52 protein-coding genes and 1 pseudogene (1 of these 53 running past the window's edge) are annotated in these 56,811 nt (G+C 67.6%); 40 read left to right on the top strand and 13 right to left on the bottom strand.

What is annotated here, in order from left to right; all coding sequences use genetic code 11:
- From AC07YZ_RS10285 to AC07YZ_RS10270, 4 genes are all read right to left on the bottom strand, one after another.
- On the bottom strand, positions 1-81 hold the start of the coding sequence (locus AC07YZ_RS10285; protein WP_494794660.1) for an ABC transporter permease. Its footprint begins 792 nt before the window's first position; 81 of the gene's 873 nt are visible here — the first part of the coding sequence; its start codon is at positions 79-81; the stop codon falls past the left edge of the window.
- Positions 82-83: 2 nt separating this feature from the next.
- The gene (locus tag AC07YZ_RS10280; RefSeq protein WP_494794659.1) at positions 84-1,007 is read right to left on the bottom strand and encodes an ABC transporter permease; all 924 of its coding nucleotides are present in this window, start codon (positions 1,005-1,007) and stop codon (positions 84-86) included.
- A 164-nt stretch (positions 1,008-1,171) separates the two neighbouring features.
- Entirely contained in the window at positions 1,172-2,461 is a 1,290-nt protein-coding gene (locus AC07YZ_RS10275) for an ABC transporter substrate-binding protein (RefSeq protein WP_494794658.1), read from the bottom strand.
- A 54-nt stretch (positions 2,462-2,515) separates the two neighbouring features.
- The gene (locus AC07YZ_RS10270; protein WP_494794657.1) at positions 2,516-3,526 is read right to left on the bottom strand and encodes an ABC transporter ATP-binding protein; all 1,011 of its coding nucleotides are present in this window, start codon (positions 3,524-3,526) and stop codon (positions 2,516-2,518) included.
- A gap of 204 nt (positions 3,527-3,730) precedes the next feature.
- Between AC07YZ_RS10270 and dapF the strand changes: the two genes are divergently transcribed.
- The 27 genes from dapF (at position 3,731) to AC07YZ_RS10135 (ending at position 34,641) form a co-directional block, all read left to right on the top strand.
- Positions 3,731-4,606, top strand: a complete 876-nt coding sequence (gene dapF / locus AC07YZ_RS10265; protein WP_494794656.1) for a diaminopimelate epimerase — start codon at positions 3,731-3,733, stop codon at positions 4,604-4,606.
- A gap of 43 nt (positions 4,607-4,649) precedes the next feature.
- Positions 4,650-5,336: a DUF484 family protein gene (locus tag AC07YZ_RS10260; RefSeq protein ID WP_226491514.1), complete on the top strand. Its 687-nt coding sequence runs from the start codon at positions 4,650-4,652 to the stop codon at positions 5,334-5,336.
- Positions 5,337-5,355: 19 nt separating this feature from the next.
- Positions 5,356-6,396, top strand: coding sequence for a tyrosine recombinase XerC (locus tag AC07YZ_RS10255; RefSeq protein ID WP_494794655.1), 1,041 nt, complete (start codon positions 5,356-5,358; stop codon positions 6,394-6,396).
- Between the two features lie 123 nt (positions 6,397-6,519).
- The gene (locus tag AC07YZ_RS10250) at positions 6,520-6,957 is read left to right on the top strand and encodes a DsrE family protein (protein WP_413465720.1); all 438 of its coding nucleotides are present in this window, start codon (positions 6,520-6,522) and stop codon (positions 6,955-6,957) included.
- 341 nt (positions 6,958-7,298) lie between these two features.
- Positions 7,299-8,483 carry a class I SAM-dependent rRNA methyltransferase gene (locus AC07YZ_RS10245; RefSeq protein WP_494794654.1) on the top strand — a complete coding sequence of 395 codons (1,185 nt, stop codon included), beginning with the start codon at positions 7,299-7,301 and terminating at the stop codon, positions 8,481-8,483.
- 70 nt (positions 8,484-8,553) lie between these two features.
- Complete coding sequence (locus AC07YZ_RS10240; RefSeq protein ID WP_226491517.1) at positions 8,554-9,621, top strand: CobW family GTP-binding protein; 1,068 nt, start codon at positions 8,554-8,556, stop codon at positions 9,619-9,621.
- Positions 9,622-9,946: 325 nt separating this feature from the next.
- A complete protein-coding gene (gene dksA / locus AC07YZ_RS10235) occupies positions 9,947-11,104 on the top strand; it encodes an RNA polymerase-binding protein DksA (RefSeq protein WP_494794653.1) in 1,158 nt (385 codons plus the stop codon).
- Positions 11,105-11,155: 51 nt separating this feature from the next.
- The gene (locus AC07YZ_RS10230) at positions 11,156-13,039 is read left to right on the top strand and encodes an STAS domain-containing protein (RefSeq protein ID WP_494794652.1); all 1,884 of its coding nucleotides are present in this window, start codon (positions 11,156-11,158) and stop codon (positions 13,037-13,039) included.
- 141 nt (positions 13,040-13,180) lie between these two features.
- The gene (hslV, locus tag AC07YZ_RS10225; RefSeq protein WP_494794651.1) at positions 13,181-13,729 is read left to right on the top strand and encodes an ATP-dependent protease subunit HslV; all 549 of its coding nucleotides are present in this window, start codon (positions 13,181-13,183) and stop codon (positions 13,727-13,729) included.
- 8 nt (positions 13,730-13,737) lie between these two features.
- On the top strand, positions 13,738-15,072 hold the full coding sequence (hslU, locus tag AC07YZ_RS10220; protein ID WP_494794650.1) for an ATP-dependent protease ATPase subunit HslU: 1,335 nt from the start codon (positions 13,738-13,740) through the stop codon (positions 15,070-15,072).
- Positions 15,073-15,406: 334 nt separating this feature from the next.
- Positions 15,407-15,832, top strand: a complete 426-nt coding sequence (gene mraZ, locus AC07YZ_RS10215) for a division/cell wall cluster transcriptional repressor MraZ (protein WP_226494651.1) — start codon at positions 15,407-15,409, stop codon at positions 15,830-15,832.
- A gap of 8 nt (positions 15,833-15,840) precedes the next feature.
- On the top strand, positions 15,841-16,764 hold the full coding sequence (gene rsmH / locus AC07YZ_RS10210) for a 16S rRNA (cytosine(1402)-N(4))-methyltransferase RsmH (protein WP_226491521.1): 924 nt from the start codon (positions 15,841-15,843) through the stop codon (positions 16,762-16,764).
- Positions 16,761-17,069, top strand: a complete 309-nt coding sequence (ftsL, locus tag AC07YZ_RS10205) for a cell division protein FtsL (protein ID WP_226491522.1) — start codon at positions 16,761-16,763, stop codon at positions 17,067-17,069. The genes rsmH and ftsL overlap by 4 nt, the downstream gene beginning before the upstream one ends.
- Complete coding sequence (locus tag AC07YZ_RS10200; protein ID WP_226491523.1) at positions 17,066-18,811, top strand: peptidoglycan D,D-transpeptidase FtsI family protein; 1,746 nt, start codon at positions 17,066-17,068, stop codon at positions 18,809-18,811. Before ftsL ends, AC07YZ_RS10200 begins: the two co-directional genes overlap by 4 nt.
- Before the next feature lie 154 nt (positions 18,812-18,965).
- On the top strand, positions 18,966-20,501 hold the full coding sequence (locus AC07YZ_RS10195) for a UDP-N-acetylmuramoyl-L-alanyl-D-glutamate--2,6-diaminopimelate ligase (protein ID WP_494794649.1): 1,536 nt from the start codon (positions 18,966-18,968) through the stop codon (positions 20,499-20,501).
- The gene (locus AC07YZ_RS10190; protein ID WP_494794648.1) at positions 20,498-21,937 is read left to right on the top strand and encodes a UDP-N-acetylmuramoyl-tripeptide--D-alanyl-D-alanine ligase; all 1,440 of its coding nucleotides are present in this window, start codon (positions 20,498-20,500) and stop codon (positions 21,935-21,937) included. The genes AC07YZ_RS10195 and AC07YZ_RS10190 overlap by 4 nt, the downstream gene beginning before the upstream one ends.
- Entirely contained in the window at positions 21,927-23,105 is a 1,179-nt protein-coding gene (mraY, locus tag AC07YZ_RS10185) for a phospho-N-acetylmuramoyl-pentapeptide-transferase (RefSeq protein WP_226491526.1), read from the top strand. The genes AC07YZ_RS10190 and mraY overlap by 11 nt, the downstream gene beginning before the upstream one ends.
- A gap of 4 nt (positions 23,106-23,109) precedes the next feature.
- Positions 23,110-24,975 carry a Mur ligase family protein gene (locus AC07YZ_RS10180; RefSeq protein ID WP_494794647.1) on the top strand — a complete coding sequence of 622 codons (1,866 nt, stop codon included), beginning with the start codon at positions 23,110-23,112 and terminating at the stop codon, positions 24,973-24,975.
- A 53-nt stretch (positions 24,976-25,028) separates the two neighbouring features.
- The gene (gene ftsW, locus AC07YZ_RS10175) at positions 25,029-26,282 is read left to right on the top strand and encodes a putative lipid II flippase FtsW (protein ID WP_494794897.1); all 1,254 of its coding nucleotides are present in this window, start codon (positions 25,029-25,031) and stop codon (positions 26,280-26,282) included.
- Positions 26,283-26,364: 82 nt separating this feature from the next.
- Complete coding sequence (gene murG, locus AC07YZ_RS10170; protein ID WP_494794646.1) at positions 26,365-27,444, top strand: undecaprenyldiphospho-muramoylpentapeptide beta-N-acetylglucosaminyltransferase; 1,080 nt, start codon at positions 26,365-26,367, stop codon at positions 27,442-27,444.
- On the top strand, positions 27,441-28,850 hold the full coding sequence (gene murC / locus AC07YZ_RS10165) for a UDP-N-acetylmuramate--L-alanine ligase (RefSeq protein WP_226491529.1): 1,410 nt from the start codon (positions 27,441-27,443) through the stop codon (positions 28,848-28,850). The genes murG and murC overlap by 4 nt, the downstream gene beginning before the upstream one ends.
- Positions 28,847-29,821, top strand: a complete 975-nt coding sequence (locus AC07YZ_RS10160) for a D-alanine--D-alanine ligase (protein WP_494794645.1) — start codon at positions 28,847-28,849, stop codon at positions 29,819-29,821. Before murC ends, AC07YZ_RS10160 begins: the two co-directional genes overlap by 4 nt.
- Positions 29,822-29,831: 10 nt before the next feature.
- Positions 29,832-30,626 carry a cell division protein FtsQ/DivIB gene (locus tag AC07YZ_RS10155; RefSeq protein WP_226491531.1) on the top strand — a complete coding sequence of 265 codons (795 nt, stop codon included), beginning with the start codon at positions 29,832-29,834 and terminating at the stop codon, positions 30,624-30,626.
- A gap of 13 nt (positions 30,627-30,639) precedes the next feature.
- Positions 30,640-31,869: a cell division protein FtsA gene (gene ftsA / locus AC07YZ_RS10150; RefSeq protein ID WP_226491532.1), complete on the top strand. Its 1,230-nt coding sequence runs from the start codon at positions 30,640-30,642 to the stop codon at positions 31,867-31,869.
- Positions 31,870-32,119: 250 nt separating this feature from the next.
- Complete coding sequence (ftsZ, locus tag AC07YZ_RS10145; protein ID WP_226491533.1) at positions 32,120-33,334, top strand: cell division protein FtsZ; 1,215 nt, start codon at positions 32,120-32,122, stop codon at positions 33,332-33,334.
- A gap of 196 nt (positions 33,335-33,530) precedes the next feature.
- On the top strand, positions 33,531-34,454 hold the full coding sequence (gene lpxC / locus AC07YZ_RS10140; RefSeq protein WP_226491534.1) for a UDP-3-O-acyl-N-acetylglucosamine deacetylase: 924 nt from the start codon (positions 33,531-33,533) through the stop codon (positions 34,452-34,454).
- Positions 34,455-34,464: 10 nt separating this feature from the next.
- A complete protein-coding gene (locus AC07YZ_RS10135) occupies positions 34,465-34,641 on the top strand; it encodes a hypothetical protein (RefSeq protein WP_494794644.1) in 177 nt (58 codons plus the stop codon).
- A 116-nt stretch (positions 34,642-34,757) separates the two neighbouring features.
- On the opposite strand, the gene ruvC is transcribed toward AC07YZ_RS10135, so the two are convergent.
- The 7 genes from ruvC to AC07YZ_RS10100 form a co-directional block, all read right to left on the bottom strand.
- Complete coding sequence (gene ruvC, locus AC07YZ_RS10130) at positions 34,758-35,306, bottom strand: crossover junction endodeoxyribonuclease RuvC (protein WP_494794643.1); 549 nt, start codon at positions 35,304-35,306, stop codon at positions 34,758-34,760.
- Positions 35,303-36,295, bottom strand: a complete 993-nt coding sequence (locus tag AC07YZ_RS10125; protein WP_226491537.1) for a phosphatidate cytidylyltransferase — start codon at positions 36,293-36,295, stop codon at positions 35,303-35,305. The genes ruvC and AC07YZ_RS10125 overlap by 4 nt, the downstream gene beginning before the upstream one ends.
- A gap of 55 nt (positions 36,296-36,350) precedes the next feature.
- Positions 36,351-36,968 carry a lysophospholipid acyltransferase family protein gene (locus tag AC07YZ_RS10120; protein WP_226491538.1) on the bottom strand — a complete coding sequence of 206 codons (618 nt, stop codon included), beginning with the start codon at positions 36,966-36,968 and terminating at the stop codon, positions 36,351-36,353.
- Positions 36,969-36,975: 7 nt separating this feature from the next.
- Positions 36,976-37,761, bottom strand: coding sequence for a transglycosylase domain-containing protein (locus AC07YZ_RS10115; RefSeq protein ID WP_226491539.1), 786 nt, complete (start codon positions 37,759-37,761; stop codon positions 36,976-36,978).
- A gap of 131 nt (positions 37,762-37,892) precedes the next feature.
- Positions 37,893-38,762, bottom strand: coding sequence for an energy transducer TonB (locus tag AC07YZ_RS10110; RefSeq protein ID WP_226491540.1), 870 nt, complete (start codon positions 38,760-38,762; stop codon positions 37,893-37,895).
- Positions 38,763-38,787: 25 nt separating this feature from the next.
- A complete protein-coding gene (locus AC07YZ_RS10105; protein ID WP_494794642.1) occupies positions 38,788-40,878 on the bottom strand; it encodes a ribonuclease catalytic domain-containing protein in 2,091 nt (696 codons plus the stop codon).
- 41 nt (positions 40,879-40,919) lie between these two features.
- Entirely contained in the window at positions 40,920-41,540 is a 621-nt protein-coding gene (locus AC07YZ_RS10100; protein WP_494794641.1) for a YqiA/YcfP family alpha/beta fold hydrolase, read from the bottom strand.
- 23 nt (positions 41,541-41,563) lie between these two features.
- On the opposite strand from AC07YZ_RS10100, the gene rodA reads away from it, so the two are divergent.
- From rodA to AC07YZ_RS10070, 6 genes are all read left to right on the top strand, one after another.
- Positions 41,564-42,718, top strand: coding sequence for a rod shape-determining protein RodA (gene rodA, locus AC07YZ_RS10095; RefSeq protein WP_494794640.1), 1,155 nt, complete (start codon positions 41,564-41,566; stop codon positions 42,716-42,718).
- Complete coding sequence (locus tag AC07YZ_RS10090) at positions 42,715-43,737, top strand: NAD(P)-dependent oxidoreductase (RefSeq protein WP_494794639.1); 1,023 nt, start codon at positions 42,715-42,717, stop codon at positions 43,735-43,737. Before rodA ends, AC07YZ_RS10090 begins: the two co-directional genes overlap by 4 nt.
- Positions 43,738-43,838: 101 nt before the next feature.
- Positions 43,839-45,299: a metalloprotease TldD gene (tldD, locus tag AC07YZ_RS10085; RefSeq protein ID WP_226491545.1), complete on the top strand. Its 1,461-nt coding sequence runs from the start codon at positions 43,839-43,841 to the stop codon at positions 45,297-45,299.
- Between the two features lie 214 nt (positions 45,300-45,513).
- Positions 45,514-46,647: a 3-deoxy-7-phosphoheptulonate synthase gene (locus AC07YZ_RS10080; protein WP_226491546.1), complete on the top strand. Its 1,134-nt coding sequence runs from the start codon at positions 45,514-45,516 to the stop codon at positions 46,645-46,647.
- Between the two features lie 142 nt (positions 46,648-46,789).
- Positions 46,790-47,863: a hypothetical protein gene (locus AC07YZ_RS10075; RefSeq protein ID WP_494794638.1), complete on the top strand. Its 1,074-nt coding sequence runs from the start codon at positions 46,790-46,792 to the stop codon at positions 47,861-47,863.
- Positions 47,864-47,945: 82 nt separating this feature from the next.
- Positions 47,946-48,266 carry a hypothetical protein gene (locus tag AC07YZ_RS10070; protein WP_226491548.1) on the top strand — a complete coding sequence of 107 codons (321 nt, stop codon included), beginning with the start codon at positions 47,946-47,948 and terminating at the stop codon, positions 48,264-48,266.
- A gap of 39 nt (positions 48,267-48,305) precedes the next feature.
- Here the strand turns inward: AC07YZ_RS10070 and mpl are convergent, their stop codons facing one another.
- The gene (gene mpl, locus AC07YZ_RS10065; RefSeq protein ID WP_494794637.1) at positions 48,306-49,805 is read right to left on the bottom strand and encodes a UDP-N-acetylmuramate:L-alanyl-gamma-D-glutamyl-meso-diaminopimelate ligase; all 1,500 of its coding nucleotides are present in this window, start codon (positions 49,803-49,805) and stop codon (positions 48,306-48,308) included.
- Positions 49,806-49,896: 91 nt separating this feature from the next.
- Here mpl and AC07YZ_RS10060 point away from each other — a divergent pair, with 91 nt between their 5' ends.
- From AC07YZ_RS10060 to AC07YZ_RS10030, 7 genes are all read left to right on the top strand, one after another.
- Positions 49,897-50,520, top strand: a complete 624-nt coding sequence (locus AC07YZ_RS10060) for a hypothetical protein (protein WP_494794636.1) — start codon at positions 49,897-49,899, stop codon at positions 50,518-50,520.
- On the top strand, positions 50,517-51,038 hold the full coding sequence (locus tag AC07YZ_RS10055) for a TlpA family protein disulfide reductase (protein WP_494794635.1): 522 nt from the start codon (positions 50,517-50,519) through the stop codon (positions 51,036-51,038). The genes AC07YZ_RS10060 and AC07YZ_RS10055 overlap by 4 nt, the downstream gene beginning before the upstream one ends.
- Before the next feature lie 282 nt (positions 51,039-51,320).
- Entirely contained in the window at positions 51,321-51,785 is a 465-nt protein-coding gene (accB, locus tag AC07YZ_RS10050; RefSeq protein ID WP_226491552.1) for an acetyl-CoA carboxylase biotin carboxyl carrier protein, read from the top strand.
- 15 nt (positions 51,786-51,800) lie between these two features.
- Positions 51,801-53,150 (top strand): acetyl-CoA carboxylase biotin carboxylase subunit, encoded by a 1,350-nt coding sequence (gene accC / locus AC07YZ_RS10045; RefSeq protein WP_494794634.1) that lies wholly within the window; start codon positions 51,801-51,803, stop codon positions 53,148-53,150.
- On the top strand, positions 53,140-54,069 hold the full coding sequence (prmA, locus tag AC07YZ_RS10040) for a 50S ribosomal protein L11 methyltransferase (RefSeq protein WP_494794633.1): 930 nt from the start codon (positions 53,140-53,142) through the stop codon (positions 54,067-54,069). Before accC ends, prmA begins: the two co-directional genes overlap by 11 nt.
- A 107-nt stretch (positions 54,070-54,176) precedes the next feature.
- A complete protein-coding gene (locus AC07YZ_RS10035; protein ID WP_494794632.1) occupies positions 54,177-55,547 on the top strand; it encodes a DUF3426 domain-containing protein in 1,371 nt (456 codons plus the stop codon).
- A 17-nt stretch (positions 55,548-55,564) separates the two neighbouring features.
- Positions 55,565-56,461, top strand: coding sequence for a carbohydrate kinase family protein (locus AC07YZ_RS10030; RefSeq protein ID WP_226491556.1), 897 nt, complete (start codon positions 55,565-55,567; stop codon positions 56,459-56,461).
- A gap of 104 nt (positions 56,462-56,565) precedes the next feature.
- On the opposite strand, the pseudogene AC07YZ_RS10025 reads toward AC07YZ_RS10030, so the two are convergent.
- Positions 56,566-56,811: pseudogene (locus AC07YZ_RS10025) on the bottom strand (histone); the annotation flags it as partial.

The following is a 56,811-nucleotide window of genomic DNA, read 5'->3' as shown; positions in this document are numbered from 1 at the left end:
GTACATGAACAGCACGAAGAGCGCGAAGACCAAAGCCAGTGGCCAGAAGCCGGGGGCGCGGGATTCGGTGGTGTGGGACATGGTCAGAGTTCCTTCCTGATATCAACCAGGCGGGTCAGGCACCAGATGATCATCAGCACCACCGCGAGCAGGATCACGGCGTTGGCGGCGGCCAGCGGGAATTGCAGGTAGCTGGTCTGTACCTGGATGATCTTGCCGACCGAGGCAATCTGTTGTCCGCCCATGACGCCGATGGTCACGAAGTCGCCCATGACGATGGTGATAACGAAGATCGAGCCGATGATGATGCCGGTCTTGCACAGCGGCACGACCACGTTCCACAGCGTCTGCCAGGCGCTGGCACCGGCGTCGCTGGCGGCCTCGAGCAGGCTGCGGTCGATGCGCATCATGCTGTTGAAGATGGGCACGATCATGAACATGGTGTAGAGGTGCACGAAGGCCAGCACCACCGAGAAGTCGGAGAACAGCAGCCACTCGATGGGGGTCTCGATCAACCCCATGCCCTGCAGGCCCTGGTTCACCAGGCCGTTGCGCCCGAGCAGCGGCACCCACGAGATCATGCGGATCACGTTCGAGGTCCAGAACGGCACGGTGCACAGAATGAACAGCGCCGTCTGCATGCCGGAAGAGCGCACATGAAACGCCAGGAAATACGCCACCGCAAAACCCAGCACCAGCGTGATGCCCCAGACCAGCAGGCTGAACTTCAGCGTGGACAGATACGTGGATAGCGAGACGCAGAAATCGCCGTGTTCGGTGAGTGTCGAGCAGCCTTCAAAAATAGCGAAGTAGTTGCGCAGTGTGAACGCCGGCAACAGCTCGTACTCGTTGAAGTCCCAGAAACTGACCATCACGATCAGCCCCAGCGGAATCAGGAAGAACAGCACAAACACCAGCGTGAACGGCGCCGCCTGCCACCAGGCGTGCAGCGTGCGGTTCGGGCTGTCGGCGACAGGTCCGGCGGTGGCGGTGGATGGGCTGCTCATGGAAGGTCAATCAGAGGAAAAAGCAGAAGCAACAAGGAGGGGGAGGGCGCTGCGGCGAGCGCAGCGAAGCCCCCTCCAGGCCACCGCGGAACCGGCTTTGCCGGGCCGCCAGTGGCGCCCCCCTCCGGGGGGTGACGCCGCAGGCGGCGCGGGGGGTGAATTCGTCACGCAGCGACGAATTCATTCCACTTCCTCACCATGTACTCGTTCTCATCCATCACCGCGTTCCAGCAGGCGATGCCGCCCATGCGCGCTTCGTAGCTGCCGCCGTCGCGCACCGCGCCGGCCTTGGCCAGCACGTCGCCATTCGGGCTCTTGATGTCCTGCGTGGCGGGTTTGCCCTCCATCCAGTAGGCCCACTCGTAGGCTTCCATCTTGGCCTTGGCAGTCTCCAGCACGGCGCTGTAGTAGCCCTGGCGATTCAGGTAGGCGCCGGCCCAGCCGTCGAGGAACCAGTTGATGAACTCGTAGGCGCCGTCGAGCTTGCGGCCGCTCAGCGTGGCGGGCAGGCCGAAGCCGGCGGCCCAGGCGCGATACCCTTCCTTCAGCGGCTGGAAGTTGCAGGCGATGCCCTTGGTGCGCACGGCGGTCACGGCCGGGCTCCACATCGACTGGATCACCACCTCGCCCGAGGCCATCAGGTTGACGGACTCGTTGAAGTCCTTCCACAGCGCGCGGAACTGGCCGGCCTTCTTGGCTTCGATCAGGGTCTTGATCGTGAGATCAATTTCCTTCTTGGTCATGTTGCCCTTGTCGGGGTACTTGTAGAGGCCCATGGCTTCGACCACCATGGCCGCGTCCATGATGCCGATGGAGGGGATGTTCAGGATCGCGGCCTTGCCCTTGAACTCGGGGTTCAGCAGCTCGGCCCACGAACTGATGGGACGCTTGATCAGGTCGGGGCGGATGCCCAGCGTGTCGGCGTTGTAGACCGTGGGAATCAGTGACATGAACTGCGTCGGCGACTTCGCGAAGACCTTGCTCTTTTCGCCTTCGAGGTAGATCACCTTCTTGGGCGCCGTGCCCTGGTCGCCCACGGCCTTGCCGGCCACGGTGCCGGTGGTGAACAGCGGGGTGATCTTGTCGGCGTTCTTGATCTTCTTGACGTCGATGCCCTTCAAGTTGCCGGTGGGCACGATCTTCTTGAGCGAGAAGTACTCGGTGTCGATCAGGTCGAAGCTGTTGGGTGCGGTCACGGCGCGTTTGGTCACGTCGTCGGTGGTCACGGCCACGTACTGGATCTTGATGCCGGTGTCCTTCTCGAACTTCTCGGCGATCGTCTTGTCCTGGTTCACCGCGGTGCCCAGGTAGCGCAGGGTGATCTTTTCCTGCGCGATGGCCGGCGACATGCCGCTGGCCAGGATGCCGGCCATGCCGGCGGTGCCCTGCAGCAGGCTGCGGCGCGAGAGGCCCGTGGCGGGCGTGGCGGAAATGGGGTCGATCGGATCGGACATGGTGAAGCTCCTGTGGCTGGGGTTGGAACGGGGAAGGGAAGCGGAAAAGAAGGGTCAGGCGCTGCCGAAGCTGTGGGCCTGTTCGGGTGCCCAGGTCAGGCCGACGCGGTCGCCCGGGTGGTAGGGGGTCTGCACGAAAGCGGCCTCGGACAACATCACCGACACCTTGTCGCTGGCCTCGGCCTGATCCAGTTGCAGGCCCAGCAGCACGTAGCTGCCCTGGTACTCGACATCGCTCACGGTGGCGGGCCAGCCCGCGCCCTCGGCCGGTGCGAGTCGGATGTGGTCGTTGCGCACGGCGACCTTGCCCACGGTGGTGTGAAGCACGTTGTGGCCGCCCATGAAGCGCGCCACGAACTCGCTGGCCGGGCGGTTGTAGACCTCGTGCGGCGATCCGACCTGTTCGATGCGACCGTGGTTCATCACCACCATGGTGTCGGCCAGTGCCATGGCCTCTTCCTGTGAGTGGGTGACGTGGATGAAGGTCAGGCCCAGTTCCTTTTGCCAGTGGCGCAGCTCGGCGCGCATCTGGATGCGCAGGAAGGGGTCGAGCGCGGAGAGTGGCTCGTCGAGCAGCAACACGCGCGGCTGGGTGATGAGCGCGCGCGCCAGCGCCACGCGCTGCTGCTGGCCGCCCGAGAGTTCGCCCGGTTTGCGCTGCGCCAGGTGGCCCATGGCCACACGTTCCAGCAGGTCCTGCGCCTGGCGCTGGCGGGTGGCCTTGTCCACGCCTTTCATCTTGAGGCTGAAGGCCACGTTATCCAGCGCCGAGAGGTGCGGGAACAGCGCGAAGCTCTGGAACATCATGGCCGTGCCGCGCGCGGCCGCGGGCAGGCCGGTGATGTTGCGGTTCTCCAGCAGGATGTCGCCGCTGGTGGTGCTTTCGTGCCCGGCGATCATGCGCAGCGTGGTGCTCTTGCCGCAGCCCGAGGGCCCGAGCAGGCAGCAGTAGCTGTTGGCGGCGATGCGCAGGTCGATGGCGTCCACCGCCACGCTGCCCTGGGCGTAGCGTTTGGTCAGGGCGATGAGTTCGATGGCGTTGGGCGTGGGGGTGGAGGCGTCCATGCCAGCCGTTGATGCACAAGGCGTGCCAGGCGTTTTGTACGCAATACGCACAGGATTGTGTACAAAATGGCACTCTTGTTGTGCGCAAAGAGACGGCGCGAAGCGATTCATGGACCGCACCGGTGCATGCGCACCGCTGTGAGGCGCGCCCCGGCGTGCGACCCACGCACCGCCGGGCGGCGTGATGGGCGGATAATTCCGCCCATGCACATCCGCTTCACCAAAATGCAGGGCGCGGGCAACGATTTCGTCGTGCTCGACGAGACGCGCGGCCTCCTGGGGCTCAGCCATGCGCAGTACCGCTGGCTGGCCGACCGCCACTTCGGCGTCGGCGCCGACCAGATCCTCAGCGTGCGGCCCTCGCCCGGACCGGGGCTGGACTTTGAATACGTGATCCACAACGCCGACGGTGGCGAGGTCGAACACTGCGGCAACGGTGCGCGTTGCTTCGTGCGCTATGTGCGCGACAAAGGCATGACCGACGCCAACCCGGTGCGCGTGAAAGTGAAGCAGGGCGAGATCAGCCTGGCGCTGAACCCCGACGGCCGGGTCACCGTGGACATGGGCGCGCCCGTGTTCGCGCTGGAGCGCGTGCCGTTTGATGCGAGCGACCTGCAGGCCCAGGCCATGGGCAACTTCGAGCGCTGGCCGCTGGCCTTGCCGGGTGGCGGTGAGGCGCTGGTGTCGGTGCTGTCCATGGGCAACCCGCACGCGGTGCAACTGGTGGACAACGTGGACAGCGCGCCCGTGTTGGCCCAAGGACCGCTGATCGAAACCCACGCGCGTTTTCCGGCGCGCGTCAACGCCGGCTTTTTGCAGATCGTCAACCGCGGCCAGGTGCGCCTGCGGGTGTACGAGCGCGGCGCCGGCGAGACGCTGGCCTGCGGCACCGGTGCCTGCGCCGCCGTGGTGGCCGGCATCCGCCTGGGTCTGCTGGATGCGAAGGTCGACGTGCAGACGCACGGCGGCGTGCTCACCATCGAATGGGCCGACACACCGGCCCACGACGCCCCGGTTTTCATGACCGGCCCGGCCACCACCGTGTTCGAGGGCGAGATCAATGTGCCCGACCTCGCTTGATCGCGCGCCGTTCGCGCTCGGCTGAACCCTTTACCGCCCGACCATGACCCCCAACACCATCCCCCCGATCACCGAAGACGACATCGCCAACTACCTGGCCAACACCCCCGACTTCTTCGTGCGCCACGCCGGCCTGCTGGGCACGGTGCAACTGACCAGCCCGCATGGCAGCCGCGCGGTGAGCCTGCAGGAGCGCCAGGCCGAGCTGCTGCGCGACAAGATCAAGGGCCTGGAGCAGAAGGCGGTCGAGATGATCCGCCACGGCAGTGAAAACTCGGCCATTGCCGACAAGCTGCAGCGCTGGACCAGCGAGTTGCTGCTCACGCGCGACCCGCGTGAGCTGCCCTGGGTCGTGGTGCGCGAGATCGCCGCGCAGTTCCAGGTGCCGCAGGTGGCCGTCAAGGTCTGGGGGGTGTCGCCCGAGTTCGCCGCAGAGCCGTACGCGCAGGGCGCCAGCGAGGACGTGATGGCGTTTGCCGCGTCGCTCACGCTGCCCTACTGCGGGGGCAACCCCGGGCTGGAGGCCGCGCAGTGGCTGGACGACCCCAAGGCCGTGGCCTCGCTGGCGCTGATTCCCCTGCGCAGCGTTGCCGTGCCCCAGGCCTTTGGCCTGCTGGTGCTGGCCTCGAACGACGCGCAGCGTTTCGCGGCCGACATGGGCACCAGTTTCCTGGAGCGCATCGGCGAGCTCACCAGCGCCGCGCTCTCGCGGCTGCGCCCCGAGGTCTGAACCCAGACCCGAGCACCGAATGACCGGCCCGCTGTCGCGCACGGATGTGGTTCTGGGGCAGGCCGACGATGCGGCCCTGGTGCAGGCCTATCTGGCACACGTGCGGGTCGAAAAGCGGCTCGCGGAGCGCACCGTGGTGCTCTACACCGGGGATCTTGAAAAACTGGCCCATCAGGCCGCTGCCGCGGGCGTTGCCCTGCGCCGCGTGCAGAACGCCCACATCCGCCGCTGGGTTGCGCAGATGCACAGCGGCGGACGCAGCGCGCGTGGCATCGCCCTGATCCTGTCGGGCTGGCGCGGTTTCTACGTGTGGCTGGGCCGTCAGGGCCTGGTGGAACACAACCCGGTGCAGGACGTGCGCGCGCCCAAGGCGGGCAAGCCGCTGCCCAAGGCGCTGGGCGTGGACGAATCGGTGCAGCTCGCTTCGCACGTGGAAGCGGCCGACGACCCGGCGCTGGAGGCGCGCGACGCCTGCATCACCGAGCTGCTCTACGGCTGCGGTCTGCGCATCGGCGAGCTGGTGGGGCTGGACGTGGCGGCCAGCGCCAGCGCGCGCGGCTGGATCGACGCGCAGGCCGGCGAGGCCCATGTGCTGGGCAAAGGGTCCAAGCGGCGCAGCGTGCCGGTGGGCCGCGCGGCGCTGGCGGCCTTGGCCCGGTGGCTGGAGCTGCGCACCGCCTGGGTGGGCCACAAGATCGACGCTTCCGCCGCCCTGTTCGTGGGGGCCGGTGGCCAGCGCCTCACGCCGCAGCACATCCGCGTGCGGCTCAGGCGCCGCTCGCTGCTGGCCGGCCTGGCCACGCCGGTGCACCCGCACATGCTGCGCCACTCGTTCGCCAGCCACGTGCTGCAGTCCAGCGGCGATCTGCGCGCGGTGCAGGAGCTGCTGGGCCACGCCAGCATCAGCACCACGCAGGTCTACACCCGGCTCGATTTCCAGCACCTGGCGCAGATGTACGACGCGGCCCACCCGCGGGCGCAGGCGCGTGCCGGGGATGCGGGTGGCAATGGCCCGGCACGCCCGCCCGCGGCGGTGCCGGCGCGCAAGCCCGGGCGCTGACCGGCCCGGGACGCCGGGCCAGGATGCCTGGGCGATGGGGCCGGGTTATCCCTGTAGGATTTGCCGGCCCAGCCCCGACAATCGTTTCATAAGCAATCACTACTTAATCCCAGGAGACCCCCCATGCTCAAGTTCCTCATGGCCCTCAAGTCGCTGCTGCTCGCCGGGCTCATGGCCACCTCGCTGTCGGCGCAGGCGGCCGACGACGCGATCAAGGTCGTCTATCACATGAGCGAGGGCATCCCCCAGGCTTCGCGCGCCATCAACAACATCCGCAACCACCTGGCGGCCGACCCCAAGGCCAAGATCGTGGTGGTGACCCATGGCCTGGGCATCGACTTCCTGCTCGATGGCGCCACCAACCAGATGGAGCAGCCCTTCGCGGGCGCCATCGGCGAACTGGCGGCCAGGGGCGTGGAATTCCGCGTCTGCAACAACACCCTGGTCTCGCGCAAGATCGACCCGGCGAGGGTGGCAATGGAAGCCAAGATCGTGCCCTCGGGCGTGGCCGAGGTGGCCCGGCTGCAGGCGCGCGAGGGTTTTGTTTACCTACGCCCTTGACTTGGCCCACCCCCGCCGCGCTGCGCGCGACCCCCTGAAAGGGGGCAACGCGAGCGGCCCGGCGGAGCCGGTTCCGCCGCGTTCTGGGTTCGGGCACTTCGCGCCGGAGGGGCCACACCCCGCGCCGCTTGCGGCGTCACCCCCTCAAATGGGGCGATGCGAGTGGCTCGGCGGAGTCGGTTCCACCGCGTTCTGGGTTCGGGCACTTCGCTTCGGAAAGGGGCCACCTCCCCGCACCGAGGGGGAGCCCCCAAGGGCACCGCCGGGCCGGCTTCGCCGGACGGCCAGTGCCGCCCCCTGGGGGGTGACGCCGCAGGCGGCGCAGGGGGGACAATACTTTCATGAAAACCATTCGACTGAGAGCCGGCAAAGAGCGTTCGCTGCTGCGCCGCCACCCCTGGGTGTTTGACGGCGCCGTCGCCAAAGGCGGCGGGGACGCGGGCGAAACCGTGCGAGTCGAAAGCGACGAAGGCCAGTTCCTGGCCTGGGGTGCGTTCTCTCCGGCCTCGCGCATCCGCGTGCGCGCCTGGAGTTTTGACGAGGCCCAGCGCATCGACGCCGCCTTTTTCCGCGACACGCTGGCGCGCGCCATCGCCCTGCGCGAGCGCCTGGGCATCGAAAGCAACGGCATCCGCCTGGTGCACGGCGAGTCCGACGGCCTGCCGGGCCTGATCGTGGACCGCTACGGCGACACGCTGGTGGCCCAGTTCACCGCCTGTGGCGTGGAGCGCTGGAAGGCGGTGATCGCCGATGCGCTGATCGAACTCACCGGCTGCCCGCGCCTGTACGAGCGTTCCGACACCAGCAGCCGCAAGCTCGAAGGCCTGCCCGATGCCACGGGCTGGCTGCGCGGCAGCGGCGAGACGTCGCTGGAACTGCTGGAGCACGGCTGGCGCCTGGGGCTGGACATCGCGCACGGCCACAAGACCGGTTATTACCTGGACCAGCGCGACAGCCGCCTGGCCCTGTACCAATACACGAAGCGCCTGGGTTTTGCCCAGGTGCTCAACTGCTTCAGCTACACCGGCGGCTTCAGCGTGGCCGCGCTGGCCGGCGGGGCGGGGCACGTGACCAGCATCGACTCGTCCGGCCCGGCGCTGGAGCAGGCGCGCACGAACCTGTTGCGCAACGGGCTGGACCTGGCGCAGGCCACGTTCATGGACGCGGATGTGAACGCTTCGCTGCGCCAGTTCGTGGCCGAAGGGCGCAGCTTCGATGCCATCGTGCTCGACCCGCCCAAATTCGCACCCACGGCGGCCCACGCCGAGCGCGCGGCCCGCGCCTACAAAGACCTCAACCGCCAGGCCTTCAAGCTGCTCACGCCCGGCGGCGTGTTGTTCACCTTCTCCTGTTCGGGCGGCATCGGCGTGGAGCTGTTCCACAAGATCGTGGCCTCGGCCGGGCTGGACGCGGGTGTGGACGGCGCCATCCTGCAGCGCCTGGGCGGCGCCTGCGACCACCCGATGACCATCAACTTCCCCGAAGGCGAATACCTCAAAGGCCTGGTGGTGATGAAAAAGGCGTAGAACCCGTGGGTCGCATACACTCCCCCGCTGTTTCGTCCCCCGCCACCCCGTTGCCGGAGTTTTTCCCGCCATGTCCTTGATCCCCGCCACCATCCTCACCGGCTTCCTCGGTTCGGGCAAGACCACGCTGCTCAAGCGCGTGCTGACCGAGGCGCACGGGCAGAAGATCGCGGTGATCGAGAACGAGTTCGGCGAGGAGAACATCGACAACGAGATCCTGGTGGCCGACACGCAGGAAAACATCATCCAGATGAGCAACGGCTGCATCTGCTGCACCATCCGCGACGACCTGCGCGCCACGCTGCACGACCTGGCCGAGAAAAAGCGCAAGGGTGAACTCGACTTCGAACGCGTGGTGATCGAAACCACCGGCCTGGCCGACCCCGGCCCGGTGGCTCAGACCTTCTTCATGGACGACGAGGTCGCCGAGCAGTATTTGCTCGACTCCATCCTGACCCTGGTGGACGCCAAACACGCGGCCGACCAGCTCAACGACCGCCAGGAGGCGCGCCGCCAGGTGGGCTTTGCCGACCAGATCTTCATCAGCAAGGCCGACCTGGTGAGCCAGGAAGAGCTCGACGCGCTGATCCATCGCCTGAAACACATGAACCCGCGCGCGCCCATGCGCCCGGTGCATTTCGGCGAAGTGGCGCTCAGCGAGGTGTTCGACCTGCGCGGCTTCAACCTCAACGCCAAGCTCGACATCGACCCGGATTTCCTCAAGGTCGAAGACGAGCACGACCATGATCACGACCACCACGATCATGAGCACGGCGAGCACTGCAACCACGCCTCGCACCAGCACGGTCACGAAGGCCACGGTCATCACCACCATCACGACGACGATGTGAAGAGCTTCGTCTACCGCGCCACCCGGCCGTTCGACCCGGCCAAACTGGAAGATTTCCTGGGCGCCATCGTGCAGGTCTATGGCCCGCGCATGTTGCGTTACAAGGGCGTGCTCGACATGCAGGGCACCGACCGCAAAGTCATCTTCCAGGGCGTGCACCAGCTCATGGGCAGCGACCTCGGCCCTCCCTGGGCCGCGGGTGAAGCCCGCGAAAGCAAAATGGTGTTCATCGGCCTGGACCTGCCGCGTGACATCCTGGTCCAGGGCCTGGACCAGTCGCTGGTTTGACCAGCGCCACCAGCACCCGATGGCATGACGATCGAATGAACAGGATCTGATCGTGCTCTTTGTCTCGCTTCTCCAACGATTGGGATTTCGATCAAACCCGGCGGCGGTTGCCGCGGAGCCACCCTCGTTACAATCGCGGCCCAAGTCGGCCGCCCGACGACCCGCCGCGAAAGCGGATCGCGGCGCTCAGAAGCGGGGCCGTATTGGGGGTATAACAACGAATCCGCTGGCGCAGCCGGCGCAAGATGGCGCACCATTGGCCCCGGCCGGCGGCAGCGCTGCGCCCCTAGACCACGCATTGTCAGGTACTGAGAGGAGTCCCGTTGTGAAAGCCCCGGCCACCAGGACAGCGAAAAAAGGCAAGCCCGCCGCAACGGGTGTCAAGGCCAGCTCGTCCGCCACCGCCTCCAGGGTGTCCTCAACCAGCAAGTCCGCCGCCAAGGTGGCACCGAAGCCCTCCGCCAAGGCCGTGGCCAAACCTGCGGCCAAGACCGCGAAGACGTCCTCCGCCCCCAAATCCGTGGCGCCGGTGAAATCCGGCCCATCCAGCAAGCCCAGCAGGGCCGCGGCAAAAACCGCCGCGGTCAGCGCCACACGACCGGTCAAGCCGGTCAGCAAAACCATGGCAAAAACTGCTGTCAAACCCGCCGCAAAACCTGTCACCCCGGCACCGGCCAAACCGGTCGCGAAGTCCGCCACGGCCAAGCCGGCGGCCAAAGCAGCGGTAAAGTCCGCGTCAGTGCCTGTTTCAAAAGTCTCCCCCAAAACCGCACCGGCCGCCGCCTCAGCGTCTGCTTCCAAAACCTCCAGCGCCCGTTCGCCCGCCGCCCCGGCCAAGGCCGCGACGTCCATGCCCGTCGTCGAGCCCACGCCAAGGCCTCTGGGCAAGCGGGCCGCGAAGAAGGTCATGATGGAGCAGATGACCCAGGCGGCGGTGATTCCCACCCACGCACCCGATGCCGCCAAGGCGACTTTTTCCACCATGAACGAACGTGCCGTAATGACCCCTCCTGTGCCATCCTCCATCCAGAAGGACCCCAAGCGGGCCAACAACTGGAAAACCGTGCCGGTTGAGCAGCTGACCGACCAGGATATTCAGGCCATGCCGGACAGTGAGTACATGAGTGAACTGCAGCTCAGCTACTTCCGCCGCAAGCTGTCCCAGCTCAAGGCCGACATGCTGGCCAACGCCGGCGAAACCACCGAGCATCTGCGCGAAGACACCGTGGTGGTGCCCGACCCGGCCGACCGCGCCACCATCGAGGAAGAACACGCCCTCGAGTTGCGTACCCGTGACCGCGAGCGCAAGTTGCTCAAGAAGATCGAACAGGCCATTGCCCGCATCGATTCGGGTGACTACGGTTATTGCGAGGAAACCGGCGAAGCCATTGGCGTCGGTCGCCTCATGGCTCGGCCCACCGCCAGCCTCTCGCTCGAAGCGCAACAGCGCCGCGAACTCAAGCAGAAAATGTTCGGGGATTGAGTCTTCGCCGTCCATCCCATCTGTAGCCCATCCCCCCGACAACGACCCGACATGTCCAAGGACGAATCCAACGGCGGTTTTCTGTCCAAAGTGGTGAAGTTCGTGCGCCATCCGACCACCAGCTGGTCGGATCTGGACACACGATCCGCCGATCGCGAAAGCGAGTACAGCAAGGCGGCGCTCAAGGAAATGATCGAGCGCAAGCGGCGCAACGACTTCGTGCGCAAGCGCGAGTTCGACATGCTGCGCAAGATCCGCAGTCGGGAAGCTTCCGGGGGCGAGGGGCAGGGGGTGCGGCCTTCGTTCTTCCAGAGCAGCCTGCCGTCGAAACCCGACGACCGGGCGATGACGCTGAAGAAGATCGATGAGATCGAAGCCCAGATGTCGATGCAGTGGTGGAAGACCAAGGGACCCGATTCCCAGGCCACCGCGAGCTCCAGCCTGGGTTCGGGGGCGCACTCCACGGGGGGCACGCCTCTGGACCGCAAGGCCGAGGCGCACGACAAGTCGGTGGCCGGGGCCGAAGCCAAGCGGCGCACCGCTCAGTACACCGAAACCGAAGCCTCTCCCTTGCCCGAAAACACGGCGCCCGCGCCCAAACCCGCGCCAGCGGCATCCCCGGCGCCGGCCGTCGCCCCGGTTGCCGCTGCCGCGAGTCCGAAGGAGAAGGGGGGCAAGCTGTGGGGACCCTCTCGTGAGCAGGAACTGTCGCGCGACTCGCACCAGCCCTCGTCGTCTCCGGCCCGCACCGGCTTGATGGCGCCCTCTGGAAACAGTGTGCAGCCGAGTGCCGGTTCCGGGTTTTCGGCCTCGCACTTTTTTGCACTGGATGTGCAGGAAATCGCGCAGGATCCTGAGGTCGAGGAGGCTTCCATCCGGTTCGCCAACGGCGACGATGCCGGTGCCGAGCAGGGGCTGATGGAAGGCCTGACCGATGGAGGTGCGCGGGCCCAGCAGGTGGACGACTGGCTGGCCCTGTTCGATCTGTACCGCGCCACCGGTCAGCTCGCGCCCTTCGAGAGCCGGGCGGTCGATTTCGTCAACCGCTTCAACCGTTCGGCGCCGCAGTGGTACGACATGCCTGAGATCGTGTCCAGCATGAGCGGAAAGACCTTCACGCCCTCGTCCGGACCGAACCGGGCGGTCTGGGTCTGTGAACCCGATCTGGACGCGCACGCGGTGGGCACGCTGCAGAACGTGTTGCTGCGCGCCAGCAAGCCCTGGGTGCTGGACTGGTCGCCGGTCGAGAGCATCGATGTGAAGGCCGCGCGTGCGCTGCTGGGGGTCTTCACCCTCTGGGGCGATCAGGATGTGGAGCTGCGCTTTTATGGTTCTTCGAACCTGCGAGAGCTGCTCAAGACATTGACGCCGTCGGGTCGGCGCGATGTGGAGCAGCTCTGGTGGGAGTTGCGCATGGCCGTGCTGCGGGTCATGAACCTGGTGGATGAATTTGAACTGGCCGCGCTCGACTTCTGCGTGACCTACGAGGTGTCTCCTCCAGGCTGGGAGAAGCCCCGCTGCCACTTCCTTGGACTGTCGTTGGATGCCTCGGGCGAGGTCGGCCAGTCGGTGCTGGGCGAGGTGGTGCTGGAGCAGGTGCCCTCGACCTACCCGGGCGAGTCGGTGCTGGAAGGCCAGAGTTCCGAATTCAACCAGTTGGGCCTGGTGGAGCTGTCGGGCGAGATTCGCGGCGACCCGCAGGCCACGCTGGAGACGCTGGAGCGCCGTCTTCAGGGGGCGGACGTGATGATCATTTCCTGCCGCAACCTGATCCGTGTCGATTTTTCGGCCGCGGGTACCCTGCTCAACTGGGTTTCGGGCCACCATGCGCAAGGCCGCCTGATCCAGTTCGTTGACGCCCACCGTCTGGTGTCGGCCTTCTTTCACGTCATCGGGATCACCGAATACGCCAAGGTGGTGGTGCGGAACGATTGAGGCTGGGTTCCTACCGCGCCGCCTGCAGTGTCACCCTCCCAGGGGGCGGCACTGGCGGCCCGGCAGAGCCGGTTTCGCGGTGCCCTCGGAATTGCGCCGACGGGCTTGTGAACCTTCTGCTCATCCCCATCTCTTCCCCTTATGGAAACTTTTCACGGAACCACCATCGTCTGCGTGCGTCGAGAGACGCCGCAAGGCGTGCAGGTCGCCATCGGCGGCGACGGCCAGGTGACCCTGGGCAACATCGTTGTGAAGGGCACGGCGCGCAAGGTGCGCAAGCTGTATCACGATCAGGTGCTGGCCGGTTTTGCCGGTGCCACCGCCGATGCCTTCACCTTGTTCGAGCGCTTTGAGGCCAAGCTGGAAAAACACCAGGGGCACCTGGTGCGCGCCGCGATCGAGCTCACCCGCGACTGGCGCACCGACCGCGTGCTGCGTCGGCTCGAAGCCATGCTGGCCGTGGCCGACCGCAGTGCCGCGCTGATCATCACCGGCAATGGCGACGTGCTGGAGCCCGAGCACGGTGTGGTGGCCATCGGCTCGGGAGGGGCCTATGCCCAGGCCGCCGCCCGTGCCCTGATCCAGCACACGGCCCTGAATGCCGAAGAGGTGGTGCGGCAGTCGCTCACGATCGCGGGCGAGATCTGCATCTACACCAACATGAACCACACGATCGAAACCCTGGAGTGAGCGAAACCATGTCTTCCATGACGCCCCAGGAGATCGTCTCCGAACTCGACCGCTTCATCATCGGCCAGAAAGGCGCCAAGCGCGCCGTGGCCATTGCCATGCGCAACCGCTGGCGTCGCCAGCAGGTGGACGAAAAACTGCGGCCCGAGATTACGCCCAAGAACATTCTCATGATCGGCCCCACCGGCGTGGGCAAGACCGAGATCGCGCGCCGCCTGGCGCGGCTGGCCGACGCGCCCTTCATCAAGGTCGAGGCCACCAAGTTCACCGAGGTGGGCTATGTGGGCAAGGACGTCGACAGCATCATCCGCGATCTGGCCGACATCGCGATCAAGCAGACGCGCGAGATCGAGATGCGCAAGCAGCGCGCACGTGCCGAGGACGCGGCTGAGGAGCGCATCCTGGACATCCTGATTCCGCCGCCGCGCGGCTTGGGCGCCGAACCGGCCACCGTGCCGAGCCCCGAAAGCACCGCACGCCAGGCGTTTCGCAAGAAGCTGCGCGAGGGCCAGCTCGATGACCGTGAAATCGAGATCGACCTGGCCGAGCCCCGCCCGACCATGGAGATCATGGGGCCGGCCGGCATGGAGGACATGGCCGAACAGCTGCGAGGCATGTTCAGCCAGCTCGGACAGGACAAGCGCCGCACCCGCAAGCTCAAGATCGCCGAAGCCATGAAGCTGCTGATCGAAGAGGAGGCAGGCAAGCTGGTCAATGAAGAAGAGATCAAGATCCGTGCGCTGCAGAACGCCGAGCAGAACGGCATCGTGTTCATCGACGAGATCGACAAGGTGACCTCGCGCAGCGACTCGGGCGGCGCCGAGGTGTCGCGCCAGGGGGTGCAGCGCGACCTGCTGCCGCTGGTCGAAGGGACCAACGTGTCCACCAAGTACGGCGTGATCAAGACCGATCACATCCTGTTCATCGCCAGCGGTGCGTTCCATCTGGCCAAGCCCAGCGACCTGATCCCTGAGCTGCAGGGGCGTTTCCCCATCCGGGTGGAGCTGCAGTCGCTGTCGGTGGACGATTTCGAGGCCATCCTGACCCAGACCCACGCCTCGCTGGTGCGCCAGTACCAGGCGCTGCTGGCCACGGAGGGGGTGACGCTGGTGTTCACGCCCGAAGGCATCCGGCATCTGGCGCAGATCGCCTGCGATGTGAACGAACGCACGGAAAACATCGGCGCGCGCCGACTGGCCACGGTGATGGAGCACTTGCTTGACGAAGTCAGTTTTGCCGCCACCGGTCTGCAGGGGCAGACCATCACGGTGGACGCGGCCTATGTGGACGGTCGGCTCACCGAGCTCAGCCGCAACGAGGATCTGTCGCGCTACATCCTCTGAACCCCGCCAGGGGCTGGTGAAGCCGCGTGCCGCCCTTGGGCGGACGCGGCTTTTCGCTTGACTGGGCCCCGGGCGGTGGAGGCCATCCCTCTGGACCGTTCGATCCACAGACCAGGACATAAACGTAACAAAGCGCTCAAGCATCACTTTCAGAGGCTGTTGTAAGTGCTTGCTTTTGCTGAATTTTTAAGCGCCAAATTGTTTCAAAGTATGTTCTAAGTGCTTGATTTCATTGAAAAAATAAGTAGACACGAGTTGCAGATGCTGATTTTCCTGATAAAGTGGGAAAATGTGCAATTAAGTGGTGAAAAGTGTTTTTCAAGGAATGACAGCGGTGTTTCAGGGTGCTTCTTCTCTCAGTCTCGATGCCAAGGGGCGGCTCTCCATGCCGACCCGGCACCGTGACGCCCTGATCGCCGCTGCCAGCCAGCTCACCATCACCAAGCACCCACACGGTTGTCTCATGGTCTTTCCGCGCAACGAGTGGGAGTTGTTCCGCGAGCGCATCGCGGCCTTGCCCATGCAGGCGCAGTGGTGGAAGCGCATTTTCCTGGGCAATGCCATGGACGTGGACATGGACGGGGCTGGCCGCGTGCTGATCTCGCCGGAGCTGCGCACGGCCGCCGGCATCACCAAGGACGCGGTCCTGCTGGGCATGGGGGGCTACTTCGAACTCTGGGATGCGCAGGTGTACGCCGCCAAGGAGGCCGAAGCCATGCAGGCCGAGATGCCCGATGTCTTCAAGGACTTTTCTTTCTAAGGGCGGCGGTGCAAAGCGCATGGAACCACCAAACCGTCCTGTTGAGCGAAGCCGTGGCAGCACTGGCGATCAACCCGGACGGACACTATGTCGACGCGACCTTCGGGCGCGGCGGGCATTCGCGCCTCATTCTGGAGAGGCTGTCTGCGAGCGGGCGCCTCACGGCGTTCGACAAGGACCCGCAGGCCGTGGCGGCCGCGCAGGAACTGGCGGCCAGCGATGGCCGCTTTTCCATCCGGCACCAGGGGTTCTGCCACCTGGGCGAACTGGGGGCGGCGAGTGCGGACGGGGTGCTGATGGACCTGGGTGTGAGTTCGCCCCAGATCGACGACCCCGAGAGGGGTTTTTCTTTTCGCCACGATGGGCCCCTGGACATGCGCATGGACACCACGCGCGGACAGAGCGTGGCGCAGTGGCTGGAAACGGCCGAAGTCTCCACCCTCGCGGAGGTGATACGTGAATATGGCGAAGAACGGTTTGCTCAACCGGTTGCAAAGGCGATTGATCGTCGCCGACAGGAACGGGGCCCTATTCGAACCACCCGCGAGCTGGCCGAAGTCGTGGCTGGCGCGGTCAAAACCCGCGAGCCGGGCAAGGACCCTGCAACGCGCACATTTCAGGCTTTTCGGATTTTCATCAACGCCGAGCTTGAAGAGCTGCAACAAGCGCTAGAGGCCAGTCTGCATGTCTTGCGTCCCGGAGGGCAACTGGTGGTGATCAGCTTCCATTCGCTGGAAGACCGCATGGTCAAGCAGTTCATGGCGCGCCATTCGCGCGCCGTGGTGGATCGCCGCGTGCCCTTCGCCGAGCCCGCGCCCATGCAACTGATCCACGTGCGCCGCGTCATGCCCTCGGACGCCGAAGTGCAGGGCAACCCGCGTTCGCGCAGCGCGGTGATGCGCGTGGCCGAGCGCACGGAGGCGCACGCATGATCCGCCTCAACCTGGTCCTGCTGATGGCGGTGCTGGCCAGTGCCTTCTATCTGGTGCACACGCAGTACGAGTCGCGGCGCCTGTACACCGCGCTGGACCGCGCGCAGGCGCAGTCGCGCAAGATCGAGGCGGAACACGAGCAGCTGCAGGTGCAGAAGCAGGCCCAGGCCACCTCGGCGCGTGTGCAACTGCTCGCCACCCGGCGGCTGCAGATGCGTCCGGTCAACCCCGCCATCACCGAATACGTGACGCTGTACGAGCCGCAGGTGCCCGGGCTGGCGCCCGACCAGGGAGGCCGACCATGAGCCGGCGGGCCAGTCGCAGTGTGAACTACAGCGCCAGCCCGCTGCTGGCGAGCAAGACGCCGGTCTGGCGCAGCAAATTCATCGTGGCGGCGCTGGCGCTGGCCTTTGCCGGGCTGGGCGCCCGCGCGGCCTATGTGCAGGTGGTTGGCAACGACTTCTTCCAGCGCCAGGGTGAGGTACGCTTCGCGCGCACGCTGGAGCTGCCCGCCAACCGCGGCCGGGTGCTGGACCGCAACGGCCTGATCCTCGCCTCCAGCGTGGTGGCGCAGAGCATCTGGGCGATTCCGGAGGACGTGGACAAGAGCGAGCCGAAGCTGCGCGACGTGGCCAAGCTGCTGGACATGCCCTTGTCCACGCTGAAGAAGCGCCTGGCCAACGAGGACAAGACCTTTGTCTGGGTCAAGCGCCAGGTGGACGAGCCGGTGGCCAACGAGATCGCCGCGCTCGGCATCAAGGGCATTTACCTGCGTCGCGAGTACAAGCGCAAGTACCCCGAGGGCGAGGCCGCGGCCCACGTGGTGGGCTTCACCAACGTGGAGGATCGCGGGCAGGAAGGTGTCGAACTGGCCTTCAACAAGGAGCTCTCGGGCCGCAGCGGCTCGCGCCGCGTGATCAAGGACCGGCTCGGCCGTGTGGTCGAAGACGTGCGCGACGTCGTGCCGCCGGTGGACGGCCCGGATCTGCAACTCTCCATCGACAGCAAGGTGCAGTACTTCGCCTACCAGAAGCTGCGCGAAGCGGTGCAGATGCACAAGGCGCGCGCGGGCAGCGTGGTGGTGCTCGACACCCGGACCGGCGAGGTGCTGGCGCTGGCCAACTACCCGAGCTACAACCCCAACCTGCGGCTGAACCTCAGTGGAGAACAGCTGCGCAACCGGGTGCTGACCGACAGTTTCGAGCCGGGCTCGACCATGAAGCCCTTCATCGCGGCGCTGGCGCTGGACAAGGGGCTGGTCACCCCGACCACGCAGATCCAGACCGCGCCGGGGCACATGTCCATTGGCGGCTCCACCATCAACGATGCGCATCCGAACGGCCTGCTCACGGTCAACGAGATCATCCAGAAGTCGAGCAACGTGGGCGCGGTCAAGATGGCCATGCAGATGTCGCCGCGCGAAATGTGGGAGACCTTCGCCCAGGCCGGGTTCGGCCAGAAGCCCCAGGTGCCGTTCCCGGGCGCGGTCAGCGGTCGCCTGCGGCCCTACAAGACCTGGCGCCCGATCGAACAGGCCACCATGAGCTACGGCTATGGCCTGTCGGTCTCGCTGTTTCAGCTGGCCCAGGCCTACACCATCTTCGCGCGCGACGGCGAACTGATTCCGGTGAGCATGGTCAAAACCGATGGGCCCACGGACGGCGTTCGGGTGTTCAGCGAAAAGAACGCGCTGGCGGTGCGCAAGATGCTGGAGATGGCCACCGGCCCGGGGGGCACAGGCCAGCGCGCGCAGACCATGGGCTATTCGGTGGGCGGCAAGTCGGGCACCGCGCGCATGCAGGAAGGCAAGGGCTACGCCGAGAAAAAATACCGCGGCTTCTTCGTGGGGCTGGCGCCGGTGGAGCAGCCGCGCATCGTGGTGGCGGTGATGATCGATCAGCCGAACAACGGGGCCTATTACGGCGGGGTGGTGGCCGGCCCGGTGTTCAGCGAGACGGTGCAGCAGACCTTGCGCATTCTGGGGGTGCAGCCCGATATGAGCGTGAAGCCACAGATCATCAGCGAAGTGGTGGAGGAGCCGTTTTGAACTGCTTGACACCCACCCCCGCCGAGACCCGCTGCGCGGGCCCCGACCCCCTCAAGGGGGCAACACCAGCGGCCCGGCAGAGCCGGTTCCGCGGTGTTCCCGGACGAGGCCGCCTCCCCGCGCCTCGGCTGGGTTTGTTCGAGGTGGCGACCGCATGAAGACGCTTCTTCATCCTCACGCCGTGGCCGACTGGCTGCGCGAGCGTGTGCGCGGGCAACTGCATTGCGACAGCCGCCGCGTGCGCGAAGGCGATGGTTTCGTGGCCTGGCCGGGCGCCGCCACGGACGGGCGCCGTTATGTGGCCGGCGCGCTGCAGGCCGGTGCGGCCGCGGCGCTGGTGGAGCGCGATGGCGCCGAAGCCTTTGGTTTCAGCGACGACCGCGTGGCCGCCGTGCCGGGGCTCAAGGTGCAGGCCGGTCCGATCGCCAGCGCGTTCTACGCCGACCCCAGTGCGGCGCTGGACCTGATCGCCATCACCGGCACCAATGGCAAGACCTCCAGCGCCTGGTGGGTCGCTCAGCTGCTCTCGGCCGCAGACCGACCCTGCGCGGTGGTGGGCACGCTGGGCATCGGACAGCCGCCGCTGGCGGGCGACCAGGGCCATGCGTTGGTGCCGACCGGCCTGACGACGCCCGACCCGGTGCTGCTGCAGGCGCGCCTGCGCGGCATGGTGGACGCCGGCCTGAAGGCCTGCGCGATCGAGGCCTCGTCCATCGGCCTGATCGAAGGCCGGCTCAACGCCTGCCGCATCCGGGTGGCGGTGTTCACCAATTTCACCCAGGACCACCTGGACTTCCACGGCAGCATGGCCGACTACTGGGCGGCCAAGGCCGCGCTGTTCGACTGGCCCGGTCTGGCCAGCGCGGTGCTCAATCTGGACGATCCCCAGGGCGCGGCGCTGGCGCAGACCCTGGCCGGGCGTGGCCTCGACCTGTGGACCGTGGCATTGGAAGACGGCACGCCAGCGCGCCTGTGCGCGCGCGACATCGCGTTCACCCACAACGGCATGCGCCTGACCGTGGTGGAGCGCGAAGTCTCGGGCGCCGAGGCGCAGCACCACACCCTGAGCCTGCCCATGGTGGGGCGCTACAACGTGTCCAACCTGCTGTGCGTGCTGGCCACGGCGCGCGCGCTCGGTGTGCCGCTGGCCGACGCCGTGCGGGCCTGCCAGGCCCTCACCCCCGTGCCCGGCCGCATGGAACAGGTGCCCGCGGTGGCGGGCCAGCCGCTGGTGCTGGTGGATTACGCCCACACCCCAGACGCATTGGAAAAGGCCTTGCAGGCCCTGCAGCCGCTGGCGCGGCAACGCGGCGGCGCGCTCTGGGCGGTGGTGGGCTGTGGCGGCGACCGCGACGCGAGCAAACGCCCCCTCATGGCCGCCGTGGCCGAGCGCGAGGCGCAGCACACCGTGTTGACCAGCGACAACCCGCGCAGCGAAGACCCGCTGGCGATCCTGGCGCAGATGCGGGCTGGCCTGTCGATGCCCGCCCGCGCCCTGGTCGAGGCCGATCGGGCGCTGGCGATCGCACAGGTGGTGCAGCGCGCTGGCGCCGACGACGTGGTGCTGATCGCCGGCAAGGGACACGAGGACTACCAGGAAGTGATGGGCGTGAAAAAACCGTTTTCCGATCTGGCGCAGGCCCAGGCCGCGCTGCAGCAGCGCGCCGCCGCGCAGGGAGTGCAGGCATGAAGACCATCGCCGAGTTGTTGACCCGGCTCAATGGCGCACGGGCTGTGGGCACGATGGACGCCCCCATCGGCCGTGTGCACTCCGACACCCGCAGCCTGCAGCCGGGCGATCTGTTCGTGGCGCTCAAGGGCGAGCGCTTCGACGCACACGACTTTCTGCCGCAGGCGCGCGCGCAGGGCGCCGTGGCCGCCATCGCCCACACCGGGTTGGTGCAGGCCGGCCTGCCCGGCGTGGAAGTGCCCGACACGCGGCTCGCCCTGGGGGAACTGGCGCGCCTGTGGCGCGAGCAGTTCAGCCTGCCGCTGATCGCCGTGACCGGCAGCAACGGCAAGACCACGGTGACGCAGATGGTGGCGGCCATCCTGCGCGCGGCCGCGGGCGACGCCGCCCATGCCACGCAGGGCAATCTGAACAACGACATCGGCGTACCGCTCACGCTGCTGCGCCTGCGCCCGGACCACCGCCTCGCGGTGATCGAGCTGGGCATGAACCACCCCGGCGAAATCGCCTACCTCGCCGCGCTCACCCGGCCCACCGTGGCGCTGGTGAACAACGCCCAGCGCGAACACCAGGAATTCATGGCCACGGTGGAAGCGGTGGCGCGCGAAAACGGCCAAGTGATCGCGGCCCTGTCGGGGGACGGCGTGGCGGTGTTCCCCAGCGACGACGACCACACCGGGGTCTGGCGCGAACTGGCCGCGGGCCGGCGCGTGATGACCTTCAGCGACGGCGACGCGTCGGCCGACGTGCATGCCCTGCAGGCCGACTGGCGCGACGGCGCCTGGGCCCTGCGCCTGGCCTCCCCCGCCGGGGAGCTGGCCTGCCGCCTGCGCATCGCCGGGCGGCACAACGTGCGCAACGCGCTCGCGGCCACCGCGTGCGCCCTGGCTGCGGGCGTGGCGCTGGCCGACATCGGTCGTGGGCTCGACGCCTTCGAGCCGGTGGGGGGACGCTCGCGCGCGCTCTCGTTGCAGCTGGCCGACCGCGCCGTGACCCTGATCGACGACACCTACAACGCCAACCCGGACTCGGTGGTCGCGGCCATCAACGTGCTGGCCGAGCTGCCCGGCCCGCGCCTGCTGGTGCTGGGGGACATGGGTGAGGTCGGAGAGCAGGGCCTGGCGTTTCACCTCGAAGTGTTGCGCCATGCGCAGGCCTGCGGCATCGAGACCGTGCACTGCGCCGGCGACTGGATGCACAAGGCCTGCGCCGCGCTGCGCGCCGCGGGCGAGCCCGTGCCCACGCACTGGGACGACGTTGCCGCCCTGGCCGGCCATGTGAGCGCGGCCGTGGCTGCGCCCGGCGCATCGGCGCTGCGCAGCGTGCTCGTCAAAGGTTCGCGTTTCATGCGCATGGAGCGCGTGGTACAGGCCCTGCAGGCGCTGGCCAGCGCACCCCCAACACAAGAACAAAAGGACGCATCGCATGCTGCTTAGCCTGGCCCTGTGGCTGCAAAGCCTGGGACCCGAGTTCGGGTTCCTGCGGGTATTCCAGTACCTCACCTTCCGTGCGGTCATGGCCGCCATGACGGCGCTCATCGTCGGGCTGGTCGCGGGTCCGTATTTCATCCGCCGCCTGGCCGCGCTCAAGATCGGCCAGCCGATCCGTGAGTACGCGATGCAGACCCATTTGAGCAAGGGGGGCACGCCCACCATGGGCGGGGTGCTGATCCTGTTCTCGATCGCGCTGTCCACCCTGCTGTGGTTCGACCTGTCCAACCGCTTCGTCTGGATCGTGCTGCTGGTCACCCTGGGCTTTGGCGCCATCGGCTGGGTGGACGACTGGCGCAAGGTGGTGCGCAAGGACCCGGAAGGCATGCGCTCGCGCGAAAAGTACCTCTGGCAATCCGTCATCGGGCTGGTGGCGGCGTTCTACCTCGTGTTCAGCGTGTCCGAAACCAGCAACCTGCGTGTGCTGGGCCTGTTCATCGACTGGGTGGCCTCGGGGTTCACCGTGGACCTGCCGCCCCAGGCCGGCTTGATGGTGCCGTTCTTCAAGGAAATCAGCTACCCGCTGGGGGTGTTCGGCTTCGTGCTCATGACTTATCTGGTGATCGTGGGTTCGAGCAACGCGGTCAACCTCACCGACGGCCTGGATGGCCTGGCCATCATGCCGGTGGTGATGGTGGGCTCGGCGCTGGGCGTGTTCGCCTACGCCACCGGCAGCGCCGTGTTCTCGCGCTACCTGCTGCTGCCGCACATCCCCGGGGCGGGGGAACTGCTGATCTTCTGCGCGGCCATGGCCGGCGCGGGCCTGGCCTTTTTGTGGTTCAACACCCACCCGGCCCAGGTCTTCATGGGCGACGTGGGCGCCCTCGCATTGGGCGGCGCGCTCGGCACCATCGCCGTGATCGTGCGCCAGGAAATCGTGCTCGCCATCATGGGCGGCATCTTCGTGGTCGAAGCCCTGTCGGTGATGCTGCAGGTGACGTATTTCAAGTACACCAAGCGCCGTTTCGGCCAGGGCCGCCGGCTGTTCCAGATGGCGCCGCTGCACCACCACTTCGAGAAAAAGGGCTGGAAGGAAACGCAGGTCGTGGTGCGCTTCTGGATCATCACCATGCTGCTGTGCCTGATCGGTCTGTCGACCCTCAAGCTCCGTTGACCCCATGCTGAACCTGAAAGACCAACACGTTCTCATCCTGGGCCTGGGCATCTCCGGCCTGGCGATGGCGCGTTGGTGCGTGCGCCACGGTGCCCACGTGACCGTGGCCGACACGCGCGACAACCCGCCGCATCTGGCAGCGCTGGGCGCCGAGTGTCCGCAGGCCAGCTTCGTGGCCGGTCCGTTCGACGAGAGCCTGATCGCGCGCGGCCCCTGGCACCTGATCGCCCGCAGCCCGGGGCTGGCCCCCGTTCAACTGACCACGCTGCGCGAATGGGCCCAGTCGCAGGCGGTGCCGTTCGTGGGCGAGCTCGATCTGTTCGCCCAGGCGCTGCGCGACCTGTCGGTGCGCGAACCACTGCCCTACCAGCCCAAGGTGCTGGCGATCACCGGCACCAACGGCAAGACCACCGTGACCTCGCTCACCGGCCTGCTGCTGCAGCGCTGCGGCCTGCGCGTGGCCGTGGCCGGCAACATCGGCCCGGCCCTGCTGGACGTGCTGGCCGCGGCGCTGGACGCCGAAGCAAAGGCACAAGCCGAGGCTGCGGTGGCGGAGGAACAGCAGTCCATTGCCGTCGCGGCCGAGCCGGCGCCCGCGCCGGACGGGAGCGACGGGTCGACCGCCGAGGCACAGGCTGAGCTGCTGCCCGCCGACGAAGACGAGCCGCTGCCGGTCGCCGAAGAGGACGACGCGCCTACCCAGCTGGTGCCACCGCCCCCCGAGCCGCCCCAGCCACCGCATCTGCCGGCGGTGTGGGTGCTCGAACTCTCCAGCTTCCAGCTCGACGGCACGGCCGGTGGCGCCTGGGACGCCGTGCCCACGGCCGCCACGGTGCTCAACATCACCGAAGACCACCTGGACTGGCACGGTTCCCTCGCCGCCTACAGCCAGGCCAAGGCCGCCGTGTTCGGCAACCGTGCGCTGATGCTGCTCAACCGCGACGATGCCCAGGTCATGGGCATGAAGCCGGGCGACGTGACGGTGAAGATCGGTGGCCGCAACCGCCAGCAGCCGGCCCGGCCCTACGCCACGTTTGGGCTGGATGCGCCCACGCGCGCGGGCGACTGGGGCATCGAGTCGGTCAACGGCATGACCTGGCTGGTGCGCGCGCTCGCGCTCGACGAGACCCGCAAGCCGCGGCGCCGCGTCGCCGGGCCGCCCCAAGGCGCGGCAGCCCCCTCGGGGGGCAGCGCCGTACGCGAAGCGACCAGCGTGGGGGCCGGCGTCTCTGCCCAGGAAGAGGACGAGATCTATTACCAGCGCTTGATGCCGGTCGATGCGCTGCGCATCCGGGGCCGCCACAACGCGGCCAACGCGCTGGCCGCGCTGGCCCTGGCCACCTCCACCGGGGCCGCGCTGGCGCCCATGCTGCACGGGCTGCGCGAGTACCGCGGCGAGCCGCACCGCGTGGAGCCGGTGGCCATCATCGACGAGGTCGAGTATTTCGACGACAGCAAGGGCACCAACGTGGGTGCCACGCTGGCCGCCGTGCTCGGGCTCGGTGCCGAGCGGCGCCTGGTGGTGATCCTCGGGGGCGACGGCAAGGGGCAGGACTTTGCGCCACTGGCCGAGCCGCTGGCGCGCCACGCGCGCGCCGTGGTCTACATCGGCCGCGACGCGGCCCGCATCCGCGAAGCGGTGAGCGATGCGCTGGAGCAGGCCCAGGTGGCGCAGCTGGACGCGACCACCCTGCCCGAGGCGGTGGGCCTGGCTTGCGCGCAGGCCCGCCCGGGCGACGCGGTGCTGATGTCGCCCGCCTGCGCCAGCCTGGACATGTTCGACAACTACGTGCACCGCGCCCGGGTGTTTGTCGAAGCGGTGGCGCAGCTGGCCAGCGAACGCGGCATGAGCCTGGAGGGGGGCGTATGAAGGCGACATCGCTCACGCCCTGGCAGCGCCTGCGTGCCGGCCTGGTCTCGGCCATGCCGCGCCTGATCGGCCGCGACCTGGCCGGCGCCCTGGCTGGCGGGTCGGCGCGCGACGGCTTGCCGGTGCGCCTGTCCAACCGCACCTATGCCGGCACGCGCAACGTGGCGGTGCGCGAACTCGGTTTCGACCAGCCGCTGCTGTGGGTGGTGATGGCCCTGATGGCCTGGGGTCTGGTGATGGTGTATTCGGCCTCGATCGCCTTGCCCGACAACCCGCGCTTTGCCAACTACGCCCACACCCACTTCGTGTTGCGCCACGGCCTGTTCATCCTGATCGGGCTGGTGGCCTCATTGATCGTGTTCCAGGTGCCCATGCAGAGCTGGGAGCGGTTCGCGCCCTGGCTCTTTGCCCTGTCGCTGCTGCTGCTGGTGCTGGTGCTGCTGCCTTTCATCGGCAAGGGCGTCAACGGCGCCCGGCGGTGGTTCTCGCTCGGGCTCATCAGCTTCCAGCCCTCCGAGCTGGCCAAGCTCACCGTGTTGCTGTACGCCGCCAATTACATGGTGCGCAAGATGGAGGTCAAGGAGCGCTTCTTCCGCGCCGTGGCACCGATGGCCGTGGCCCTGGGCGTGGTCGGCATGCTGCTGCTGGCCGAGCCCGACATGGGGGCTTTCATGGTGATCGTGGTGATCGCCATGGGCATCCTGTTCCTGGGCGGTGTGAACGCGCGCATGTTCTTCCTGATTGCGCTGGTGGTGGTGGGCGCGTTCGCGCTCATGGTCATGATGAGCGAGTGGCGCCGCGAGCGCATCTTCGCCTACCTCGATCCCTGGAGCGAGGCCTATGCGCTCGGCAAGGGCTACCAGCTTTCGCACTCGCTGATCGCCTTTGGCCGTGGCGAAATCTTCGGTGTCGGCCTGGGTGGCAGTGTGGAAAAACTGCACTGGCTGCCCGAGGCCCACACCGACTTCCTGCTCGCGGTGATCGGTGAAGAGTTCGGCCTGATCGGGGTGCTGATCGTGATCGGTCTTTTCCTCTGGCTCACGCGCCGCATCATGCACATCGGCCGCCAGGCCATTGCCCTGGACCAGGTGTTCGCCGGCCTCGTGGCCCAAGGGGTCGGGTTGTGGGTGGGCTTCCAGGCCTTCATCAACATCGGCGTGAACCTGGGAGCCCTGCCCACCAAGGGCCTGACCCTGCCCCTGATGAGCTACGGCGGCTCAGCCATTCTGCTCGAACTCGTCGCCCTGGCCATCGTGCTGCGCGTGGACTATGAAAACCGCCAGATGATGAAAGGGGGCCGTGCATGAAGCAGCGGTTTCACCAAAACCGCCAGGCAGACGCGCAGCGGCTGCAGATGCGGAACGCATCGATGATGAAAGGGGGCCGCGCATGAGCAAGACTCCCTGTGCCCTCATCATGGCCGGCGGCACCGGCGGCCACATCTTTCCCGGTCTGGCCGTGGCCGAAGCGCTGCGTGAGCGCGGCTGGCGCGTGCACTGGCTGGGCGCGCCCGACAGCATGGAGAGCCGGCTCGTGCCACCGCGTGGCTTCGCGCTGGAGACCATCGCCTTCGGTGGCGTGCGCGGCAAGGGCGTGCTCACGCTGGCCCTGCTGCCGTTGCGCCTGCTGCGCGCGTTCTGGCAGGCGCTGCAGGTGGTGCGCCGCGTGAAGCCCGATGTGCTGGTGGGCCTGGGGGGCTACATCAGCTTCCCTGGCGGCATGATGGGCGTGCTCGCGGGCAAGGCCCTGGTGCTGCACGAGCAGAACTCGGTGGCGGGCATGGCCAACAAGGTGCTCGCGGGGGTGGCCGATCGCGTGTTCACCGCCTTCCCCAAGGTGTTCAGGAAAGCCGAGTGGGTGGGCAACCCGCTGCGCGCGCCGTTCCTGCGGCAACCGCCACCCGAAGCGCGGTTCGCCGGGCGCAGCGGGCCGCTGCGCCTGCTGGTCGTGGGCGGCAGCCTGGGCGCCCGGGCGCTCAACGACACCGTGCCCCAGGCGCTGGCCCTGATCCCCTCGGCGCAGCGCCCGCAGGTGATCCACCAGAGCGGGGAAAAGCAGATCGAAGCGCTGCGCGCGAACTACGCTGCGGCCGGGGTGCGGGCCGAGCTCACGCCCTTCATCGACGACACGGCCCAGGCCTTCGCCGACGCCGACCTGATCGTCTGCCGCGCCGGCGCCAGCACCGTGACCGAGATCGCCGCCGTGGGGGCGGCCGCGCTGTTCGTGCCCTTTCCGTCGGCGGTGGACGACCACCAGACCACCAACGCGCGCTTTCTGGTCGACGCGGGCGCGGCCTGGCTGGTGCCGCAAAACGAACTCACGCCGCTGCAGCTGGCGCAGACGCTGCAGACCGTGCGGCGAGAAACCTTGATGGAGATGGCGAACAAGGCCAAGACGATGGAAAAAACAGAAGCCGTGGCGGCCGTGGTGTCCGCCTGCGAAACCCTGGCAAAGGTGGGACAACCATGAAACACGCCATTCGCCACATCCATTTCGTCGGCATCGGCGGCAGCGGCATGAGCGGCATCGCCGAGGTGCTGCTCAACCAGGGCTTCCGCATCTCGGGCAGCGACCTGGGCGAGAGCACGGTCACGCGCCGGCTGGTGGCGCTGGGAGCCGAGGTCTTCATCGGCCACGATGCGGCCCACATCGAAGGCGCCGACGCCATCGTCACCTCCACCGCGGTGAAGGACGACAACCCCGAAGTGATCGCCGCGCACGCCAGGCTGGTGCCGGTGGTGCCGCGCGCGGTGATGTTGGCCGAGCTGATGCGCATGAAAAAGGGCGTGGCGATCGCCGGCACACACGGCAAGACCACGACCACCAGCCTGGTGGCCAGCGTGCTGGCCGCGGCCAACCTGGACCCGACCTTCGTGATCGGCGGGCGCCTCAACAGCGCGGGCGCCAACGCGCAGCTGGGTTCGGGCGAGTACATCGTGGTCGAGGCCGACGAGTCCGACGCCTCGTTCCTGAACCTGCTGCCGGTGCTCTCGGTCGTGACCAACATCGACGCCGACCACATGGACACCTACGGCCACGACTTCGGCCGCCTCAAGGCCGCCTTCGTGGAGTTCCTGCACCGCATGCCGTTCTACGGCGCTGCGGTGGTCTGCGTGGACGATGCCTCGATCCGCGAGATCCTGCCGCAGATCGCGCGCCCCATCACCAGCTACGGCTTTGCCGAAGACGCGCAGGTGCGCGCCACCCAGGTGCGCGCGGTGGGCGGGCAGATGCACTTCACCGTGCAGCGCCGCAACGGCGTGCAGTTGCCCGACCTGGACGTGGTGCTGAACCTGCCGGGCGAACACAACGTGCTCAACGCGCTGGCGGCCATCGGCATCGCGGTGGAGCTGGGCGTGCCGGACGCGGCCGTGCTGCAGGCGCTGGCCGAGTTCAAGGGCGTGGGCCGGCGCTTCCAGCGCTACGGCGAGGCCGCGCTGCCCGGTGGCGGGCACTGCACCGTGGTGGACGACTACGGCCACCACCCGGTGGAGATGGCGGCCACGCTGGCCGCGGCGCGTGGGGCCTTCCCGGGCCGCCGGCTGGTGCTGGCCTTCCAGCCCCACCGCTACAGCCGCACCCGCGACTGTTTCGAGGATTTCGTGAAGGTGATCAACCAGGCCGACGCCGTGCTGCTGGCCGAGGTGTACGCCGCGGGCGAGGCGCCGATCGTGGCGGCCGACGGGCGTTCTCTGGCCCGTGCGCTGCGCGTGTCGGGCAAGCTCGAACCGGTGTTCGTGGACGACATCGCCGCCATGCCGCAGGCGATTCTGGACAACGCGCGCGACGGCGATGTGGTGCTGTGCATGGGCGCGGGGTCCATCGGCGCGGTGGCGGGGCGGGTGGTGGAAATGGCTCAGGAGGTTCGGACATGAATGCGATGGTGAACACGGCCCTGGCGGCGCAGGCCCTGGGCAAGGTGGCGGTGCTGATGGGCGGGCGCTCGGCCGAGCGCGAGGTCTCGCTGATGTCGGGCACCGGCGTGCTGGCCGCGCTGCGCTCCAAGGGCGTCGACGCGCACGCCTTCGACCCGGCCGAGCGCGACCTGGACGAGCTCAAGCGCGAAGGCTTCGCGCGCTGCTTCATCGCGTTGCACGGCCGCTTTGGCGAAGACGGCACGGTGCAGGGCGCGCTGGAGTTGCTGGGCATTCCCTACACCGGGCCGGGCGTGATGGCCTCGGCGGTGGCCATGGACAAGCTCATGACCAAGCGCATCTGGACGGCCGAAGGCCTGTCCACCCCGGCCTGGCGCCAGGTGCACAGCGTGGAAGAAACGCAGGCGGCGTTTGCCACGCTGGGCTCGCCCATGATCGTCAAACCCGTGCGAGAGGGCTCCACCATCGGCCTGACCAAGGTGACCGAGCTCGCCCAATGCGCCGCCGCCTACGAACTGGCCGCGCGGCAGGACCCGCTGGTGATGTGCGAGCAGTTCATCGCGGGCGACGAGGTCACGATCCCGGTGCTCGGCACCGGTGCCGAGGCGCGGGCGCTGCCGGTGATCCGCATCGTGGCGCCCGACGGCAACTACGACTACCAGCACAAATACTTCACCGACGACACCCAGTACCTGGTGCCCTGCGGTCTGCCCGCGGGCGAGGAAGAGCGCATCCAGGCCCTGGTGCTCAAGGCCTACCTCACGCTGGGCTGCCGCGGCTGGGCCCGCGCCGACGTGATGATCGACGCGACCACGCGCCGGCCCTACCTGCTGGAGATCAACACCTCGCCGGGCATGACCGGGCACTCGCTGGTGCCCATGTCGGCCCGCGCCACCGGTCTCTCGTACGAAGACCTGTGCGTGACGGTGCTCGCCAGCGCCGCGCTGGACAACCCGGCCGGGAAAGCCTGAGCGCCTCACCATGCCGCACACCGACCTGCCCCTGGACGTCAAGCTCATGACCGTGGTCACCCACGTCCTGGTCGTGCTGTTTGCCGCCCTGTGCCTGGGCGCGCTCGGAACCTGGCTGGTGCGCCACCCGGTGTGGACGGTCCGCGCGATCACGGTGCACGGTGACGTGGCGCATCAGAACGCGGTGACCTACCGTGCGCAGCTCGCTTCGCAGATGAAGAGCAGTCTCTCGGGCAGTTTTCTCACACTGGATCTGCAGCAGGTGCGCCGCCTGTTCGAGTCCGTGCCCTGGGTGCGCCAGGCGGTGGTGCAGCGCGAGTTCCCCAACCGCCTGCGCGTCACGATCGAGGAGCACCAGCCCGTGGCCTGGTGGGGGCCTTCAGGTTCGGGGCAGCTGGTCAGCCGGCTGGGCGAGGTGTTCGAGGCCAGCCCGGACGACAGCGATGGGCTGCCCGAGCTGATCGGCCCGGCGGACCACGCGCCCCAGGTCTGGGCGCTGTACCAGTTGCTCAGCGCCGAGTTCTCGCGTCTGGAGCTGGTGGTGGAGCGGCTCGAACTCAACGAGCGCGGCAGCTGGCGCGCGGTGCTCGACAGCGGTGCGCGCATCGAGCTCGGGCGCGGCAGCCCGGACGAACTGCTGGAGCGCGCGCGGCGTTTCACCGGCACCCTGAGCCAGCTCACCGAGCGCTACCCCGGCGCGCTGCAGTCCGTGGACCTGCGCTACCCCAACGGCTACGCGCTGCGCATGCGGGGCGTGACCACGCTCTCCGAAGACAGCCCCGGCACAGTCACCAACACAAGGTAATCAAGAAGCAATCATGGCCAAGGAATACAAGGATTTGGTGGTCGGACTCGACATTGGCACCGCCAAGATCATGGTGGTGGTGGCCGAGGTCCAAGCCAACGGCGAACTCAAGCTCGCGGGCCTGGGCGTGTCGGCCAGCCACGGCCTCAAGCGCGGCGTGGTGGTCAACATCGACGCCACCGTGCAGAGCATCCAGCAGGCGTTGAAAGAAGCCGAGCTGATGGCCGATTGCCGCATCGCCCGCGTCTACACCGGCATCACCGGCAGCCACATCCGCGGCATCAATTCCAGCGGCATGGTGGCCATCAAGGACCGTGAGGTCACGCCGGCCGACGTGGCGCGTGTGATCGAAACCGCCAAGGCCATCAACATCTCGACCGACCAGCGCCTGCTGCTGGTCGAGCCGCAGGAATTCGTGATCGACGGCCAGGAAGTGAAGGAGCCGATCGGCATGAGCGGCATCCGGCTCGAAGCCAAGGTGCACATCGTTACCGGCGCGCAGAGCGCGGCCGAAAACATCATCAAGTGCGTGCGCCGCTGCGGCCTGGAGGTGGACCAGCTCATGCTCAACCCGCTGGCGTCGAGCCAGGCGGTGCTGACCGACGACGAAAAGGAGCTGGGCGTGGCGCTGGTGGACATCGGCGCGGGCACCACCGACGTGGCGATCTTCGCTGGCGGCGCGATCCGCCACACGGCGGTGATCCCGATCGCGGGCGACCTGATCACCAGCGACATCGCCATGGCGCTGCGCACGCCGACCAAGGACGCCGAGGACATCAAGGTCGAACACGGCTGCGCCAAGCAGCTGCTGGCCGACCCGGACCAGCAGGTCGAGGTGCCCGGTCTGGGCGATCGTGGCCCACGCATGCTCAGCCGCCAGGCGCTGGCTGGCGTGATCGAACCGCGGGTGGAGGAGATCTTTGCGCTGGTGCAGCAGGTGGTGCGCGACTCCGGCCACGAGGAGGTGTTGTCCTCGGGCATCGTGCTCACCGGTGGCAGCGCCGTCATGCCCGGCATGGTGGAACTGGGGGAAGACATCTTCCTGAAACCGGTGCGCCGGGGCATTCCGAACTACGCCAGCGCGCTCTCGGACATGGTGGCGCAGACGCGCGCCGCCACGGTCATGGGTCTGCTGGAGGAGGCGCGCATGGCGCGTGTGCGTGGCCACAAGGTGGCCCAGAAAGCGGGTTCCATGCAAAGCGCACTGGAACGCATCAAAAACTGGTTTGTGGGGACCTTCTGATGAAGCCATTGATCACCCCTGCACCGCGCCTTCGGCGCGTCTCCACCCCAGAGGGGCGCCAGCTGTCGCTTGGCGGAGCCAGTTCGCTGGTGCCCTTGACCCCGCGCACCCGGCCCAGACCGCGGTCCCGATGTCGGGTCTGCACCGGACCGCCTGGCTGAGGCACCTCACAGCGCAACGAACCGAATCTGATTTTTTGAATGAAAACCGCCCCGAACCTCGGGTTCAAGGGCAACAACAGGAGAGAGCCATGAGCATCGAAATGATTGAAGTGGAAGAATTCAACCAGGGCACCCAGATCAAGGTCATCGGCGTTGGCGGTGGCGGCAGCAACGCGGTGGAACACATGATCTCGCGTGCCGTGCAAGGCGTGGAGTTCATCTGCGCCAACACCGACGCGCAGTCCCTCGCCCGCAGCGCGGCCACCCGCACCATTCAGCTCGGCACCACCGGCCTGGGCGCTGGCAGCAAGCCTGAAAAGGGGCGCGAGGCCGCCGAGCTCGCCGTCGACGAGATCCGCACCGCCATCGACGGCGCGCACATGCTCTTCATCACCGCCGGCATGGGTGGCGGCACCGGCACCGGCGCGGCGCCCGTGATCGCCCGCGTGGCCAAGGAGATGGGCATTCTCACCGTGGGCGTGGTCACCAAACCCTTCGACTGGGAAGGTGGCCGCCGCATGACCAATGCCGACAACGGCCTGGCCGAACTCGAAGCCAACGTGGACTCGCTGATCGTGGTGCTCAACGAGAAGCTGCTCGAAGTGCTGGGCGACGACGTGACGCAGGACGAGGCCTTTGCCCACGCCAACGACGTGTTGAAGAACGCCGTGGGCGGCATCGCCGAGATCATCAACGAGTACGGCAACGTCAACGTCGACTTCGAAGACGTGCGCACCGTGATGGGCGAACCCGGCAAGGCCATGATGGGCACCGCGGTCGCCGCCGGCCCGGACCGCGCGCGCATCGCCGCCGAGCAGGCCGTGGCCTGCCCGCTGCTTGAAGGCATCGACCTCTCCGGTGCCAAGGGCGTGCTGGTGCTGGTGACCGCGGCCAAGGGATCGCTCAAGCTGTCCGAATCGAAGCTGGCCATGAACACCATCCGCGCCTACGCTTCGCCGGACGCGCACGTGATCTACGGCGCCGCCTACGACGACAGCCTGGGCGACGAGATGCGCGTCACGGTGGTGGCCACGGGTCTGAGCCGCCAGGGCGTGCGCCGCACCGCGCCGCCGCTGCAGGTGCTGCGCACCGGCACCGACAACGTGCCGTTCAACGTGCCCACCGTCAACGCCGCCGTGGGTGGCCCGGGCGCGGGCATGGCCCAGCCCGACTACAACTCCATGGCCGTGCCCAGCGTCTGGCGCACCAACCGCACCCAGGCCGCGGCCAAGGTGGATGCGTTGGCCTCGGGCGGCATGGACGATTTCGAGATCCCGGCCTTTCTGCGCAAACAGGCGGATTGACTCCCCCCGCGCCGCCTGCGGCGTCACCCCCCAGGGGGCAACACCTGCGGCCCGGCGAAGCCGGTTCCGCGGTGTTCCCGACGGGGGGCACTTCTCGCGTGGGGCGTCGTGGCTCGCGGGTGGATCTTGTTTTCGGATATCGCCGGGATAGTTTTCCTGGTCAGCACGAAATCGCCCGGAAAATTAAAATCGACCCATGCTTGCGCAACGTACCCTCAAATCCCTGACCAAAGCCGTCGGCGTGGGCCTGCACAGCGGTCAGCGGGTGGAGCTGACGCTGCGCCCGGCCGCGCCGGACACGGGCATCGTGTTCCGCCGCGTCGACCTGCCCGAACCGGTGGACATCGCCGTGACGGCCGAGTCGGTGTCGGACACCCGGCTTGCTTCCACCATCTCCAACGGCGGCGTCAAGGTGCACACGGTGGAGCACCTGATGAGCGCCTGCGCCGGCCTGGGGCTGGACAACCTGTACGTTGACATCACCGCCGAAGAGGTGCCCATTCTCGACGGCTCGTCGGCCTCGTTCGTCTACCTGCTGCAAAGCGCCGGCATCGTGATGCAGAAGGCGCCCAAGCGCTTCATCCGGGTGATCAAACCGGTGGAGGTGCGCGAAGGCGAGGGGCGCAGCCTGAAGTGGGCGCGGCTGGAGCCGTACCACGGCTACAAGCTCAGCTTCGAGATCGAGTTCGACCACCCCGCCGTGAGCTCCACCGGCCAGCGGGTCGAATTCGATTTCGGCAGTGGCCAGTACGCGCGCGAGATCGCGCGTGCACGCACCTTCGGCTTCACCCGCGACGTGGAGATGATGCGTTCGCACGGGCTGGCCATGGGCGGCGGGCTGGACAACGCCATCGTGATGGACGATGTGAAGGTGCTCAACGCCGACGGCCTGCGCTACCAGGACGAATTCGTCAAACACAAGATCCTTGACGCCATCGGCGACCTGTACATCGTGGGCAAACCGCTGCTGGCGGCCTACACCGCGTTTCGCAGCGGCCACGCCTTGAACAACCAGCTGCTGCGGGCCCTGCTGGCCCGACCCGATGCCTACGAGGTGGTGAGCTTTGAGCACGAGCGCGAGGCCCCGAAAGGCTTCGCCCAGCTCGCCCCGGCCTGGTAGGCGCGCGCCCATGCTGTTGTTCCGCTTCGCCGTCTTCTTTCTCTTGCTCGCGGCCGGCGCGTGTTTCGCCTTCTACATCGGCACCGGCCAGCAACATTACAGAACCTGGGGCATCAAGATCCTCAAATGGAACCTGATCGCCGCACTCGGCTTCTTTGGCGTTCTTTTCCTTGAACGTCTTCTTTAGCGATCCCCCCGCGCCGCTTCGCGTCACCCCCCAAGGGGCAACACCTGTGGCCCGGCAAAGCCGGTTCCACGGTGTTCTGGGCTGGCAGCGCGTCCTCGGCAGGGGCTGCAAGAGCGTCAATAGTTCCGGCCGCTCTTGTACGCAGCGTGTGTGCGCGCCTGCAGCGGACTCACTTTGTTGATGGCCGCCACCGAGCGTGCCACCTGCGCATGGGTGATGGCCAGGCCCAGGGCGTCGGCGGCGTCCTTGCCGGGCAGGCCCGGCAGCTGCAGCAGCCGCTTCACCATCTCCTGCATCTGGGCCTTGTCGGCCCGACCGTAGCCGACCACGGCCTTCTTCAACTGCAGCGCGGTGTATTCGGCCACGGGCAGCCCGTTGGCCACCAGCGCGGTCAGGCAGCAACCACGCGCCTGGCCCAGCAGCAGCGTGGCCTGTGGGTTGACGTTGACGAACACGATCTCGCAGGCCGAGGTCTCGGGCTGGTAGCGCTTGACCACCTCGGAGATGCCGTCGAACAGGATCTTCAGCCGCTCGGGCAGCAGGGCGCCGTCTTTCGGGCTGGTCTGGATGGTGCCGCTGGCCACGTAGTGCAGCGCCGCGCCTTCGGTGTCGATCACGCCAAAGCCGGTGCATTGCAGGCCGGGGTCGATGCCGAGGATTCTCATAGGTTGAAGGTCCAGCGCACCGAATGGAAGAACACCGGCGCGGCGAAACACAGCGCGTCCACGCGGTCGAGCAGGCCGCTGGCCCCGGTGACCGAGCGGCTGGCCGATCCCCAGTGGGTCACGCCGCGGTCGCGTTTGATGGCCTTCATGACCAGGTGCCCGAACGAGCCGGCCGCGCAGGCCACCAGCGCCATGGCCATGGCCGGCAGAGGCTTGAACGGTGTCAGGCCCGCCAGCGCCGCCCCCAGCAGACCGCCGGCGGCGAGCCCCAGGGCCCAGCTGCGCCAATGAAAGCTGCCGCTGATGGCCGGGGCCACGGGCCGGTGCGGGCGCCGCGCCGTCAGGTGCTGCACCAGCATGCAGGTCTGCACCACCAGCACCAGGAAGAACACGAGGAACGCGGTCTTGCCGGCGAAGCGCGGGAAATTCAGCAGCAGCAGGGCCGGCACATGGCTCATGCCGTAGACGCAGACCATGATGCCCCACTGCAGCTTGGCGTTGCGCTCCAGGAAGCGCTGCGGGTCGTTGCCCAGTGCACTCACCACCGGGATCGCCAGGAAGACATAGACCGGGATGAACACGGTGAAGAGGTTGAAGCGTTCGGTCCACACCAGCGCGTATTGCAGGGGCAGCACGGTGAAGAAGGCCAGCACCAGGCTGCGATGGTCGCCGCGGCGCGTGGGCGAGAGGCTGATGAACTCGCGCAGGATGAAAAACGACACCAGGCCGAACAACACGATGGCCACGCCTTCGCCCATGACCCAGCCGACCCAGAACACCAGCGCCATCACCCACGAACTGCGCAGCAGCGCCTGGTTGTCCCGCAACCGCAGGGCGCGCGCGGTCTGGGTGTCGTCATCGCCCGCGCGGCGTTCGCGCAGCGACAGCAGCACCCCCACACCGCTGGCGATCAGCAGCAGGCCAAACAGCAGCACGAACACCAGGCTGACCTGCTGATCGGCGCTGAGGCTGCGCAGGAAAGACGTCATCCGCGTGCCCTCCGGGACACGAACCGTGGGCGGGTGCAGGCGGCGGCGTGGCGGTTCATACGTCCCTCAGCGCCATGACGGCGTCGCGCGCGCGGGTCAGGAAGGCGGTGCGCGGTTCGTCCACCCCCAGCGCCAAGGGGGCGCCAAAGGTGACGGAGCACAGCACCGGCACCGGCACCACCTCGCCCTTGGGCATCACGCGCTGCACGTTGTGGATCCAGGCCGGCACCAGCACCACGCCGGGAAAGCGTTGGGCCAGGTTGTACAGGCCCGACTTGAACGGTTGCGGGTCTTCGTCGTGGCCGCGCGTGCCTTCGGGGAACAGGATCAGCGAGTCGCCGCTGTCCAACGCGTTGATGAGCGGCTGCAGCGGGTCCTCGTCGCCCTTGCGCTCGCGTTCCACATACACCGCGTTGAACACCTCGGTGGTGATCCAGCGTTTGAACGGCGAGGCGGTCCAGTAATCGCGCGCGGCGATCGGGCGGGTGATGCTGCGCAGCTCCTGGGGCAGCGCGGCCCAGATCAGCACCAGATCGGCGTGGCTCTGGTGGTTGGCGAAATAGATGCGCTGTTCGGCCTTGGGCGGGCAGCCGTACCAGCGCGCCTGGGCGCCGGTGAGCAGGCGCACCAGCCAGAGCAGGAAGGTGCTCATGGCTTGGGCACGCCAGTTCATGGAAACCTCATGGAGCGCTCACGGCGCCCATGCGTGCAACGATGGTGCCGGCACGCCGCGCGAGATAGGCCGAACCCTGGCGGGTCTCGAAAAACTTCGGCGACGGCAGCATCACCGCCAGCCGGGCCGCTTCATAGGCGCTGAGTTTGGCGGCGGGCTTCTTGAAGTAACGCTGCGCCGCGGCCTCCGCGCCGAACACGCCTTCGCCCCACTCCACGCTGTTGAGATAGATCTCCAGGATGCGTTCCTTGCTCAGCAGGGCTTCGAGCGTGAGCGTGAGCACCAGTTCCTGCCCCTTGCGCATCAGATTGCGTTCGCCCGAGAGCAGCAGGTTTTTGGCCAGCTGCTGGGTGATGGTGGAGCCACCGATGATCTTGGGGGGCTTGACGGCCTTGAGCGCGGCTTCGGCCACCTCGGGCTTTTTGGCCAGACGGCGTTCGAGCTCTTCGATGCGCTTTTCGGCCAGTTGCTGGCGGCGTTCGTTCTTGGTCCAGGCCGACTCGATGGCCTCCCAGTCGACACCGCCGTGGTCGGCGAACCCTGCGTCCTCGGACGCCATCACCGCGCGCTTGAGGTGCGGGCTGATCTGGTCGTAGTCCACCCACTGGGCCGACCAGCGCCAGTTCTTGTCCGTGGTCAGGCTCCCGCGGGCGACCTGCCAGGCCTCGGAGCGCATGAACGCCGTGCTCTGCGGATCGATCACCACCATGAGCGCGATGCGCAGCACGAAAAACAGCTGCAGCGCCAGACCGGCGAGCAGCACCCACAACAACCAACGACCGATGGATTTCATGCCAGGGACCGATCCAGTGCAGAGGGGGCGTTCAGCCAGAACGCCGTGGAACCGCCCTTCGACAGGCTCAGGACGGGCCGCAGGTGTTGCCCGCTTGAGGGGGTGGCGCGAAGCGACGCGGGGGTGGTCATTTACTGACTGGTCATTTGTGTCTGCAAGGTCGCGTCGCGCGTGAAGCGAAAACGCGACACCACCACGATCTGGTCGGCCCGGCGGCGCATGGCCTCGTTGAAGCGCCCGAAGCCCAGGCTGCGCACGATGGCCTGGGCCCGGCGGTCCAGCGTCGGGGTGCCCGAGGACTGCACCACCTCGGTGTCGAGCACGGCGCCGGTGTGGTTGACGGTGATGACCATGGTCAGATCTCCGTAGAGTTTGCGCCCGCCGGACTCGGGAAAGTTGCTGGTGCCCCGGTCCTCGATCTTGCGGCGCAGTTCGTCGTAATAGATCGCGTACACCTCTTCGCGCGTGGCCGGGCTGATGTAGCGCTTCTTGGGCCGGTTGTTCTCTTCGTTGATGCGCTTTTCGATCTCGGCCAGGATCTTCACCAGGGCCTGGCGCTTCTGTTCGCGCTCGATCGCCGCCTGGCTGGGGTTGAGCGCCTCCAGATCGGGCGGGGGCAGGTTGGCCAGCTGCTGCCGCACCTGGGCCAGGATCTGTTGTTGTTTTTCTTTGAGCGCCTCGATCCGTCGCTCGTCTTCCTCGGGCGTGTCGCCCACGCGCGCCACCATGTTGGGGGGCAATGGCGAGGTGGCGCGGATTTTCTTGTCGGATTCGCCGCCACCGGCCAGCGAGGCCTGGGCGATCGCCAGCGCCTTGTCGGGACGCTGGTCGCTGCGGGCGTTGACCAGGATGACCTCCAGCGGCGAGTCCTGGAACACCCGGTCAAAGCTCTGCGGGTCGACGAAGCGCACGGTCAGCAGCGCCGCGTGCACGGCCACCGACACGCCCAGCGCCAGCTGCAGCGTGCTCAGGTTCTTGAAGAAGGTCAGGGCGGTTTTCACGCGCGCATTATCCGGGCTGTGCGGCTCATGCCGCCGGAGCGGCCCCGGCCGGCTCGGCGCTCTCGGCGGCCGGGCCCGCGGGCGCGTCCGCACCGTCGTCCAGATCGATCGCCAGCGCCAGCGGTGCCACCAGGTCGCCCTCGTCGCCATCCCCCTCGTCCGCGCTGTCGTCGCTCACTTCGTCCACCGGCAGGTCCAGCCGCTCGATCACCGTGCCGCCCACCTCCAGCGTCATTTCGTCGATGTCACCCAGGCGCACCCGCACGTGCGCACCGCGCGGCAGGCCCTCGGTGCCCAGCACCGGCAGCACCAGTGGCAGGCTGTCGGCGCGCACCAGGTTGTCCTTGATCAGGGTGGCGGTCAGCTCGGAGACGCCCGCCTGCTGCAGGTGCTTGAGCGTCCAGTAGCGTTCCATGCCGTTCTGGAAACCGTTGTAGGCGGTGTAGGCGGCGTCGAAGCTGCTGATGATGGCAAACAGGTTGGCGTCCTTGGGCTTGAACGGCGCGGCGAGCGCGGCGGTTTTGCCGTGGCGCGCGCAGGCGATGATCTGCCACTGGTTGACCATGTCCACGTAGCGGCGCAGGGGCGAGGTGCTCCAGGCGTAGCTCTTGACGCCGATGCCCGCGTGCGGCTGCGCCTTGGTGCCCATGCGCACCTTCACGCCGGGCGCCAGGCTGGCCTGGCTGCGGTAGATGCCGGGCACGCCGCATTCGGCCAGCCACTGGCCCCAGCTGCTGTTGGCCAGGATCATGGCCTCGGCCACCATCAGGTCCAGCGGCGCGCCGCGCGAACGCGTGCCGATCACCACGGTTTCGCTGCCGTCGGGCTCGCTGCCAGTCACACCGGTGAGCTTGAAGGTGTAGTCGGGCCGGTTGAAGTTCTCCGGCTTGCCGCGCACCACCTCGCGCTGCGCCTTCAGGTGGCGCGCCAGGCGGAAGATGAAGGCCAGTGTGGGCTGCAGCGCGGCAATCTCGGGGGCCGCATCGCCAGCGGTGGCACCGTCGCTCAGCCAGTCTTCGGTGATCACGGTGTCGAGCTGGTCGTGGCGCAGGTTCAGCGCGATCGGCACACGCTCCAGCACGGTGCGGCTGTCCTTGGGTTCGAGCGTGGCTTCGTCGAACGTGACGTAGAGCGACACGGCCGGGCAGTCGCGCCCGGCCATCAGGGTGTAGGTCTGCACCACCTCGTCGGGCAACATGGTGATCTTGTGGCCCGGCATGTAGACCGTGGACAGGCGGTGGCGCGCCACCTGGTCGATGGCGCTGTCGGGCACGATGGCCAGGCCGGGCGCGGCGATGTGCACGCCCAGCGTGACGGTGCCGCTGCCCAGGCCCTGCAGCGAGAGCGCGTCGTCGATCTCGGTGGTGTGCGAGTCGTCGATGGAAAAGGCCTGCACGGTGGCCAGCGGCAGCTCGTCGGCGATGGCGGGCGCCTGCAGCGCCGGGAAGCCCGTGCCTTTGGGGAACTGGTCGAACAGGAAACGCTGCCAGTGGAACTGGTAGGCGCTGGTGATGGCACCGGCGTTGCGCAGCAGCGCCAGCGGCGCGGTGTGGCTGTTGCGCGCGGCCTCCACCACGGCCTTGTATTCGGGACCGTTCTTGTCGGGCTTGAACAGGATCTTGTAGAGCTGCTCGCGCACGGGTTGCGGGCACTGGCCGCTGGCCAGCTCGGCGGCCCAGGCCTCGATCTGCGCCTGCACCTGCTTTTTCTTTTCGATCGCGGCCAGCGCCTGCGCCAGGATCTCGGGCGGCGCTTTCTTGTAGCGCCCCTTGCCGGCGCGGCGGAAGTAGTGTGGCGCACCCTGCAGGCAGAGCAGGGCGGCGACCTGTTCGGCGGTGCCCGCACTGGCGCTGAAGTACTCGCGCGCCAGCTCGGCAAAACCGAACTCGTCCTCGGGCGCGAACTCGTAGGCCAACTCCAGCTCCATGCTCTCGGCCAGCGCGCTGGCGGCGGGCATGAGCTGGGCGGGGGCGGGTTTGTCAAAGCGCAGCAAGGCGTTGGTGGCCTTGACCTTCACGCGTTTGCCCGAATCGAGCTCCACCTGCAGGGAACTTTCGGCTTCGGACAGCAGGCGGCCGGTCATCAATTTGCCGGCTTCATCGAACAGAATGTGCATGGGCGCGATTGTCCCATGCGCACGGATGGGCGCCGCCAGGTTCAGGTCGCCAGGGCCAGGAAGTCGAAGAGCGCGTCGATGTGCGCATCGAAGTCGCTGATGGCGTGGTCGCTCCCGGGCAACAGGCGAAGCTCGCCACCGGCGCAGAAAGCCCGCATCTCGCGCCAGTCCAGCACCTCGTCGCCCTGCGCCACGATGGCGAACTGCCGCCCGGGCGAGGCCGGGTGCGGCGGCGACAGGCGCGCGATGTCGGCTTCCAGCGTGCGGAGTTCGTCCACGAAACCGGGCTGGAAGAAAAAGCGCTCCTGCGGGTCGTGCCAGGCGGTCTGTTCGCCGATGTATGCCGCCAGATCGCGCGCCGGGAACACCGCCGGGTTCAGCAGCGCGGCGCGGCAACCGGTTTGCAGTGCCAGCCAGCGGGCGTAAAACCCGCCCAGCGAAGACCCCACCACGGCCATGGTGGTCCGGGGCCAGTCGGCGGTGCCCTCGGTCACCAGGGCCATGGCTTCGCGCGGCGAGGGCGGCAACTGGGGGCACCACCAGGTCACGCCCGGGTGCCGCTGCCGCACGCGCGCCGCCACTTTCTGCGCCTTCATGGATCGGGGCGACGAACGGAAGCCGTGCAGGTAGAGCAGGTGGGTGGTGGCAGCAGGGGGAATCATGGGGCGAAGGATAATCGGGCTTCATGGCCGCGACTTTCGACAAACCCACCCTGCTGCAACGCATCGCCCCGATTTTTCAGGGTTTTGACGGCCCGCTCGCGCTGGCCGTGCTGCTCATGGCCGCGGCCGGCCTCGTGACCATGTATTCGGTGGGCTTCGACCACGGAACCCGTTTTGCCAACCACGGTCGCAACATGCTGCTGGCCGCGGGCGTGCTGTTCCTCGTGGCCCAGGTGCCCCCGCAGCGCCTGATGGCGCTGGCCGTGCCGCTGTACACGGTGGGCGTGTTGTTGTTGCTGGCGGTGTTTCTGTTCGGCATCGAAAAGAAGGGCGCGCAGCGCTGGCTCAACGTGGGTGTCGTCATCCAGCCCAGCGAACTCATGAAGATCGCCATGCCGCTGATGCTGGCCTGGTGGTTCCAGCGCCGCGAGGGCCTGCTCAAGCCATTGGACTTCGTGGTGGCCGTGGTGCTGCTGGCGGTGCCCGCCGCGCTCATCCTCAAGCAACCCGATCTGGGCACCGCCCTGCTGGTGCTGGCCTCAGGCGTTTTCGTCATCTTCTTTGCCGGCCTGAGCTGGAAGCTGATCCTGCCCCCGGTGGTCATTGGCGTCATCGGCATCGCCACGCTGATCGCGATGGAGCCGCAATGGTGCGCCCCCGGGGTGGACTGGCAGGTGTTGCACGAGTACCAGCGCCAGCGGATCTGCACCCTGCTGGACCCGTCCAAGGACCCGCTGGGCAAGGGTTTTCACATCATCCAGGGCATGATCGCCATCGGCTCGGGCGGCGTCTGGGGCAAGGGTTTCATGCAGGGCACACAGACCCACCTGGAATTCATCCCCGAGCGCACCACGGACTTCATCTACGCGGCGTTCTCGGAAGAGTTCGGCCTGGCCGGCACCTTGGGCCTGATGGCGGGCTTCATCTTCTTGGTCGTGCGTGGGCTGTTGATCGCGGTGGAGGCGCCCACGCTGTTCGCCCGGCTGCTGGCCGGGGCCATCACGCTCAACATCTTCGTCTACGCCTTCGTCAACATGGGCATGGTCAGCGGCATCCTGCCGGTGGTGGGCGTGCCGTTGCCGTTCGTGAGTTACGGCGGCACCGCCATGGTGACGCTGGGGGTGGGGCTGGGCATTCTGATGTCGATCGCCAAGTCCAAGCGCTTGATGCAATCATGAGTGCGAGTACGGGCCCCCACGCTCCGCCACTGCGCGGGTCGCTGCCCCCCGAGGGGGCTGATCCGGCTGGGGGCGGCCCGGCGCCGGATCGTCAGAGCTCCCACGCTCCGCCGCTGCGTGGGTCGCTGCCCCTGGTTCAGGTGGCCGTGGTCGGTGCTGGGAACATGGGCGGCGCCATGGCGGCGCGGCTGTGTGAACAGGGTTGGACCGTGGTGGTGTGCGACATCGACCCGTTGCGGCAGCAACAAGCGCTGGATGCCGGCGCCCACCTGGCCGACACGCCCGAGACGGCTGCCCGCGCGTTGGCGCCCGACGGCGTGCTGATCGTCTGCGTGGTCGATGCCGGGCAGTCGTTCGAGGTGCTGCTGGGCGCGCAGGGGGCTGCGCCGGCGTTGCGCGCGGGTCAGACCGTGATGCTGTGCCCGACCATCGCCCCGCAGGACGCCGAAAGCCTGGCCTCGGCGCTCGCCACGCTTGGGGTGGACTGCATCGATGCCCCCATGTCCGGCGGTCCGGCGCGGGCGCGCGACGGCGGCATGAGCCTGATGCTGGCCGCGCCAGACGCCGTGCTCGCGCGCCACGCCGGCCTGCTCGACGCCCTGTCATCGAAGCAGTTTCGCGTCAGCGAGCGGGTGGGCGATGGCGCGCGCACCAAGCTGGTCAACAACCTGCTGGCGGGCATCAACCTGGTGGGCGCGGCCGAGGTGCTGGCGCTGGCCGAGCGCCTGGGGCTGGACCTGGGCACCACCTTGTCGGTGATCGAGCAGTCCAGCGGCCAGAGCTGGATCGGTTCGGACCGCATGCGCCGAGCCCTGGCGGACGACTTCGCGCCGCGCGCCCACGTGACGCTGCTGGAAAAAGACACCCGGCTGGCGGTGGAAGCCGCCACGGCGGCCGGCTTCACGGGCCCCTTGGGCGCGCGCGCCGCCACCGTGTTCGCCCAGGCCCATGCGGCCGGGCTGGCCGAGCAGGACGATGCGGCGCTGTTGACCCTGCTGCGCCGGCCGGCCAGCGCCTGACGCAGCCGCCCACGCCGAGGGGGCGCCGACCACCGGTCGCTTGCCGCGGGCCCATGACCTTGCCGCCAGCGCGCGGACCCGCTCCTTCTTACAATGTCCTCATGATTGCTCGCGAACCCACCCTGGCCCGTCTGGCCACCGCACAGACCCTGCTGCTCGAACCCTTTGGTCTGAGTCCGTCCCACCTGCAGCGTGCGCTCGGCGAGATCATGTCGCACGGCGTGGACGACGCCGACCTGTATTTCCAGACCACCCGCAGCGAGGGCTGGAGCCTGGAAGAGGGCATCGTCAAGACCGGCAGTTTCAGCATCGACCAAGGCGTGGGCGTGCGCGCCGTCAGCGGCGAAAAGACCGCGTTTGCCTATTCGGACGACCTGTCCTGGGACTCGTTGATCGACGCCGCCCACACGGTGCGCTCCATCTCGGCGCAAGGGCAGGGCCGCAAGGTGCGGGTGCCCGCGGTCAAGGTGTCGAAATCGCGCTCGCTCTACCCGGGCCTGGACCCCATCGGCACCATGGACAGCACCGCCAAAGTCGCGTTGCTGGAAAAGGTGGAGCGCCTGGCCAAGGCCAAGGACCCCCGCGTGGTGCAGGTCATGGCCGGTCTGGCGGCCGAACACGATGTGGTGCTGGTGGCCCGCGCCGACGGCACCCTGGCCGCCGATGTGCGCCCCCTGATCCGCTTGTCGGTCACCGTCATCGCAGAGCAGAAAGGTCGGCGCGAAATCGGCTCCTCCGGCGGTGGTGGCCGTTTCGGGCTGGCGTATTTCGACGACGCCATGGTGCAGTCCTATGTGGACGAAGCGGTGTCCGCGGCACTCACCAACCTCGATGCGCGCCCGGCACCCGCGGGCGAGATGACGGTGGTGCTCGGCCCCGGCTGGCCCGGCGTGCTGCTGCACGAGGCCGTGGGCCATGGCCTTGAAGGTGATTTCAACCGCAAGGGCTCGAGCGCGTTCGCGGGCCGCATCGGCCAGCGCGTGGCCGCCAAGGGCGTGACCGTGCTCGACGATGGCACCATTGCCGACCGCCGCGGCTCGCTCAACGTGGACGACGAAGGCCACACCTCGCAGAAGAACGTGCTGATCGAAGACGGCATCCTGCGTGGCTACATCCAGGACGCCATGAACGCCCGTCTGATGGGGGTGAAGCCCACCGGCAACGGCCGGCGCGAGAGTTATGCCCACGTGCCCATGCCGCGCATGACCAACACCTACATGCTCGGTGGCGACAAGAGCGCGGACGAGATCGTGGCCAGCATCAAGAAGGGCCTGTACGCCACCAACTTCGGTGGCGGCCAGGTGGACATCACCAGCGGCAAGTTCGTTTTCTCCGCCAGCCAGGCCTACTGGGTGGAAAACGGCCAGATCCAGTACCCCGTGAAGGGCGCCACGCTGGTGGGCAGCGGTCCGGAGTCGCTCAAGAAGGTGAGCATGATCGGCAACGACATGCGCCTGGACAGCGGCGTGGGCACCTGCGGCAAGGAAGGCCAGAGCGTGCCGGTGGGTGTGGGCCAGCCCACGCTGCGCATCGACGGTCTGACCGTCGGCGGCACGGCTTGAAGAGCGGCACCCCCGCCGCCCTGTGCTACATTTCGATCCCATGTCTTCGCGCTTCGCCTTCTTTGCCTTTTATTTTTGGTTCTCTGTCCCTGGCGGACGAGAGGCGAGGCTGTAAGCGCATCACCGAATCTCGAACAAACCGCCGGAGCCCAAAGCCCGGCGGTTTTTTTTGGCCCTGTCATTCCACTGCAACCCACTTCCGAGGAGCCCCGCGATGAATGCCCAGACCCACCCCGCCAGCAGCGATGCCTGGCATGCGCGTCCTGTCGACAAAACCAGCCAGACCGACGACGAACGCATCAAGGACATCACCGTGCTCCCGCCTCCCGAACACCTGATCCGTTTTTTCCCCATCGGCGGCACGCCGGTGGAAGCCCTGATCACCCAGACGCGCCAGCGCATTCACAACATCCTGCGCGGGCAGGACGACCGCCTGCTGGTGGTGATCGGTCCCTGCTCCATCCACGACCCGGCCGCGGCCGTGGACTACGCCCGGCGCCTGCAGCCCATGCGCGAGCGCTACGCCGACACGCTGGAGATCGTCATGCGCGTGTATTTCGAGAAGCCGCGCACCACGGTGGGCTGGAAGGGGCTGATCAACGACCCCTACCTCGATGAAAGCTACCGCATCGACGAAGGGCTGCGCATCGCGCGCCAGCTGCTGATCGAGATCAACCGCCTGGGCATGCCCGCCGGCAGCGAGTTCCTGGACGTGATCTCGCCGCAATACATTGGGGACCTGATCGCCTGGGGGGCGATCGGTGCACGCACCACCGAGAGTCAGGTGCACCGCGAACTGGCCTCGGGGCTGTCGGCACCGATCGGTTTCAAGAACGGTACCGATGGCAATATCCGCATCGCCACCGACGCCATCCAGGCCGCCGCGCGCGGCCACCATTTCCTCTCGGTGCACAAGAACGGCCAGGTCGCCATCGTGCAGACCAACGGCAACAAGGACTGCCACGTGATCCTGCGCGGGGGCAAGGCGCCCAATTACGACGCCACCCATGTGGCCGCGGCCGTGAAAGACCTGGAGGCGGCCGGGCTGGTCCCCCGTTTGATGGTGGACTGCAGCCACGCCAACAGCAGCAAGCAGCACGAAAAGCAGCTGGAGGTGGCGCGCGACATCGCCGCACAGATCGCGGGCGGATCCCGCAGTGTGTTTGGCGTGATGATCGAAAGCCACATCGAGGCCGGCGCCCAGAAGTTCACGCCGGGCAAGGACCGGGTGGACCAGCTCGCTTACGGCAAGAGCATCACCGATGCCTGCCTGGGCTGGACCGATTCGTTGCAGGCACTGGAAGTGCTGTCCCAGGCGGTGCAGGCTGCGCGCCAGCGCGGCAAATAGGGCTCTGCGGCTGCGGCCCGCTCCACAAATCGGTGCTTCATAATCTGTAACAGAGGCCGATACCACCGCGTTGGTGGCCTGGCGTGTCCACGGTCGTCGTGGGCACGGTGCACTGGATTGGTCGCTGACCGCTGGAGTGTGTGTGGAGCAACCTGTATTGCGTTTGGGTTTGCTGGGTTTTTCCGAGCCGGATCAATCGCGCCTGCTGGCCTGGGCCGGGCAGGTCCAAGCCGGCTGGCCCGAGTGGCGCGGCTGCGACCCCCATCTGGCCGATGCCTGGATGATCTGTGGGGAGTCGGTCGAGGTGCTGGGGCGGGATGCGGTGGTGATCCGCCATCCGCACGGCGGTGACGAGCGTCTGGCGCTCAACCGCGCCGAGGTGGATCGTCCGCTGGCGTTTGCCACACCGCTGCCTGAGGGGTTTGCGTCGGCCGAGTTTTTCGAATCGGACGACGAGAACAGTGTGCGCCAGCGGCTGCAGCGGTTTGAGGCCTGGCTGCGCCCGCTGCGCAGCCAGTTTGCGCTGGGCTCGCTGCTGCTGGAGCGCGTGGGGCAGTTCAAAGGGGGCGTGATCCACGTGACCCACGAGGGGCGTTTGCTGGCCGTGATTGACCTGGACCGCTGGCAGTCCGGCCTGTTCATCCCCGCGCGCCCCGTGGACCTGGCGATGGCCGAATGGGTGCGCCGCCCGCCGGGCGCGGCCGACATCCCGTCCTCGTTCATGCGCCTGCCCCTGCACCGGGTCATGTGGACCTACGCCGTGCGCACCCTGCGCGACGTGCTGCCCGCGCGCTACCGCGAACGCACGGTGTATCTGCGGCGTGTCCCCCGCGTGCCCGCCCGCTGGTTCGACGAAGTGCATTTGAGCCTGATGCGCGAATTGATGGTGCGTCCCGCCGTCTTCGACAGCCTGTGTCGCCGCACCGGCATTGCCGAAAGCGAGTTGGCGCACCACCTGGCCTCGCTGTACCACGCCGGCGGCCTGACCACCGATGCCGACAGCGCCCGGCGCGCCGAGCCCGCGGTCAGGCGCGCGCTTGTGGCGCTGCATTTTGACCAGGCCGACCCGAACCCCGACGCCCTGTTGCGCACCGGTCACTCCGATCAGTCCGACCCGATGGTGCCTCCGTCGAGCATCCTGCGCGAAATGCCACACTCGCCGCTGCGCACGGTTGCGGGGAAATCCGCCGGGCCGTCGGTGGTCGACGAAGGATGACGCGGGGGGCGGCACTGGCAACCGCGCAGGGCCCGATGCACAATGGTCAGGTACCCACTACCGTATCCAAGGAGTCCGCAAGATGCGCAGCCATGTCACTGTGAGTTGGGGTGAACCGTCCATCTACCGCTTTGATCTGGAGGAGGTGCAGCCCATGCCGCACGAGCTGGCGCGCTCCTGGCTGGACGAGCAGTTCACGTTCTTCGGCTGTGAGCCCATCCGCCTGACCGGCAAGGTGCTCACCGCGGACAAGATCCTCGGGGTTGCGCAGGCCGCGGGCGAAGAGCGTTTCCGCGACCCGGCCCACCGCGCCTGGGCGTTGGCGTTTGCTCGCGCCACCAGCGCCGCACTGGCCAAGCCCGTGGTCACGGTGGACATTCCCACGCAGACCCTGGGCTACTGAAGCGACCCGGCGCGCCGCGTCTGCGGCCGTCAGGCGCGGTCAATCGCTGGGGGACCGCAGCTCCAGAGCGGCCAGCAGCCGCGCGTGCACGCCGCCAAACCCGCCGTTGCTCATGCAGACAATATGGTCACCGCCGCGAGCGGCCGCGCTGACCTGTGCCACCAGCTCGTCGATGGAGCGGGCCACGCTGGCCCGTTCACCCATGGGTCGCAGCGCCTCGACCGCGTCCCAGTCGAGCCCCCCGGTGTGGCAGAACGCCAGATCGGCCGCCTCCAGGCTCCAGGGCAGTTGCGATTTCATGGTGCCCAGTTTCATCGTGTTGCTGCGGGGTTCGAACACCGCCAGAATGCGCCCGCCCTCGCCGGTGGAGGGACCGCCCAGACGCCGGCGCAGACCATCCAGCGTGGTGCGGATGGCGGTCGGGTGGTGGGCGAAATCGTCGTAGACCGTGATCGGTTCTCCGTTGCGCTGTACCGTGCCCCGGACCTCCATGCGGCGGCGCACGTTCTCGAACCGTGCCAGCGCCCGCGCCGCGTCGGCGGGTGAAACCCCCACGTGCTCGGCCGCCGCGATGGCGGCCAGGGCGTTCAGCTGGTTGTGCACGCCGGTGAGCGCCCACTCCACGCGCGCGACCGGCTGGCCGCGCTCCAGCACATCAAAGGCATGGGGTTCGCCCACGGCGGTGAAATCGCTGACGGCCGCGCCGAAGCTGCGCAGTTCGCTCCACAGGCCCTGGTGCAGCACGCGTTCCAGGCTCTCCTCCAGGCCGTTGACCACCACCCGGCCGGTGCCGGGCACGGTGCGGATCAGGTGGTGGAACTGGCGTTCGATGGCCTTGAGGTCGTCGAAGATGTCTGCGTGGTCGAACTCGAGGTTGTTGAGGACGGCGGTGCGGGGGCGGTAATGGACGAACTTGCTGCGTTTGTCGAAAAACGCCGTGTCGTATTCATCCGCTTCAATCACGAAGAGTGGTGGGCTGCGGGGCGGCTGCGCGCTCTGCTCCGTGTCCCCCGCCCGCTGCGCGGGCTCCTCCTTGACCTGCGCAGAGCGCGCAGCCGCCCCGCAGCCCAGTCTTGCCGACACCCCGAAATTCATGGGCACACCGCCGACCAGAAAACCCGGGTTCAGGCCGTTGGCTTCCAGGATCCAGGTCAGCATGGCGGTGGTGGTGGTCTTGCCGTGGGTGCCGGCCACGGCCAGCACATGGCGACCCAGCAGCACGTGTTCGGCCAGCCATTGCGGGCCGCTGGTGTAAGCGGCGCCCGCGTCCAGAATGGCCTCCATCAACGGAAACTTGGGTGTGCCGTCGGTCAGCCGGGCGCGGCTGACCACATTGCCGACCACGAACACGTCGGGCTTCAGCGCCATCTGGTCGGCGCCGTAGCCTTCGATCAGATCGATGCCCAGGGCGCGCAACTGGTCGCTCATCGGAGGGTAGACGCCGGCATCGCAGCCGGTGACGCGGTGGCCGGCCTCGCGGGCGAGCGCGGCCAGACCGCCCATGAAGGTGCCGCAAATGCCCAGAATGTGTATATGCATCGGGTGATTTTAGGCGGGGCTCCGGCCCTCAGCCCTGTGCCCATGGCGGACTCTGACCGGGCGGGCGAATGGCCCGGTGCACAATCGCCCGATGGATGTCTTACGAGCGAACCAGAGCGCCGAGATCGCTGCCACCGCCGCCCGTTTCGTGGTGGAGGAGGGGTTGGAATACGCCGCGGCCAAGCGACGGGCCGGCCGCCAGCTGGGCCTGTCGGCGCGCGTTTCCTGGCCCGACAACGCCGCCATGGACGAGGCGGTGCGTGAATACATCGACATCTTCTGCCCCGATACCCAGGCCGTGGAATTGCGCGCCTTGCGCGAAGTGGCCTTGCTGTGGTTGGAGCGGCTGGCGGATTTCCACCCACACCTGGGCGGCGCGGTCTGGCACGGCACGGCCACCCGCCACAGCGACATCTATATCCAGTTGTTCTGCGAGGACCCCAAGGCGGCGGAATGGGCCTTGCTGGACCGCAAGGTGGATTACCACCCGGGCACGGTGACTGGCTGGCGTGGCGACCCGGTGGATGCTCTGAGCTTGCGGGTGCGTTGCGAGGCATTGAACGGCTGGGTGCTGGTGCACTTGATGGTGCACGACCTGGACGATCTGCGCGGTGCCCTCAAACCCGACAACCAAGGCCGCAGGCCGCGTGGGGACGCCCAGGCCCTGCGGGCCTTGCTGAGCGCCGACAACACACACCCGGACGACCGAGCATGAAACGACGCACGCTGTGGATGGGAGGCGTCGCGGCGGCGGCGGGTGTTGCCGGTGCCGGTGTGGCCTGGTGGCGGCTGCGGCCCGGCGACCTTGCCAGCGAAGCCGAGGCGGCGTTCTGGGCGGGCCGGTACCAAGGGCCCGGTGGGGAGCCCGTGGCGCTGGAACCGTTTCGGGGCCGGCCGCTGCTGGTCAACTTCTGGGCCACCTGGTGCCCCCCTTGTGTGGAGGAACTGCCGCTGCTCAATGCTTTTTACCAGGCCCATGCCAGAGAAGGCTGGCAGGTGCTGGGGCTGGCGGTGGACCAGCCGGGTGCGGTGCAGGGCTTTCTGCGCAAGCTGCCCCTGGCGTTTCCGGTGGCCATGGCCGGGTTCGCGGGCATCGAAATCAGTCGGTCACTGGGCAACCTCGGTGGTGGGCTGCCGTTCACGGTGGTTTTTGGCCGCGACGGGACGGTGCTGCATCGAAAAATCGGGCAATTGTCCGACGCCGATCTGTCCCAGTGGTCCGGGCTCGGATGAATCTGCAGGGGTGTCTCTCAGCGATTTTGGGTTAGGAATGTGGCGTCCAGCGCCGTTGATCCCATCGCAGGGAACAACGTGAAAAACCGGGTAAAGTTCGCCCATCTTGCGTCAGGTGGCGGGTTTTTAGCCGCAGAGCGACTGCTCACGGGGCGGGCCATTTCAACGCACAAAACGCCCGCGCCATCGTGTACACTGCGCACCCCGGCGGGTTGGCGCGCCTCGACTTCAATGAAGTTGTCTGCATTTGAGTCAATTTGACCGATATTCGTTGGAGAAATCATGGATTTGAGAAAACTGAAGACCCTGATCGACCTGGTATCCGAGTCGAACGTGTCCGAGCTGGAAATCACCGAGGCCGAGGGCAAGGTTCGCATCGTCAAGAGCGCACCCGTGGGCATGGCCGCCCCGGTGACCTACACGATGGCGCCCAGCCCGGCACCCATGGCCGCGCCTGCCGCGGTGCCTGCGGTGGAAACCACGCCGGTGGCGGCCGCTCCTGCCGGCCCGGTCGGGCACACCGTCAAATCGCCCATGGTGGGCACCTTCTACCGCGCGGCCAGTCCCGGCGCCAAGCCGTTCGTGGAGGTGGGTGACACCATCAAGGAAGGGGAGACCATCTGCATCGTCGAGGCGATGAAGATCCTCAACGAGATCGAGGCCGACAAGTCCGGCACGGTGACCCAGATCCTGGTGCAGAACGGCCAGGCGGTGGAATACGGCCAGCCTCTCTACGTCATCGAATAACCAGCACAGTCCTCCATGTTCAAAAAAATCCTGATCGCCAACCGGGGGGAGATCGCGTTGCGTGTGCAGCGCGCCTGCCGCGAAATGGGCATCAAGGCGGTGATGGTGTATTCCGAAGCCGACCGCGACGCCAAATACGTGCGGCTGGCCGACGAGTCGGTCTGCATCGGGCCGGCGCAGTCGTCCCTCAGTTACCTCAACATGCCGGCCATCATTTCGGCGGCCGAGGTGACCGATGCCGAGGCGATCCACCCGGGGTACGGTTTTCTGTCGGAGAACGCCGACTTTGCCGAGCGGGTGGAAAAGAGCGGGTTCACCTTCATCGGTCCCACACCCGAGTCGATCCGCCTCATGGGCGACAAGGTGTCGGCCAAGCAGGCCATGATCCGCGCGGGCGTGCCGTGCGTGCCCGGCTCCGAGGGCGCGCTGCCGGACGATCCGGCGGTCATCAAACGCACCGCCAAGGCCGTGGGGTATCCGGTGATCATCAAGGCCGCGGGTGGTGGCGGCGGGCGTGGCATGCGCGTGGTGCACACCGAAGCGGCTTTGCTGCACGCGGTGCAGACCACCAAGGCGGAGGCGGGCGCTGCGTTCGGCAATCCCGAGGTGTACATGGAGAAGTTTCTCCAGAACCCGCGCCACATCGAGATCCAGATCCTCGCCGACACCCACCGCAACGCGGTCTACCTGGGCGAGCGCGACTGCTCCATGCAGCGTCGCCACCAGAAGGTGATCGAGGAAGCGCCTGCGCCGGGCATTCCGCGCCGCCTGATCGAGAAGATCGGCGAGCGCTGCGCCACCGCCTGCAAGAAGATCGGCTACCGGGGTGCCGGTACTTTCGAGTTCCTGTTTGAGAACGGCGAGTTCTATTTCATCGAGATGAACACCCGGGTGCAGGTGGAGCACCCGGTGACGGAATGGATCTCGGGCGTGGACATCGTGCGCACCCAGATCGCGGTGGCGGCGGGCGAAAAACTGCCGTTCACACAACGCCAGATCCAGCTGCGTGGCCATGCCATCGAGTGCCGCATCAACGCGGAAGACGCCTACAAGTTCACGCCTTCGCCCGGGCGCATCACCACCTGGCACGCGCCAGGCGGTCCCGGGGTGCGCGTGGACTCGCACGCCTACGCCAACTATTTCGTGCCGCCCCACTACGACTCGATGATCGGGAAGATCATCGTGCACGGCGACACGCGCGAACAGGCGCTGGCCCGCATGCGCACCGCGCTCGCCGAGACGGTGATCGAGGGCATCAAGACCAACATCCCGCTGCACCGCGAGTTGATGGTGGACGCCAGCTTTGTCGCCGGTGGAACCAACATCCACTACCTTGAAGAGTGGCTTTCCCAACGTGAACGCTGATCTTGCCTCCCAGACCCAGCCGCCGGCTGGGTCTCTTTTTGAGCTGGTGCTGCTGGTGCCCGAAGCGGCCGTGGAGCCGGTGAGCGACGCCCTGGACGCGCTCGACGCGCTGAGCACCTCGGTCGAAGACGCCGATGCCCTGACGCCGGCCGAGCAGGCGCTGTTTGGCGAGCCCGGCATGCCGCCGCCCAAAGAGGGCTGGCAGCGTTCGAGGGTGGTGGCGCTGTTTTCTGCCGAGGCGGCCGCGCGCGAAGCGGCCAATCTGTTGGCGGCGCAGGATTTCTTCGAAGGCTGTGAGGTGCTGGGCGTGCAGGCTGTGCCCGAGCAGGACTGGGTGCGGCTGACACAGTCGCAGTTTGCGCCGGTGGAGATCACGCCCAGTTTCTGGATCGTGCCGAGCTGGCACGAGCCGCCCCCAGCTGCACAACAAGTGATACGGCTCGACCCGGGGCTGGCCTTTGGCACCGGAACCCACCCGACCACCCGCATGTGCCTGCGCTGGACCGCTTCCCACCCCGTGGCCGGCCAGCGTGTGCTGGACTACGGCTGCGGATCGGGCATCCTGGCCATTGGCGCGGCCAAGTTCGGCGCGGGCGAGATCGTCGCGGTGGACATCGATCCCGCCGCGGTGGAGTCGACCCGGCTCAACGCCGCGGCCAACCACGTGGACCTGCAGACCGGCCTGCCGGAGCTGGCCCAGGGTGTTTTCGACCTGGTGCTGGCCAACATCCTGGCCACGCCGCTCAAGGTGCTGGCGCCCTTGCTCTGCGCCCATGTCGGCCAGGGGGGGCATCTGGTGATGGCGGGCATCCTGGCACGCCAGGCCGACGAGCTGCGCGAGGCCTATGCGCCCTGGCTGGCGCTGGAGGTCAGCGATGAAGAAGACGGCTGGATTCTGATGACCGCCGCCCGGGTCTGAGCGGCTGTTCGACCCGTGGGCGATGCCGTATCGCTGTCTCTGTTGCCGTGGGCTGAGCGTCCTGCGGGCCGCCTGGGGGCGGCCCGACGGCCTGCAATAATCGCCGCATGAGTTTCACCACCCGCTGTCCTGCCTGCGGAACGATGTTCAAGGTCGTTCCCGACCAGCTCAAGATTTCCGATGGCTGGGTGCGTTGTGGTCACTGCGCCGACGTGTTCGACGCCACCTTGTACCTGGACACCTGGAAACCCCCGGTGTCCACGCCGCAGCAGGCGAATGGTGAGCCATCGGATCTGCGGGCGCCAGCGCCTGGAGCGGCCTCGGTCGGTACCGGCGCATCGTTTGAGGATGCCGTCCGCTCGCCACTGGCCGGCCCGGACCGTGCCGTGCAAACGTCGGCCATCCGCGACCCAAAGCGACCCGCGGGTGGCGCAGCGCCGGCGGCCACCGATGCGCGTCGTGCCGCTGAACCGCCGGCCCTGCCTGCGGAAGATCGGTCCGAGGACGATGAGAAGGGTGACTGGCTCTCGGGCCCGGCGCCTTCGGAGGAACCGATGGGCGAGGAGGTGCGCGGCCCAGGGCCGGGCGAGGGGCTGCCAACGCCGGCCATCGCTTCCGCCGGGCGCACGATCCGGACGGATCGGGTGGTTGCTCCACGGCCCAGAGGCGGTTTGGTGGCCGGTTCGCATTCCTTGTTGCTCAACACGGAGGAGGACGAAGAGGCCGATTTTCATGCCGAGTTGCGGCGCTTTGCCGCCGCATCCGCTGCGGCCGCGGTCGAGTCGGCGGTGGCACCGGCACCTGCTCAAGCGCCTGCGTCGGAGGCGATGCCAAAGCCGAAACCCGCCCGTGTCCCAACGCGCCCCGCGGTGCCTGCCCCACCACCGGTCAGCAAACCGCTCGCGCCCAAACCGGAAGCCTCGGCCGACGAGGACGAGGAGGTTGCGGAGGTGCCTCTCGAGCCCGGTTTCATGCGGCAGGCGCGGCGGCGCGCGTTCTGGCACACGCCGGGCATGCGCGCCCTGCTGGCGACGCTGGTCGTGCTGCTGGCGACGGCCCTGGTGGTGCAATGGTCCTTGCACAACCGGGACCAGTTGGCCGCGCGGCAGCCGGCATTGGCGCCGCTGCTGTCCCTGCTGTGCGAGCCGCTCGGCTGCGAGGTGGGGCCGGTGCGGCAGATCGATGCCGTGGTGATCGACAGCTCGACCCTGGTGCGCCGGCTCGGCAACTTCTATTCCTTTGATCTGGTGCTCAAGAACAACGCGTCCATGCCCGTGGCCGTGCCGGCGCTGGAGCTCAGTCTCACCGACGCGCGCGATGCCGTGTTGTCCCGGCGGGTGTTCCTGCCCGAAGAACTGCCCGGCGGGCCCACACTGCTGCCCGCCCAGGGCTCCCTGCCGTTGAGCCTGCGCCTGTCCATCAACGACGCGGGCGCTTCCCCCATGGCCGGATACCGCGCGCTGGTTTTTTATCCTTGACTGTTTGAAACACACCCATGTCCATCCTCATTTGCGGTTCCCTGGCGTTTGACACCATCATGACCTTCGAGGGTCGCTTCGCCGAGCAGATCCTGCCCAGCCAGTTGCACATCCTCAATGTGTCGTTCCTGGTGCCGGGCCTGCGTCGCGAGTACGGGGGGTGTGCGGGCAACATTGCCTACGGCCTGCGTCAGCTGGGTGCTCAGGCCGTGCCACTGGCCACGCTGGGCAGCGATGGGCAGGAGTACCTTGCGCGGCTCCAGTCGCTGGGGGTGGACACCCGGCATGTGTCCACGTCGGCCGACAGCTACACCGCCCAGGCCATGATCATGACCGACCGCGACAACAACCAGATCACCGCGTTCCACCCGGGGGCCATGTCCCAGGCGCACGAGAACCCGGTACCCCAGCGCGAGGACATCGCCCTGGCCATCATCGCGCCCGATGGCCGCGAGGCCATGCTGTCCCATGCCCGGCAACTGCATGCGGCGGGCGTGCCGTTTGTGTTTGACCCGGGGCAGGGGCTGCCCATGTTCAATGGGGAAGAGCTGACCCAGTTCATCGAGCTGGCCAGCTGGGTCGCGGTCAACGACTACGAGGCGCGGATGCTGTCGGACCGCACCGGGCTCACGCTGCAAGCGGTGGCGGCCAAGGTGCGCGGCCTCATCGTCACCCTGGGCGAACAGGGTTGCGAAGTCTGGAGCGACGGGCAGAAGACCGTTGTCCCCGGGGTGTCCGCGACCGAGGTGCTGGATCCCACCGGCTGTGGGGATGCGTTTCGGGCGGCCCTGCTGCACGGCCTGGAACAAGGCTGGTCATTGCAGCGTTGCGCCGAGCTGGGCAACCGCATGGGTGCCACCAAGATCGCCAGCCGCGGGGGACAGAACTACACGCTGCCGGCGGCCAACAACTGAACGTACAGGGTCCGCTGCGGCTCGTCGGGCGCTGTCGAGAGCGGACGTAAAAAAGCCCGACGCTTGCGCGTCGGGCTTGCCAAGTCATCGCCGCGAGGGCGATTTCAGGGCTTGCTGGACGTCGGAAACGGCCAGGCAGCCTGTGGGTTGAGCTTGGTTTGGGCCGCAGGGGCAGCTGGGGCTGCCGGCGTTTTAGCCGGCTCAGCTTTTTTTGCGGGGGCTGCCTTCTTGGCCGGAGCTGCGGCTTTCTTGGCAGGAGCTGCCTTCTTCGCAGGAGCTGCCTTCTTCGCAGGAGCTGCCTTCTTCGCAGGAGCTGCCTTCTTCGCAGGAGCTGCCTTCTTCGCAGGTGC

The organism is Hydrogenophaga sp. GW101-3F08 (genome assembly GCF_059424585.1).
The sequence above is the reverse complement of the archived record's forward strand: the minus strand, read 5'-3'. Positions and strand labels throughout refer to the sequence as shown.

Bases quoted from the DNA above. Each gene is read 5' to 3' on its own strand.
- AC07YZ_RS10090 (WP_494794639.1), top strand. From the start codon at position 42,715: ATGAGTGCGAGTACGGGCCCCCACGCTCCGCCACTGCGCGGGTCGCTG.
- AC07YZ_RS10260 (WP_226491514.1), top strand. From the start codon at position 4,650: ATGACCCCCAACACCATCCCCCCGATCACCGAAGACGACATCGCCAAC.
- AC07YZ_RS10195 (WP_494794649.1), top strand. From the start codon at position 18,966: ATGAAGACGCTTCTTCATCCTCACGCCGTGGCCGACTGGCTGCGCGAG.
- ruvC (WP_494794643.1), bottom strand. From the start codon at position 35,306: ATGAGAATCCTCGGCATCGACCCCGGCCTGCAATGCACCGGCTTTGGC.
- AC07YZ_RS10255 (WP_494794655.1), top strand. From the start codon at position 5,356: ATGACCGGCCCGCTGTCGCGCACGGATGTGGTTCTGGGGCAGGCCGAC.
- mpl (WP_494794637.1), bottom strand. From the start codon at position 49,805: ATGCATATACACATTCTGGGCATTTGCGGCACCTTCATGGGCGGTCTG.
- ftsW (WP_494794897.1), top strand. From the start codon at position 25,029: ATGCCGCGCCTGATCGGCCGCGACCTGGCCGGCGCCCTGGCTGGCGGG.
- ftsA (WP_226491532.1), top strand. From the start codon at position 30,640: ATGGCCAAGGAATACAAGGATTTGGTGGTCGGACTCGACATTGGCACC.
- hslU (WP_494794650.1), top strand. From the start codon at position 13,738: ATGTCTTCCATGACGCCCCAGGAGATCGTCTCCGAACTCGACCGCTTC.
- AC07YZ_RS10055 (WP_494794635.1), top strand. From the start codon at position 50,517: ATGAAACGACGCACGCTGTGGATGGGAGGCGTCGCGGCGGCGGCGGGT.
- mraY (WP_226491526.1), top strand. From the start codon at position 21,927: ATGCTGCTTAGCCTGGCCCTGTGGCTGCAAAGCCTGGGACCCGAGTTC.
- AC07YZ_RS10280 (WP_494794659.1), bottom strand. From the start codon at position 1,007: ATGAGCAGCCCATCCACCGCCACCGCCGGACCTGTCGCCGACAGCCCG.
- AC07YZ_RS10125 (WP_226491537.1), bottom strand. From the start codon at position 36,295: ATGACGTCTTTCCTGCGCAGCCTCAGCGCCGATCAGCAGGTCAGCCTG.
- accB (WP_226491552.1), top strand. From the start codon at position 51,321: ATGGATTTGAGAAAACTGAAGACCCTGATCGACCTGGTATCCGAGTCG.
- AC07YZ_RS10105 (WP_494794642.1), bottom strand. From the start codon at position 40,878: ATGCACATTCTGTTCGATGAAGCCGGCAAATTGATGACCGGCCGCCTG.
- rodA (WP_494794640.1), top strand. From the start codon at position 41,564: ATGGCCGCGACTTTCGACAAACCCACCCTGCTGCAACGCATCGCCCCG.
- AC07YZ_RS10180 (WP_494794647.1), top strand. From the start codon at position 23,110: ATGCTGAACCTGAAAGACCAACACGTTCTCATCCTGGGCCTGGGCATC.
- AC07YZ_RS10155 (WP_226491531.1), top strand. From the start codon at position 29,832: ATGCCGCACACCGACCTGCCCCTGGACGTCAAGCTCATGACCGTGGTC.
- lpxC (WP_226491534.1), top strand. From the start codon at position 33,531: ATGCTTGCGCAACGTACCCTCAAATCCCTGACCAAAGCCGTCGGCGTG.
- AC07YZ_RS10245 (WP_494794654.1), top strand. From the start codon at position 7,299: ATGAAAACCATTCGACTGAGAGCCGGCAAAGAGCGTTCGCTGCTGCGC.
- AC07YZ_RS10275 (WP_494794658.1), bottom strand. From the start codon at position 2,461: ATGTCCGATCCGATCGACCCCATTTCCGCCACGCCCGCCACGGGCCTC.
- AC07YZ_RS10035 (WP_494794632.1), top strand. From the start codon at position 54,177: ATGAGTTTCACCACCCGCTGTCCTGCCTGCGGAACGATGTTCAAGGTC.
- AC07YZ_RS10060 (WP_494794636.1), top strand. From the start codon at position 49,897: ATGGATGTCTTACGAGCGAACCAGAGCGCCGAGATCGCTGCCACCGCC.
- tldD (WP_226491545.1), top strand. From the start codon at position 43,839: ATGATTGCTCGCGAACCCACCCTGGCCCGTCTGGCCACCGCACAGACC.
- murG (WP_494794646.1), top strand. From the start codon at position 26,365: ATGAGCAAGACTCCCTGTGCCCTCATCATGGCCGGCGGCACCGGCGGC.
- AC07YZ_RS10100 (WP_494794641.1), bottom strand. From the start codon at position 41,540: ATGATTCCCCCTGCTGCCACCACCCACCTGCTCTACCTGCACGGCTTC.
- accC (WP_494794634.1), top strand. From the start codon at position 51,801: ATGTTCAAAAAAATCCTGATCGCCAACCGGGGGGAGATCGCGTTGCGT.
- ftsL (WP_226491522.1), top strand. From the start codon at position 16,761: ATGATCCGCCTCAACCTGGTCCTGCTGATGGCGGTGCTGGCCAGTGCC.
- hslV (WP_494794651.1), top strand. From the start codon at position 13,181: ATGGAAACTTTTCACGGAACCACCATCGTCTGCGTGCGTCGAGAGACG.
- AC07YZ_RS10120 (WP_226491538.1), bottom strand. From the start codon at position 36,968: ATGAACTGGCGTGCCCAAGCCATGAGCACCTTCCTGCTCTGGCTGGTG.
- AC07YZ_RS10230 (WP_494794652.1), top strand. From the start codon at position 11,156: ATGTCCAAGGACGAATCCAACGGCGGTTTTCTGTCCAAAGTGGTGAAG.
- AC07YZ_RS10200 (WP_226491523.1), top strand. From the start codon at position 17,066: ATGAGCCGGCGGGCCAGTCGCAGTGTGAACTACAGCGCCAGCCCGCTG.
- AC07YZ_RS10115 (WP_226491539.1), bottom strand. From the start codon at position 37,761: ATGAAATCCATCGGTCGTTGGTTGTTGTGGGTGCTGCTCGCCGGTCTG.
- murC (WP_226491529.1), top strand. From the start codon at position 27,441: ATGAAACACGCCATTCGCCACATCCATTTCGTCGGCATCGGCGGCAGC.
- AC07YZ_RS10070 (WP_226491548.1), top strand. From the start codon at position 47,946: ATGCGCAGCCATGTCACTGTGAGTTGGGGTGAACCGTCCATCTACCGC.
- AC07YZ_RS10240 (WP_226491517.1), top strand. From the start codon at position 8,554: ATGTCCTTGATCCCCGCCACCATCCTCACCGGCTTCCTCGGTTCGGGC.
- AC07YZ_RS10135 (WP_494794644.1), top strand. From the start codon at position 34,465: ATGCTGTTGTTCCGCTTCGCCGTCTTCTTTCTCTTGCTCGCGGCCGGC.
- ftsZ (WP_226491533.1), top strand. From the start codon at position 32,120: ATGAGCATCGAAATGATTGAAGTGGAAGAATTCAACCAGGGCACCCAG.
- AC07YZ_RS10250 (WP_413465720.1), top strand. From the start codon at position 6,520: ATGCTCAAGTTCCTCATGGCCCTCAAGTCGCTGCTGCTCGCCGGGCTC.
- AC07YZ_RS10270 (WP_494794657.1), bottom strand. From the start codon at position 3,526: ATGGACGCCTCCACCCCCACGCCCAACGCCATCGAACTCATCGCCCTG.
- AC07YZ_RS10080 (WP_226491546.1), top strand. From the start codon at position 45,514: ATGAATGCCCAGACCCACCCCGCCAGCAGCGATGCCTGGCATGCGCGT.
- AC07YZ_RS10160 (WP_494794645.1), top strand. From the start codon at position 28,847: ATGAATGCGATGGTGAACACGGCCCTGGCGGCGCAGGCCCTGGGCAAG.
- dapF (WP_494794656.1), top strand. From the start codon at position 3,731: ATGCACATCCGCTTCACCAAAATGCAGGGCGCGGGCAACGATTTCGTC.
- AC07YZ_RS10190 (WP_494794648.1), top strand. From the start codon at position 20,498: ATGAAGACCATCGCCGAGTTGTTGACCCGGCTCAATGGCGCACGGGCT.
- AC07YZ_RS10030 (WP_226491556.1), top strand. From the start codon at position 55,565: ATGTCCATCCTCATTTGCGGTTCCCTGGCGTTTGACACCATCATGACC.